The sequence below is a fragment of the Mesorhizobium sp. M0898 genome, from assembly GCF_040319695.1.
Taxonomy (GTDB): domain Bacteria; phylum Pseudomonadota; class Alphaproteobacteria; order Rhizobiales; family Rhizobiaceae; genus Mesorhizobium.
Genome location: NZ_JAMYOE010000020.1, coordinates 1 through 57,671, shown reverse-complemented (window position 1 = coordinate 57,671; position 57,671 = coordinate 1). Strand labels below are relative to the sequence as shown.

General features: G+C 59.2%; 47 protein-coding genes and 6 pseudogenes. 29 read left to right on the top strand and 24 right to left on the bottom strand.

Annotated features, from left to right (window positions below):
* Positions 1–37: 37 nt before the first annotated feature.
* The 5 genes from NKH90_RS20360 to NKH90_RS20340 are packed head-to-tail and all read left to right on the top strand — an operon-like array spanning position 38 to position 6,277.
* Positions 38–1,417, top strand: a complete 1,380-nt coding sequence (locus NKH90_RS20360; protein WP_352820587.1) for a hypothetical protein — start codon at positions 38–40, stop codon at positions 1,415–1,417.
* 2 nt (positions 1,418–1,419) lie between these two features.
* Complete coding sequence (locus NKH90_RS20355; RefSeq protein ID WP_352820630.1) at positions 1,420–2,751, top strand: DNA methyltransferase; 1,332 nt, start codon at positions 1,420–1,422, stop codon at positions 2,749–2,751.
* Between the two features lie 52 nt (positions 2,752–2,803).
* Positions 2,804–3,928, top strand: coding sequence for a hypothetical protein (locus tag NKH90_RS20350; RefSeq protein WP_352820586.1), 1,125 nt, complete (start codon positions 2,804–2,806; stop codon positions 3,926–3,928).
* Positions 3,925–5,070: an AAA family ATPase gene (locus NKH90_RS20345; RefSeq protein WP_352820584.1), complete on the top strand. Its 1,146-nt coding sequence runs from the start codon at positions 3,925–3,927 to the stop codon at positions 5,068–5,070. The genes NKH90_RS20350 and NKH90_RS20345 overlap by 4 nt, the downstream gene beginning before the upstream one ends.
* A complete protein-coding gene (locus NKH90_RS20340) occupies positions 5,057–6,277 on the top strand; it encodes a hypothetical protein (protein ID WP_352820583.1) in 1,221 nt (406 codons plus the stop codon). The genes NKH90_RS20345 and NKH90_RS20340 overlap by 14 nt, the downstream gene beginning before the upstream one ends.
* Before the next feature lie 120 nt (positions 6,278–6,397).
* Here NKH90_RS20340 and NKH90_RS20335 read toward each other — a convergent pair whose 3' ends face one another.
* Both NKH90_RS20335 and NKH90_RS20330 read right to left on the bottom strand, forming a co-directional pair.
* Positions 6,398–7,441 carry a nucleotidyl transferase AbiEii/AbiGii toxin family protein gene (locus NKH90_RS20335; protein WP_352820581.1) on the bottom strand — a complete coding sequence of 348 codons (1,044 nt, stop codon included), beginning with the start codon at positions 7,439–7,441 and terminating at the stop codon, positions 6,398–6,400.
* The gene (locus tag NKH90_RS20330; protein ID WP_352820580.1) at positions 7,438–8,103 is read right to left on the bottom strand and encodes a DUF6088 family protein; all 666 of its coding nucleotides are present in this window, start codon (positions 8,101–8,103) and stop codon (positions 7,438–7,440) included. Before NKH90_RS20330 ends, NKH90_RS20335 begins: the two co-directional genes overlap by 4 nt.
* A gap of 241 nt (positions 8,104–8,344) precedes the next feature.
* On the opposite strand from NKH90_RS20330, the gene NKH90_RS20325 reads away from it, so the two are divergent.
* The 4 genes and pseudogenes from NKH90_RS20325 to ligD all read left to right on the top strand — a co-directional run bounded on the left by NKH90_RS20325 (position 8,345) and on the right by ligD (position 14,860).
* The gene (locus NKH90_RS20325; protein WP_352820579.1) at positions 8,345–9,103 is read left to right on the top strand and encodes an ImuA family protein; all 759 of its coding nucleotides are present in this window, start codon (positions 8,345–8,347) and stop codon (positions 9,101–9,103) included.
* Positions 9,018–10,540 (top strand): annotated as a pseudogene (locus tag NKH90_RS20320) (Y-family DNA polymerase). Before NKH90_RS20325 ends, NKH90_RS20320 begins: the two are co-directional and overlap by 86 nt.
* Entirely contained in the window at positions 10,537–13,797 is a 3,261-nt protein-coding gene (locus tag NKH90_RS20315; RefSeq protein WP_352820578.1) for an error-prone DNA polymerase, read from the top strand. The pseudogene NKH90_RS20320 and the gene NKH90_RS20315 overlap by 4 nt, the downstream one beginning before the upstream one ends.
* 55 nt (positions 13,798–13,852) lie before the next feature.
* Positions 13,853–14,860, top strand: coding sequence for a non-homologous end-joining DNA ligase (ligD, locus tag NKH90_RS20310; RefSeq protein ID WP_352820577.1), 1,008 nt, complete (start codon positions 13,853–13,855; stop codon positions 14,858–14,860).
* Positions 14,861–14,887: 27 nt separating this feature from the next.
* Here ligD and NKH90_RS20305 read toward each other — a convergent pair.
* Positions 14,888–15,089, bottom strand: a pseudogene (locus tag NKH90_RS20305) (SOS response-associated peptidase family protein); the annotation flags it as partial.
* Between the two features lie 488 nt (positions 15,090–15,577).
* Here NKH90_RS20305 and NKH90_RS20300 point away from each other — a divergent pair.
* Positions 15,578–16,009 carry a hypothetical protein gene (locus NKH90_RS20300; protein WP_352820575.1) on the top strand — a complete coding sequence of 144 codons (432 nt, stop codon included), beginning with the start codon at positions 15,578–15,580 and terminating at the stop codon, positions 16,007–16,009.
* 49 nt (positions 16,010–16,058) lie between these two features.
* Complete coding sequence (locus tag NKH90_RS20295) at positions 16,059–16,643, top strand: hypothetical protein (RefSeq protein ID WP_352820574.1); 585 nt, start codon at positions 16,059–16,061, stop codon at positions 16,641–16,643.
* A 219-nt stretch (positions 16,644–16,862) separates the two neighbouring features.
* On the opposite strand, the gene NKH90_RS20290 is transcribed toward NKH90_RS20295, so the two are convergent.
* Genes NKH90_RS20290 through NKH90_RS20250 form a run of 9 tightly spaced genes read right to left on the bottom strand, consistent with a single transcriptional unit; the run spans position 16,863 to position 29,522 of the window.
* Positions 16,863–18,320, bottom strand: coding sequence for an MBL fold metallo-hydrolase (locus tag NKH90_RS20290; RefSeq protein WP_352820573.1), 1,458 nt, complete (start codon positions 18,318–18,320; stop codon positions 16,863–16,865).
* 2 nt (positions 18,321–18,322) lie between these two features.
* On the bottom strand, positions 18,323–21,898 hold the full coding sequence (locus NKH90_RS20285) for a S8 family serine peptidase (protein ID WP_352820572.1): 3,576 nt from the start codon (positions 21,896–21,898) through the stop codon (positions 18,323–18,325).
* A 14-nt stretch (positions 21,899–21,912) separates the two neighbouring features.
* Positions 21,913–23,307, bottom strand: coding sequence for a c-type cytochrome (locus tag NKH90_RS20280; RefSeq protein ID WP_352820571.1), 1,395 nt, complete (start codon positions 23,305–23,307; stop codon positions 21,913–21,915).
* Positions 23,304–23,723 (bottom strand): hypothetical protein, encoded by a 420-nt coding sequence (locus tag NKH90_RS20275; RefSeq protein ID WP_352820569.1) that lies wholly within the window; start codon positions 23,721–23,723, stop codon positions 23,304–23,306. Before NKH90_RS20275 ends, NKH90_RS20280 begins: the two co-directional genes overlap by 4 nt.
* A gap of 12 nt (positions 23,724–23,735) precedes the next feature.
* Positions 23,736–25,193: a c-type cytochrome gene (locus NKH90_RS20270; RefSeq protein ID WP_352820568.1), complete on the bottom strand. Its 1,458-nt coding sequence runs from the start codon at positions 25,191–25,193 to the stop codon at positions 23,736–23,738.
* A 27-nt stretch (positions 25,194–25,220) separates the two neighbouring features.
* Positions 25,221–25,646 (bottom strand): hypothetical protein, encoded by a 426-nt coding sequence (locus NKH90_RS20265; protein ID WP_352820567.1) that lies wholly within the window; start codon positions 25,644–25,646, stop codon positions 25,221–25,223.
* On the bottom strand, positions 25,643–26,998 hold the full coding sequence (locus NKH90_RS20260) for an NADH:flavin oxidoreductase (protein ID WP_352820566.1): 1,356 nt from the start codon (positions 26,996–26,998) through the stop codon (positions 25,643–25,645). Before NKH90_RS20260 ends, NKH90_RS20265 begins: the two co-directional genes overlap by 4 nt.
* The gene (locus NKH90_RS20255) at positions 26,995–27,882 is read right to left on the bottom strand and encodes a hypothetical protein (RefSeq protein WP_352820565.1); all 888 of its coding nucleotides are present in this window, start codon (positions 27,880–27,882) and stop codon (positions 26,995–26,997) included. Before NKH90_RS20255 ends, NKH90_RS20260 begins: the two co-directional genes overlap by 4 nt.
* Positions 27,879–29,522, bottom strand: a complete 1,644-nt coding sequence (locus NKH90_RS20250; RefSeq protein ID WP_352820628.1) for a peroxidase family protein — start codon at positions 29,520–29,522, stop codon at positions 27,879–27,881. The genes NKH90_RS20255 and NKH90_RS20250 overlap by 4 nt, the downstream gene beginning before the upstream one ends.
* A 734-nt stretch (positions 29,523–30,256) precedes the next feature.
* On the opposite strand from NKH90_RS20250, the gene NKH90_RS20245 reads away from it, so the two are divergent.
* Together NKH90_RS20245 and NKH90_RS20240 are read left to right on the top strand one after the other, a co-directional pair.
* A complete protein-coding gene (locus NKH90_RS20245; protein WP_352820563.1) occupies positions 30,257–31,297 on the top strand; it encodes a 3-oxoacyl-ACP synthase III family protein in 1,041 nt (346 codons plus the stop codon).
* Between the two features lie 17 nt (positions 31,298–31,314).
* Positions 31,315–32,007: a hypothetical protein gene (locus tag NKH90_RS20240; protein WP_352820562.1), complete on the top strand. Its 693-nt coding sequence runs from the start codon at positions 31,315–31,317 to the stop codon at positions 32,005–32,007.
* 1,941 nt (positions 32,008–33,948) lie between these two features.
* Here NKH90_RS20240 and NKH90_RS20235 read toward each other — a convergent pair.
* Both NKH90_RS20235 and NKH90_RS20230 read right to left on the bottom strand, forming a co-directional pair.
* Positions 33,949–34,511, bottom strand: a pseudogene (locus NKH90_RS20235) (2OG-Fe dioxygenase family protein).
* 34 nt (positions 34,512–34,545) lie between these two features.
* Positions 34,546–35,112 (bottom strand): annotated as a pseudogene (locus tag NKH90_RS20230) (IS6 family transposase); the annotation flags it as partial.
* A gap of 273 nt (positions 35,113–35,385) precedes the next feature.
* On the opposite strand from NKH90_RS20230, the gene NKH90_RS20225 reads away from it, so the two are divergent.
* Positions 35,386–35,763: a flagellar export protein FliJ gene (locus NKH90_RS20225; protein ID WP_352451800.1), complete on the top strand. Its 378-nt coding sequence runs from the start codon at positions 35,386–35,388 to the stop codon at positions 35,761–35,763.
* 199 nt (positions 35,764–35,962) lie between these two features.
* On the opposite strand, the gene NKH90_RS20220 is transcribed toward NKH90_RS20225, so the two are convergent.
* Both NKH90_RS20220 and NKH90_RS20215 read right to left on the bottom strand, forming a co-directional pair.
* Positions 35,963–37,882 (bottom strand): potassium transporter Kup, encoded by a 1,920-nt coding sequence (locus tag NKH90_RS20220; protein WP_352820561.1) that lies wholly within the window; start codon positions 37,880–37,882, stop codon positions 35,963–35,965.
* 83 nt (positions 37,883–37,965) lie between these two features.
* Positions 37,966–38,108 (bottom strand): annotated as a pseudogene (locus tag NKH90_RS20215) (IS6 family transposase); the annotation flags it as partial.
* Between the two features lie 799 nt (positions 38,109–38,907).
* On the opposite strand from NKH90_RS20215, the gene tyrS reads away from it, so the two are divergent.
* From tyrS to NKH90_RS20195, 4 genes are all read left to right on the top strand, one after another.
* Positions 38,908–40,167, top strand: a complete 1,260-nt coding sequence (tyrS, locus tag NKH90_RS20210; protein ID WP_352820560.1) for a tyrosine--tRNA ligase — start codon at positions 38,908–38,910, stop codon at positions 40,165–40,167.
* A gap of 322 nt (positions 40,168–40,489) precedes the next feature.
* A complete protein-coding gene (locus tag NKH90_RS20205; protein WP_352451797.1) occupies positions 40,490–40,768 on the top strand; it encodes a hypothetical protein in 279 nt (92 codons plus the stop codon).
* Between the two features lie 1,747 nt (positions 40,769–42,515).
* Positions 42,516–42,902 carry a hypothetical protein gene (locus tag NKH90_RS20200; RefSeq protein ID WP_352451796.1) on the top strand — a complete coding sequence of 129 codons (387 nt, stop codon included), beginning with the start codon at positions 42,516–42,518 and terminating at the stop codon, positions 42,900–42,902.
* Between the two features lie 439 nt (positions 42,903–43,341).
* Positions 43,342–43,884 (top strand): DUF309 domain-containing protein, encoded by a 543-nt coding sequence (locus NKH90_RS20195; protein ID WP_352820559.1) that lies wholly within the window; start codon positions 43,342–43,344, stop codon positions 43,882–43,884.
* A 69-nt stretch (positions 43,885–43,953) separates the two neighbouring features.
* Here the strand turns inward: NKH90_RS20195 and NKH90_RS20190 are convergent, their stop codons facing one another.
* On the bottom strand, positions 43,954–44,373 hold the full coding sequence (locus NKH90_RS20190; protein WP_352517673.1) for a hypothetical protein: 420 nt from the start codon (positions 44,371–44,373) through the stop codon (positions 43,954–43,956).
* Positions 44,374–45,492: 1,119 nt separating this feature from the next.
* On the opposite strand from NKH90_RS20190, the gene NKH90_RS20185 reads away from it, so the two are divergent.
* On the top strand, positions 45,493–45,705 hold the full coding sequence (locus NKH90_RS20185; RefSeq protein WP_023749661.1) for a cold-shock protein: 213 nt from the start codon (positions 45,493–45,495) through the stop codon (positions 45,703–45,705).
* Between the two features lie 232 nt (positions 45,706–45,937).
* Here the strand turns inward: NKH90_RS20185 and NKH90_RS20180 are convergent, their stop codons facing one another.
* Positions 45,938–46,408 carry a Ros/MucR family transcriptional regulator gene (locus NKH90_RS20180; RefSeq protein WP_352625479.1) on the bottom strand — a complete coding sequence of 157 codons (471 nt, stop codon included), beginning with the start codon at positions 46,406–46,408 and terminating at the stop codon, positions 45,938–45,940.
* 650 nt (positions 46,409–47,058) lie between these two features.
* Between NKH90_RS20180 and NKH90_RS20175 the strand changes: the two genes are divergently transcribed.
* The 9 genes from NKH90_RS20175 (at position 47,059) to NKH90_RS20135 (ending at position 52,941) form a co-directional block, all read left to right on the top strand.
* Positions 47,059–47,325 carry a DNA -binding domain-containing protein gene (locus NKH90_RS20175; protein ID WP_031195313.1) on the top strand — a complete coding sequence of 89 codons (267 nt, stop codon included), beginning with the start codon at positions 47,059–47,061 and terminating at the stop codon, positions 47,323–47,325.
* A 349-nt stretch (positions 47,326–47,674) separates the two neighbouring features.
* Entirely contained in the window at positions 47,675–47,944 is a 270-nt protein-coding gene (locus tag NKH90_RS20170; RefSeq protein ID WP_352820556.1) for a phage integrase central domain-containing protein, read from the top strand.
* Positions 47,945–47,949: 5 nt separating this feature from the next.
* On the top strand, positions 47,950–48,411 hold the full coding sequence (locus NKH90_RS20165; RefSeq protein ID WP_352595194.1) for a tyrosine-type recombinase/integrase: 462 nt from the start codon (positions 47,950–47,952) through the stop codon (positions 48,409–48,411).
* Positions 48,412–48,704: 293 nt separating this feature from the next.
* Entirely contained in the window at positions 48,705–48,911 is a 207-nt protein-coding gene (locus NKH90_RS20160; protein ID WP_352517670.1) for a helix-turn-helix transcriptional regulator, read from the top strand.
* A 31-nt stretch (positions 48,912–48,942) separates the two neighbouring features.
* Positions 48,943–49,170: a hypothetical protein gene (locus NKH90_RS20155; RefSeq protein WP_352694561.1), complete on the top strand. Its 228-nt coding sequence runs from the start codon at positions 48,943–48,945 to the stop codon at positions 49,168–49,170.
* Between the two features lie 327 nt (positions 49,171–49,497).
* Entirely contained in the window at positions 49,498–49,716 is a 219-nt protein-coding gene (locus tag NKH90_RS20150) for an HK97 family phage prohead protease (protein WP_352496746.1), read from the top strand.
* The gene (locus tag NKH90_RS20145) at positions 49,610–49,885 is read left to right on the top strand and encodes a hypothetical protein (RefSeq protein WP_156948355.1); all 276 of its coding nucleotides are present in this window, start codon (positions 49,610–49,612) and stop codon (positions 49,883–49,885) included. Before NKH90_RS20150 ends, NKH90_RS20145 begins: the two co-directional genes overlap by 107 nt.
* A 1,384-nt stretch (positions 49,886–51,269) precedes the next feature.
* Positions 51,270–52,079, top strand: a complete 810-nt coding sequence (locus tag NKH90_RS20140) for a hypothetical protein (RefSeq protein WP_352820554.1) — start codon at positions 51,270–51,272, stop codon at positions 52,077–52,079.
* The gene (locus NKH90_RS20135) at positions 51,982–52,941 is read left to right on the top strand and encodes an SGNH/GDSL hydrolase family protein (RefSeq protein ID WP_352820552.1); all 960 of its coding nucleotides are present in this window, start codon (positions 51,982–51,984) and stop codon (positions 52,939–52,941) included. The genes NKH90_RS20140 and NKH90_RS20135 overlap by 98 nt, the downstream gene beginning before the upstream one ends.
* Positions 52,942–52,948: 7 nt before the next feature.
* Here NKH90_RS20135 and NKH90_RS20130 read toward each other — a convergent pair whose 3' ends face one another.
* Complete coding sequence (locus NKH90_RS20130) at positions 52,949–53,137, bottom strand: hypothetical protein (RefSeq protein ID WP_023722438.1); 189 nt, start codon at positions 53,135–53,137, stop codon at positions 52,949–52,951.
* A gap of 179 nt (positions 53,138–53,316) precedes the next feature.
* Positions 53,317–53,598 carry a hypothetical protein gene (locus NKH90_RS20125; protein WP_023722439.1) on the bottom strand — a complete coding sequence of 94 codons (282 nt, stop codon included), beginning with the start codon at positions 53,596–53,598 and terminating at the stop codon, positions 53,317–53,319.
* A 313-nt stretch (positions 53,599–53,911) separates the two neighbouring features.
* Here NKH90_RS20125 and NKH90_RS20120 point away from each other — a divergent pair, with 313 nt between their 5' ends.
* The gene (locus NKH90_RS20120; RefSeq protein ID WP_023722441.1) at positions 53,912–54,190 is read left to right on the top strand and encodes a hypothetical protein; all 279 of its coding nucleotides are present in this window, start codon (positions 53,912–53,914) and stop codon (positions 54,188–54,190) included.
* A 12-nt stretch (positions 54,191–54,202) separates the two neighbouring features.
* Here the strand turns inward: NKH90_RS20120 and NKH90_RS20115 are convergent, their stop codons facing one another.
* From NKH90_RS20115 to NKH90_RS20100, 4 genes and pseudogenes are all read right to left on the bottom strand, one after another.
* Positions 54,203–54,529 carry a hypothetical protein gene (locus NKH90_RS20115; RefSeq protein ID WP_352820550.1) on the bottom strand — a complete coding sequence of 109 codons (327 nt, stop codon included), beginning with the start codon at positions 54,527–54,529 and terminating at the stop codon, positions 54,203–54,205.
* 1,149 nt (positions 54,530–55,678) lie between these two features.
* Positions 55,679–55,825 (bottom strand): annotated as a pseudogene (locus tag NKH90_RS20110) (IS5/IS1182 family transposase); the annotation flags it as partial.
* A gap of 426 nt (positions 55,826–56,251) precedes the next feature.
* Positions 56,252–57,277 carry a transketolase family protein gene (locus NKH90_RS20105; RefSeq protein WP_502898863.1) on the bottom strand — a complete coding sequence of 342 codons (1,026 nt, stop codon included), beginning with the start codon at positions 57,275–57,277 and terminating at the stop codon, positions 56,252–56,254.
* A partial coding sequence (locus NKH90_RS20100) for a thiamine pyrophosphate-binding protein (RefSeq protein ID WP_502898862.1) occupies positions 57,274–57,671 on the bottom strand: 398 nt, incomplete at its 5' end. The genes NKH90_RS20105 and NKH90_RS20100, both read right to left, overlap by 4 nt.

Below are 57,671 nucleotides of genomic sequence, written 5' to 3'. Positions count from 1 at the left end.
CGAATCGGAGCCGAGTGTGAAACGAGGGGGATAGGTGGTGGAAGGTGTTACTCAAGACCCGTTCAGGGAAGATCGCCTTGACGCTCATCCTCATGCTTCATTGACGTCACGCCTGAAGAGGAAACTGGAGAAAATCGATGGCGAGTGGCGGTTCCACGAGCGACCTGACCTATCTGCGTTGGTCAACTGGTCATCAGGCAAGAACGCTCCGTTCCATCGCTGGTTCAGGTATCGCGAGGCCTATTCCCCCGAGCTGGTTCAGGCTCTGAACCTTGGAGACCGGATACTGGATCCCTTTTGCGGTTGTGGATCGGCCTTGGTCGGGGCAGCTCAGCGGAATAAGAACTCCTTTGGAATTGACTTGAACCCTTTGGCGACATTCGTTGCTCAAGTGAAGCTCCACGCTCTCTCACTCTCTGAATTGTCAGACGTTGAGCATTTCGCATCATCGTTGTCCACTTTGGATTTAGATGCAGATGTTTTCAGTCTCATTCCGGACACTCAGATAGCTAACAAGGTTTTTGAACCTAGTATATTAACCTGTATTTTGAACTTGAAACGACACATTCAGAGCTATCCATCCTCTACTGCGTCTCGGAACTTCTTGCTCCTTGCTTGGGTTGGTATTTTGGAGAAAGTAGGGAGCTACTTCAAAGAGGGGAATGGGATTAAGTATCGAAATGCACTTCGTCGACCCGGAAAATACATTCGGAGACAGGAGGGGTGGCAGCTACAACGTTTCGGTTCCGATCAAAAAAGCTACGTTATCAGCTCATTTTTAGAGCACGTCCGAAATATGCTTCTTGATGCAGAGGCGTGGGCCACGATGAAGGGACGGGGCGAGGTCTGCAACGGCAATGCGCTTGAACTCTCGAATCTGGCGCCCGGTCGATTCGATTCCATTGTCTTTTCACCCCCATACGCGAACCGCTTCGATTATTTCGAGTCGATGAAGGTCGAGCTATGGTTCGGCGGATTTGTGGAGAGCCAGGCAGACCTCCAAAGGCTTCGAAAGTCGTCTCTTCGCTCCCATTTAGGCGCCGATTTGAAGCGGGAGTCCGTTGTCCTGCCCGAACTTGAAGCGCTGATCTCTGACATGGATCGGCAGTCTAGCAGTTGGCGGATGGGCGTGCCTGATCTGCTCCGAGGCTATTTCTCTGACATGGTGGAAGTCCTGCGTCAGTGCCGAGAAAAGCTCACAGATGACGGTACATGCCACGTGGTGGTTGGCAATTCAGCGTTCGCCGGGGTAATCATACCTTCCGACAGCTTGACGGCGCGAGCAGCAGAACTGGCAGGCTTTGGGGAAACCGAGATTTGGGTAACTCGTCACCTGACGGTTGCGCCACAACAAAGGACTGCTCTTGCAGGATTTGAACATTTCATGAGAGAATCAATCGTAGTTCTACTTCCTTGAAGATGGATATCCGCACCCTCTCTCATCGGTCTTTTTTCGAGCTTCCGCCCCTGTCCGAATTGGAATTTGGGGAAATTGTTTCGATTGATCTCTCGTCCCAAACCAGCCCATATACACATGGGTTGCACCGCTACCCAGCTAAGTTCATCCCTCAAATTCCACGGTGGGCGATCAGGGAATTCTCAGCGCCGGGTGATGTAGTTCTGGACCCCTTCATGGGGTCTGGTACTAGCATCGTTGAAGCAATCGCAGCAGGACGCGTGGGGCAGGGGATCGATATTGATCCTCTCTCATGTCTCATTGCGCGCGCCAAGACTTCCAAGCTGGATACGCAGCGCCTACGGACTTTTCAGGCCCAACTGGCCGTCTCCATCGCTCGCGACGGCGGAGAACTGTCTGTTCCAATGTCAGGGGTAAAGAACTTCGAACATTGGTTCAACGCGGAAGCTTGGCGCACGTTACAAAGCATCCGGAGGAACATTCTCTCTTTGGATTGCACTCCCCAAGAGCGCACCTTCTTCCTATGTGTTTTTAGCTCAATTCTTCGCGCCGTTTCGAATGCCGACGACCAGACGCAAAAGACGTACGTATCCGGTACCCTAAAAAAGGTGCCCCCGCTGGTTCGTCCAACCTTCACACGCAACCTGGAGAAAGCAATTCGTTCGGCGGATAGTCTCAACTCGGCGAGAGGATCGACAACGTCCAAGCTCTACGAAGCATCCGCCACCTCCTTGCCAGTCGAAGACAACAGCGTCGACCTGATTGTGACCAGTCCCCCGTACGTGGATTCGGTGGACTACATGTATAACATGATGCTGGAGTATTTCTGGCTTGGCGACATTCTTGGTGTTTCATCGAGACAAAAATTCAATGCAGCTAGGAAGCGCGCATTGGGTAGCAAGCAGCCGGAAGCAGAGCTACCTCTACCATCGGAGTTATTCGAACTTATAGATGGCGCTACTTTGCCAGATTATCGTAGGGCCGCCGCTATTTCATATTTTGCGGCTATGAAGCAACATTTTGCGGAGGCCGCACGAGTGCTAAAAAACAACGGTTACTATATTCTCGTAGTAGGAAATAGCCAAACTGAGAGCGGGCAGCTCCCCGTCCATGACGCCTTGATCGAACTCAGTGCCTCTCACGGTCTACATCTTGTCGATGCGTTCGGATACCGGATTAGGCGTCACTATATGAAATTTCCCCGTAAGGGCCGCGGGGGCATCATCTTGATGGACTGGGTAATCGCGCTGCAAAAGCGACCTTCCGCAGATAGGATCAGAAGCCGTTTGCCGCTCCCGGCATTTCGGGTCTCGCCAGATCAAGTAGCAAATTAGATATCTGAGCCGGAATCAGTTATCGTGCCTCCGGGGAAAGGGAGGCGTTAGCGTGCTAGTTTGGCCAACAAGCCACGTCGGAATGTTGCATCCGGCGGGGTCGGAAAAAGCTCAACAAAGGTGTGGCGATTTCGTCACGCTCGCGACCGCTGCCATCGACGGAACTTCTTATTCCGACGCGAAACAGCTCTTTACCATCAGCAGCAATCAGGTTGAGACTCGTAAATCGCTCTTCGAGGAAATCGGGCTCCTGTACGTTCCCCATGGGTCGAATAAAATCGTACTCACCGAGCTCGGACGCCAGTTCTATGACATCGTGCATGATGGCAAGGCATCACAAAGTGCCAAGAAGATAAACCAAGCAACCGCACTTCTTGTTTTCGCCTTGTCTAAGTGTCAGGTGAACCGTCCTCAGTCTCATGGAAGCCCGCGTCTGTCAGCCGCCGATAGAGTGGCATGCGAAATTCGGCCCTACGCTGCGTTGTGGCAGGCCATACGCGACTTGGGCGGTCACATCGCCCTGCATGAATTCATGGGACCTATGCGACGGCTCTGGTCTGTTGACAAATATGATTCTGTGATCGATGAAATACTATCTGCAAGGAAGGAGTCGAAAAACTTAGCCACGTCTGACGAACTTACTGGCAAAGACGAGATGAACTATCGTATCTACTGGATCTCACATATGAGTGTAGGCGATTCGTTGCTATCCTACGAACGAGCGACTGGAGTACTTTCAGTCGTGCCCAATTTATGGTCGGTTGTTGAGACGGTCCTTCATTTTCAGGCAGGGTGCGCGGGTTCAAAGACTGACGTCATAAGTGCTCGGACATGGTCCGATGTCGACGATTATTATTCCAACCTGGTAGGCGCAGCCTGTCCCCACTACCTCGCATCGGGTTCGCCAAAGGTCGTGGACTTAAACGGTCAGTCGATAGCAGACCTGACTTCCTATTCTTTGGACAAGAGCGGCGCTGTCATTTATGTGACTGGAGGGCCAAGTTTGTGCCAGTTACCCGTATTACTTCAATGCTTTCATCCTGGCGAAACTGCCAACTTGCTGCGAATTGACGCCAAGGAGCAGCGCTCGGACGGCAGTATCCGGTTGAAGTTAGGCGCGGGACGCCCGATCACGGATCTCACATTGTTAAAGCGAACTCTCGGAAACCCTCAGTGACAGACGTAGTGAAAACTCTGAGCACTCTAGCGGAAGCACGAGCCGTGCCGCCCTCCGACTTCGTGGATGCGCCTGAGCGGGTTAGCGAGGTCGCTCATCTACCATTGGTTCTGCCAGAGCCCAAGTCGACAAAACAGGTTCTGGCTGAGACAGGCTTCTATAATCCGGCTACGTTGGACGAGTTGATCGCATCGGCTGCAATGGGACACGTGATCCTAGCGGGTCCACCGGGCAGCGGGAAAACGAGCCTAGCGAAGGCCTTGGCTAAGGCCTTCAATGTCGGAGTCTCTTGTGCAACCGCCAATGCAGAGTGGTCGATTTATGACACCATCGGCACCCAAACACTCAATGACACCGGGGGTATATCTCCCCAGCACGGTGTCGTGAGCAGCGCTGTGCTGCAATGCGCGAACACAATCGTCTCATATGCAGATACCGGAACTGGTCCTCAGGGACATTGGCTCCTAATCGACGAGATGAATCGCGCAGAGATCGACCGAGCTTTCGGGCCCCTCTTTACCGCATTGGCGGGAGGCGAGGATCCATCCATCCCGCTTCACTATCTCAAAGGTCGACCTTCATTGAGCATACCGTCGAGATTTCGAATAATCGCGACAATCAATGAGTATGATACACGTTTTGTCCAATCAATGTCGGGAGCCCTGCGTCGTCGGTTCTCCAAAGTTCTTATTCTTCCGCCAAGGAGCGATTCTAGCGGGCTAATTCCCGACGGGGAGCTCAAGGTCGCGCGCAAGCGGGCTGCTGAGATGGTCAAAGCGTCACTTGGCAGCGAACCAGCCGGAGCCCTCACAGCGATAGACGGCCAGTCTGCGCACTTGCGGGAGGTATTTGGCTTCTTCCGCGATTCCGGGGAACACGGCGGAATCCCGATCGGGACGGCCTCGGTAATTGATGTGCTGTCCTATTTGATGGTGTTGGCTACAACAACTGGGATCGACGCGACAGCAGAGTTTGGGAGCCTGCTCGACAGAGCTATCTCAGCGCGTTTGGTTCCGATGCTTGAGACCGACAGCACCAGGAATCGGATTGATGATGGCTTCCCTGCTGCGCTTCAGTCCAAGTTTCCCGACCTGACGTTAAGTGGCAACCGAATCGCAGCGTTCTTGCATGGAATGGACTAACTCCAGTTCCTCGCGCCTTTCGTTGTGGGAAGCAGCGATTGAGTCGGGCCTTGGGCTTCTTTCTGCCTACATTACTCCTGAGCAATACGGACTCGCATCGGTAAGCCTTGCTGCGCGCGCGGAAACTGACGAAGACATTTTCTTAACGGAGATACAGAGCCGGATTGAATTAGCCAAAGCCCGTCTCTTGTCCCGGCTGATTCAAGACGCTGAAAGCTCCCTCAAGCCTGCGTTTCAACATTCAGTTCATTACGCAGAGATGCGCCTCGAGGGCGCGCTATTGGTTCCTCGTCTCTTGCACGAGCGTGCGAACAACCGCTTCCGAACCATTCCCGTTCTGCAAACAAGACGTACCATAGAAACGCCTGAAGCGCTCCTCATCTCGGAGTCAATTCGACTCTCGATCCGTGTCTGTAATTACTGGCGACGTAAAGGCGGGGCAGAGGGAAAGCTCGCGAACAATCTGGCGCGAGACCTTATGCAAATTGAGGCCAGGCCGCCTTGGAGCGAATTGAAGGCACGACCGAGACCGGTCATCAGAAATCTGGCAGGCATTGTCAAAAGTAGGGTCGTCGCCGGGTGGAGCGAAAAAGGCAGTACAATTGATAGGATTGCTGATCTTCTACTCTCCGATGCAAAGGCAGTGGAAGCGGCGGCTGGGATGATCTCTTTCATGGTGTCCAACGATGAGAGATATGAAGACAGGTTGTTTGAGCTTATCTGCCTTGGTTGGATTCTAGGAGCGCTCCAAAGAACTCTTGACTCTTATCAGGTCCATGAACGGCATTTTCGTACTGGCAAGCCGCTCCTAACTGGAACCGTGGCTGGCATTGAGGTGAAAGTCTATTATCAAGCGCAGCATCTGCCGGGACACTACAGCTATCTGTGGAAGCGTACAGGAAAGGTGCTCCGATCCATTCCAGACTTTGTCATTGAAACGACGGAAAAAGGAAAAACAAAGACTCTCTTGGTCGATGCGAAAAACAGGGCTCGAAGCAGTCTATCTGAGATCATCTACAAAATGTTGGGATACAAAGAGAACCTTCAGATCGAACCGTACTGGGGTTTAGGGATTGCGCCAACATTCTCCAGCTTCGAGGTCGAGACCGTAACTAGAGGAGCAAATAAGGTAGCGGTGGCCTTCGTCCCTCTGAAAACGGGAAAACTTGCTGTCCAACGTGCCGTGTATCGCGCGATTCGTTCATGATGGTGCCATGCTCGGATGTCCTCTCTGCCAGCGTGAAGTTTTTCGATGTCCTCGCGTTTGAAGTAGCAGACCATTTGATCGACAACGCCTTGATGATGCCACGGCGACGTGGCCAGGCGACTAGGAATGGGTGTTAATATCCTGCTCAATCTGCCGTGCTGATTCCAGAATGTCATCGAAACTCGGCGGAGTGCCGAAGATCATGGCCGCCGTATTGGCATAGTCGCGCGCGAGCGCGTCCACCATCTTTGGAGCGGCTGCGATCGCGAAGCTGCCCGGGACTGCTGAGGCGAGGTCATAGTCGGGACGGTCGAAAAACATTCGTGCGTGCCGCACACAATCGGCGCCAAGAACGAGATCGCCGAGCGCGGCCTTTCCGGTCTCAGATCCGAGAAGACAGTGCAGGTCATAATAGTGCCGAGACACCCGCTGGCCTTCCTGCCGCAGTTCGCCGCGCCGCTCATACCATCGGCGCAATCCATGGGCGATCACCACCTTGTCCCAAAAGGTGCGGGTCGCCTCGATCGTGGTCACGTCGGCGACGGTGAGATCAATGCCTGCCGCTTCCTCCGCGACATAGGGCGTGATCGTGATGGGGCGATTGGGATCGAGCGCCGATTTTGCCCCGGACTCGAGGCGTATGACCGGTCGCACATAGGCGCCATCACGCCGCTCGACCTCGGGATACCAGAGCAGCAGGGTCTGATCATCGGCATCGGCTTCGTCGACTTCCACCCGGCCGGCACCGTTCGTCATGTCGGCAAGTTGAGCGGTGAGGAAGGCTCGCAGCGGGCCGGTGATATACGCACGGCAGGCGTCCCGGATGGCGTCGAGCTTGGCGCGGCGCTTCTTGTTCGACAGTCCCTCAAGCTCTTCGACGGAGGCAGCCTCGTCGAGATCGTCGCGGAACACGGTAACGTCGATGTCCTCGGAAAAACGCCGAATGAGGCCATAGCCTTTTGACAGCGACGTCCCGCCCTTGAAAAGCAGCCGTGGCTCCCCCGCAGGCCGTTCGTGGTAGAGCGAATTGAGGGTCCAGCAGACCCAGAAATCCTTTTCGACATTGCCCACCGGAGCTCCGATCCGATTGGCCGTGGCGAGGAACAGGTCGAGCCGGTCACGTGGGGATGCCGCGATGATCTGGCGGTAAGCATCGGTACTCATGGCTTCGCCTCGTGCGGGTCCGCCCTCAGGATTTCGCGGAGGAACTCCTGCATCCAGATCGGCACGGCGGAGAGACCGGCGCGCAGATCCTCACGAATGGCCTCGCCGTGCTTGGGGTCGGCAAACAGACGGCGCAACGTCGCCTGGATACGCTTGCGTTCGCCCTTCTGGGTCAGCATGTCCTGCATCCAATGCAAGGCCTGGACGACCCTCATCCCCGGCCGATCCGCCCAATAGAGGCGGCTAGGGGCAGCGTATTTGAAGTGGATTTCCTGCGTGCCGAGCTTGATTGGCTTCAACCGCGCATCGACCAGCACTTCTATCCGGGCGGGGACGGCGGTCGTCAGGCCGAGGTCGTTGGCGGCCGTCATTCCATCGATGACGGCGCGCGCTCGATCGCGGCGCGTGACGGCGCGGATCACAGCGCGATAATCCGGCACTGTGGCGCGGCCAGTCAGGTTGTTCACGCGCGGCCGGTCATAGAGGCCTCGGTCGATGCGGCGCAGCTCCCCGGCGGCTGCCAGTCGCTGCAAGGTTTTGTCCACGGCGGCGCGCGCGCCGAGATCGGCGAAGTCGCCGGGGGTCCAGACCTCGTCGGGTTTGGACTCAATGCGGGCAAGCAGGCGCGAGCGAAGATCGGTATCGGTCTCAACTATGGGCATGTCCGAAATATGTCACAAGTTTCGGACAAAGGCAAGGCATGAGTCCGAAATATGCTGCAAGTTTCGGACACTCCGTCGCGCCCAAAACTCCAAGAGGAACTCGCACTTTCGCATTGAAGGAAAATGGCCGGAGCATCGAATGCCTCCTTCCGCAGGCGCAAGACATCATCCTGGTTGACTCTTAGCCAAGTCGAGAACAAATGTAGAACATATCACAGGCTTTCCGCGTTTGAAGGGTCAGATGAGTGTATCGGCGCCCCCTGCTGCCATTTCCGAGCTTCGAGAACGCATCGCGCGCCTCGAAGGTGGAAATGCACGCGCCCGCACGGTTTTGCCGTTCGGAGTGGCCGCCATTGACAGGGTCCTGCCGGGAGGGGGATTGGCTTTTGGCGGTCTGCACGAGGTCGCGGGTGGTGGCAATGGCGCCGTCGATGGCGCAGCCGCGGCACTGTTCGCAGCAGGGATTGCCGCACGCACTGTCGGCAAGGTGCTTTGGTGCGTTACCCGGCCCGATCTTTTCGCGCCTGCAATCGAACAGGCCGGCCTTCCCCCGGGAAGGGTGATCTATGTCGAGGCTGGCGACGAGAAAGCTGTTCTCGCCTGTTTCGAAGAGGGCCTTCGTGGCGGGTTTGGCGCTGTCGTTGCCGAGATAGCCCGGCTTTCAATGACGGCCTCGCGGCGGCTTCAGCTCGCCGCCGAAAGCTCCGGCGCCATCGGCATCGCCATTCGCCGCTGGCGTCGGCAGACTGAAGCAACCGATTGTGGTCAGCCGACCGCCGCCGAGACACGCTGGCGGGTGTCGGTCCTGCCGTCGACGCCATTGCCTGTTCAGGGGGTCGGGCGAGCGCGCTGGCAACTCGAACTGATCCGATGCCGTGCAGGAGAGAGCGCAGATTTCATAGTGGAGGCATGCGATGCCAAGGGTGGTATCGCTCTTCCTTCCGATGTGGCCGACAGACCGCTTCAGAAGGAAATCGGGCGACGCCGCGCCTCCGCCTGAGACGCCGCTCGTCCTCATCGGCCGAAACGGGCGCCGCCGTGTCGTGCTTGCCGCTGATGCTGCAGCACACGCAGCAGGCCTGCGCATCGGCATTCCGGCGAGCAAGGCGCAGGCGCTGGTCCCGGGCCTGATCGTCCATGATGCCGAGCCCGATGCCGACGCCATGGCGCTCGAGCGGTTGGCGCTGTGGGCGTTGCGCCGCTACGCGCCAATCGTCAAGGCCGATCCGCCGGACGGCCTCGTCATCGACACGACCGGCGCCGACCATCTGCATGGCGGCGAGGCGGCAATGCTTGCCGAGATGGTAGATCGGCTTGCCGCTGCCCGCATTACAGCCCGGGCGGCGGTCGCCGATAGCTGGGGGGCGACCCACGCGCTGGCGCGCTTCGGCACCCGGGCCACGATCGTTGTGCCAGCTGGCAAGACAGCCCAGGCGATCCTGCCATTACCGATCGCGGCGCTTCGCCTGCCCGCCGCGACAATCGACAGCCTAAGGCGGCTGGGATTCGAGACAATCGCCGACCTCGCCGGCACGCCGCGCGCGTCGCTCGCTCTGCGTTTCGGACCGGAACCCGGTCGCCGCCTCGACCAGGCGTTTGGGAGGGTGAGCGAACCGATCGAGCCGATCCGGCCGGAGGAGATCGTTGAGGTACGCCGCAATTTTGCCGAACCGATCGGCGCGCCAGAGACGATCGCCCGCTATACAGGCAAGCTGGTGGCGGAACTCTGCATTGACCTTGAGACGCGGGGGCTTGGCGCGCGCCGGCTCGATCTTCTGTTCTTCCGTGTCGACAATCGCATCGAGGCGATCCGTGTCGGCACAGCAACGCCGGTTCGCGACACGAAGCGCATGACGCGGCTCCTCACCGACAAAATCGAGACGATCGACCCGGGATTTGGCATCGAGCAGATGCGGCTAGCCGCGACTGCCGCCGAGCCGCTGCGGGCGAAACAGACGATCTCTTCACTTGCCGAGGCGCCGGAACCTGATGTCTCGGATGTGATCGACATCCTCGCCAACCGTGTCGGCGAGGACCGGCTCTATCGCTTCGCCCCCGTGCAGAGCGACGTTCCCGAACGCTCCGTTCAGCGCATTGCCCCGATGGCGCCTGATACCGGCGAGGGCTGGCCGGGGCATTGGCCGCGACCGTCGCGGCTGCTGCCGCGGCCCGAGCCGATCGAGACGGTAGCACTTCTTCCCGACCATCCGCCCGTGACCTTCACCTGGCGCGGGGTGCGCCGCCGCGTGAAACGGGCGGACGGCCGGAACGCGTCTTCGGAGAATGGTGGAAGCGCGACGCCGAGCTCGCGGCGGTGCGGGATTATTTTCAGGTCGAGGACGAGAACGGCGAGCGCTACTGGGTCTACCGCGCCGGCGACGGCGAACACGCCGCGACCGGATCGCATAAATGGTTCATGCACGGGATCTTCGGATGACTGGCTCAGCCCGATATGCCGAGCTGCAGGTGACCTCGCATTTCTCGTTCCTGCGTGGAGCATCATCCTGCGAGGAGCTGTTTGCGCAGGCGGCACTGCTCGGCATCGAAGCGCTCGCTGTCGTCGATCGCAATTCGCTCGCCGGCATCGTGCGCGCGCATGAAGCGGCAAAGACGACAGGCGTCCGGCTGATCGTCGGCTGCCGTCTCGATCTCGCCGATGGCATGTCGATCCTGGTCTATCCGACCGACCGACCGGCCTATTCGCGCCTCTGCCGGCTGCTATCGCTCGGCAAGGGAAGGGCCGGCAAAGCAAAATGCCATCTCGAATGGGATGATGTCGTCGCCTATGGCGAAGGACTGATCGCGGTCCTGGTGCCGGATGAAGCCGATGATCTTTGTGCCGTTCGTTTGCGGCGGCTGCGCGAGACCTTCGGCGATCGCGCCTATCTGGCGCTCACCTTGCGCAGGCGTCCGAACGACCAGCTCCGGCTTTACGAGCTGGCTAACCTGGCGACAGCGATGGGCGTGGCGAGCGTCGTCATCAATGACGTGCTCTTCCACGAGCCGGCCCGCCGCATGATGCAGGATGTCGTCACCTGCATTCGCCACGACGTCACCATCGACGACGCCGGCTTCCGGCGCGAACGTCATGCCGACCGCTATCTCAAACCGGGCGATGAAATGGCGCGGCTGTTCAGCAATTATCCTGAGGCTCTGGCGCGCACGGTCGAAATCGCCAACCGCTGCCGTTTCTCAATGGACGAGCTCGCCTACCAATACCCGGAGGAAAAGACCATGCCGGGCCTCACCTCCCAGCAGGCGCTCGAAAAGCTGACCTGGGAAGGTGCAGCCCGCCGCTATCCCGAGGGCTTGCCGGACAAGCTGATCAAGATCCTGAAGCACGAGCTGCGGCTGATCGAGACGCTCAAATATGCGCCGTACTTCCTGACCGTCAACTCGATCGTCCGCTTCGCCCGCAGCCGGGACATTCTTTGCCAGGGCCGCGGCTCGGCCGCCAATTCGGCCGTCTGTTATGTGCTGGGCATCACCTCCATCGATCCCGAACGCAACAACCTTCTGTTTGAGAGGTTCGTTTCGCAGGAACGGCGCGAGCCGCCCGACATTGATGTCGATTTCGAGCATGAACGGCGCGAGATCGTCATGCAGTGGGTCTATGAAACCTACGGCCGCGACCACGCCGCACTTTGCTCCACCGTCATCCGCTATCGCACCAAGGGCGCTGTACGCGATGTCGGCAAGGCGCTCGGCCTGCCAGAGGACATGACCAAACTCCTGTCCTCGCAGGTCTGGGGCCACGGCGAGGCGGTCGATGAGCAGCGCGCCGGCGAGCTCAACCTCAATCTCGGCGACCGGCGGCTGCGCCTGACCCTGGAATTGGCGGCGCAACTTGCCGGCACGCCTCGCCACCTCTCGCAGCATCCTGGCGGCTTTGTCCTGACCCATGATCGGCTTGACGACCTCGTGCCGATCGAGCCGGCGGCGATGAAGGACCGCCAGGTGGTGGAATGGGACAAGGACGATATCGACGCCCTCAAATTCATGAAGGTGGATGTCCTGGCCCTGGGCATGCTTACCTGCATGAAGAAGTCATTCGATCTCCTGTCCGAGCACAAGGGCATCGCCCTCGACCTGGCGACGATCCCGGCTGAGGATCCGCTCACCTATGCGATGATCCGCAAGGCCGATACGCTTGGCGTGTTTCAGATCGAGTCGCGCGCGCAGATGTCGATGCTGCCGCGCATGAAGCCCCGCACTTTCTACGACCTGGTCATTGAGGTCGCTATCGTCCGTCCGGGGCCGATCCAGGGCGACATGGTCCATCCCTATCTTCGCCGGCGCGACGGAACGGAAGAGGTGACGTTTCCGACGCCGGAGCTCGAGCGCGTGCTCGGCAAGACGCTCGGCGTCCCGCTGTTTCAGGAGCAGGCGATGCAGGTCTCGATGGTCTGCGCCGGCTTTTCCGCCGGCGAGGCCGATCAGCTGCGCCGCGCCATGGCCACCTTCAAGCACACGGGCGGCGTCTCGAAATTCCGTGACAAGCTGATCAACGGGATGATCGCCAACGGCTACACCCCGGAGTTTGCCGAAAAGACCTTTTCGCAATTGGAGGGGTTCGGCAGCTACGGCTTTCCCGAAAGCCACGCCCCCTCCTTCGCGCTGATCGCCTACGCCTCATCCTGGATGAAGTGCTGGCATCCCGATGTCTTCTGTGCGGCGCTTCTGAATTCGCAGCCGATGGGTTTTTATCTACCGGCCCAGATCGTGCGTGATGCTCGCGATCATGGCGTCGAGGTGCGTCCGGTCTGCGTCAATGCCAGCCGCTGGGATTGCATGCTCGAGCCGACCGATGCCGAAGATCGCTTCGCTGTCCGCCTCGGTCTGCGCATGGTGAAGGGTCTCGCCAATGATGACGCGGCCGCAATCGTCGCGGCGCGGGCCGACGAACCCTTCCTCTCGGTTGACGATCTCTGGCGCCGCGCCGGCGTGCCGGCGGCTTCACTTGTCCAGCTCGCCGAGGCCGACGCATTTCTGCCGGATCTGAACCTTGCCCGCCGCGATGCGCTCTGGGCGATTAAGGCGCTGCGCGATGAACCTTTGCCGCTGTTCGCGGCCGCCACGTCCCGTGAACAGGAAACGGTGCCTGAAATCCACGAGCCTGTCATCACGCTCAGACCGATGACGGCCGGGCGCGAGGTTGTCGAGGATTACGGTCATGTCGGGCTGACCTTGCGCAGCCATCCGGTGTCGTTTCTACGCGCCGATCTACGCCGGCGTCGCATCGTGACTTGCCAGGAAGCCATGCAGGCGCGGGACAAACGATGGCTCGGGGCCGCTGGCCTGGTGCTGGTGCGGCAAAGGCCGGGCTCGGCCAAAGGCGTCATGTTCCTCACCATGGAGGATGAGACCGGCGCCGCCAACGTCGTTGTCTGGGTCAAGGTGTTCGAGAAATTCCGGCGCGTGCTTCTTTCGTCGGCCATGCTCGGCGTGCGCGGCCGCATCCAGCGGGAAGGGGAGGTGGTGCATCTCGTTGCCCACGAGTTAATCGATCTGTCGGCCGAACTCGCCAGCGTCGGAAGCCGCGACACGCCATTTCCATTGCCACACGGCCGCGGTGACGAGGCCCATCATGGCGGATCGGGCATCGATCCGCGCGGCATGCCGAAAACGCGCGATATCGTCGATCCCTACGAACACATCGACCGCATCAAGGTGAAGACGCGGGATTTCCGATAGAGCTGCAGCGGTTATCATGTGGTAGTCTGGCCCGCATGACGACGCTTTATCTCAATTGGCGCGCAAGACGGTGAATCCCACAAAGCCGAATAAAACGCATCCGCCGAAATGGATCGAGCCTCAGCTCACGCGCCTGGTCGACGAAGCGCCCAACGGCCCCGATTGGCTTCACGAAATCAAGTACGACGGATACCGCATGCACGCACGGATCGACGGCAGCGACATCCGCTTGCTTACCCGCACCGGCCTCGATTGGTCGCATCGATATCGAGCGACGATAGCGGCCCTGCGCGCGCTCCCGGTGAAAGACGCATATGTCGACGGGGAGCTGTGCGCCGTTCGGGCCGACGGTGTCACCTCCTTCAGCCGTCTGCAGGCCGCTATGGACGAGGGCCGCACGGGCGATCTTGCCTTCTTTGCTTTCGATCTTCTGTTCCTGAACGGAGAAAGCATTGCGAAGCTGCCGCTGATAGATCGCAAGGCGCGGCTGGAAGGCCTGTTTTCGAACGACATGCCCGGCCTGCGCTTCAGCGATCATGTGATCGGCGACGGGCCTGCGTTCCGCAAGCACGCCTGCCGGCTTGCACTCGAGGGCGCTATCTCAAAGCGGATCGACAGCGCCTATGCATCCGGCAATCGCGGCCTATGGGTCAAGTCAAAGTGTCTCAACAGAGAGGAATTCATCGTCGTCGGCTGGACCGATCCGACGGGAAGCCGCCCGCATATCGGCTCGCTGCTTCTCGGCTACTACACCGATGATGGTCGTCTGATGTACGCGGGCCGCGCCGGCACGGGCATCACGGTTGCAGAGCTCAAGCGATTGGCTGGCCGGCTTGGACCACTTCGGATGGATCGAATGCCCCTCGACGCCCCACCGCCGCGTGAGAGCCGGTTCGGCTCGCCCCTTGAGCTGTCGCGCGTGCATTGGGTCAGGCCTGAAATGGTGGTCGAGGTCGCCTATCTCACCTGGACGGAAGACAATCTCCTGCGCCAAGTCTCGTATCAAGGTGAGCGGCAGGATAAGCCAGCCCGGCAGGTGGTGCGTTCCGTGCCCCATCCCTGATCGGCATCGGTCGCCGATCGCTTCTTTTCATCCGACTTGCTCCACCTGCAGCGTGCCGGGTGGAAGGGGCTTGATCAGCGACTTGGCCGACACCGAAGGGTCGAGCCAATCCGCCCACGCGCTGCGATCGAGGAAACGATCTGCCTGTCATGATGGCGCGCGATATCGGGCCAGGCTCTATCGTGAGCATAGTGAAGGCTTCGCCGATCTCCGGCGTGTCACGCCAGATTCGCCATCAGCGGGTAGTCCAGCTTCGCCGACCTACGCCACCCAACGATCGGCGCTGGCCAAGTCGAGCGGGCTTGGGCGTCAGGCTCGGCACCAGCGAGAGGGCCAACCGGCGGGCCAAAGGCAATGCCCGCCGCCAATAAGCTACCGCTTCCGGCGGAGGATTTCGGCACTTTTATTTAGGACTGGCCCGCCGATATCAAGGAGCCGTCGATCGATCCTACACCTTTTCGCAACACGATCTTTGCTGTGCGACCGTGATGTCTATATGCGGATATTCGGAACTGGAGGCAAAAACTGGCAACCTGTTATCCGAACACGAAACCATCTTCGTGGACGCGATTGACGGATGGGACTACAAAAGCACGGGAGCCAGCTCCAGACTATGTCTGATTTAATGACATAGTAGTTTAGGATCGGGCCACGAGAGACATGACGATTGTAAGGTCGGTTAAGACCATGAGTCCACTACGGCGGGTATTCTTCGCGATGTCGGGTTTGCTGATCGCTGGACCTGCTCCCTGTTACGCGGCCAATGCTGTTTCGCGAGCGATCGAACGAGCCCAGCCGTGTACTACCGTGAAAGCGGCGAAATTCGGAGTCACAATCGGTGTCGATCAGTTCAAGAGTGCAGAACTCGAGAACCTGAAAATCGAGGTCAATGGAGATGATGCCAAGATTTCGGTCGCTGGTTCGCTAGCCTGTCGGACGTCCGATTCGGCTACGTTTCGCGGCGACGCGTCGGCGAGATTCAGCGCCACTATGGAGCTCAATCTGTCATCTTGTGCGATCATCCAAGATACAGTTCGCATCGTTTCGACCGGCGGCACGTATGGCTTTGCCGTTGATGCATTTAAGGATGCAATCGAGAAAGCCATCGAGAGTAGCATTTCCGATCAAGCAAAAGCGCTCTGCAAGTAAATGCGACAATCTCCAAGCGCACCAATTGACCGAAGGGAGGAGGATCACGATGGACAAAATCATCAAACGGCCAGTGGCCCTCCTCTCTGCCTTTATCCTTGCCGGCCTCGCCATCGCACTTTGGATAGCGCGAGCACCAACGAGCTACACGGGCAAACTTCCGGTCGTTGGAGATAAATTCCCGATTGAGTTGAATGCCGTCTATTTCATTGTCTTCGGGCCGATCGTTGCGATGGCATGCTCAGCTTTTTTATGGGTCTTGACTGCCGATGGCAGCCGCAAGCCAGTTCCCCGCCTTCTGCGGAACAGCCGAGGTGAAACGGCGCTTCTGATGACTATTTTCTTCCTTATCTTTGCGCTTTCGACCGCTTTGTCACTTCAATATTTTCTGATCTTGGCTCCCGAGAGCTTGTGTGCCTCGCGGCCGCATTTCGACTTTCTTTGGACCAATGTTCCAGGCCCCGAGCGCATCACCCATTGCATGAGCGGAACGAAAGAGATCAACAATAGCGCGCCTTATTATCTGGAACCACAGATCCTCCAGTCGTGGGCACAGGTGTTATGGCCCTTACTAACGCTCTTTTTCCTCGTGGGTGCCTGGCGCGCTCGGATCATGGAGCCGACTAAGCCCTGAGAGCGTCCCACGTTGGCGTGCGATCATCGCCTGGCGCTTTCTGCCCGAACGAGACATAGTCAGCACCTTCACAATGGCCGCGAGTCTGACACCGGCAGGGGCTAGGTGGCGCTGAGAGATCGTTTCGCCGATCGGCGATGTCGCCGTCGCGCTGGGCATCCGCTCGAGGCAAGTGAGGACGACGGCACGGCGCTCGCAAAATAGGCTCCGCCGACCCGGCTAGCCGATGCAGATCTCCACACAGGGTGCGCCCTCGAACGAGCCGGTGCTATGCTGTACCACTATCTTCTGCAGCGACCCACCGAGCTTGACGCCGAGTTCCAGTGACTGCTGCTGAATCCAGTCGGCATCAGACTTGATGACACGGCCCGCGGTCTTTTCCTGCAGGCGGGCGAGCAGCTTCTTCGCGGGTATGTCAGACCAGCCGACTTTCTGCGCCATCGCCTCATCAGTCGGGATAAAGGCGGTGAGATCCGGGCTGACCATAAGCTCAAGCCCGTTCTCTGACAGTGTAGCGTTGCGGCTGCCATGATGTCCAACCTTGTAGAATACGGTGCGGCGCAAAAGGTCAGCGCCCGAAATGGGAGGCGTCTCACTTGCTTCTGTGAAACTCACCGCCGCCCAGGTCTGCCAGTTTCCGACCTGCGCATCGGCCGCAAAGATCAGCACTTTGCGTGTCGCGACGATTTCGATCGCAAGGACGAGGCTGGTATTGTTGGTGCTGCTGTCCAGCTGAAGCGCAAGATCGGTGCCGCTGCTTAACCAGTCACTGTCGATGCGCCTCCAGCTCTGGTCTGCGGATGTCGTCGCGCCGAGCGGGAATTTCGGGCCGCTCACCGGCCCGGCATAGTGGCGAGATAGGAACGCCAGGTCCTTCGGGAAATCTGTCTCCTTGCCTGCGAGCATCTTCGAGAGCGTAAGTCCCGCGCCCTCGTCGAAGGGAGCCAGTGGATCGTTCTTGATACTCAACCCATCCGCCTGGATGGCGAGGCCATTCGCGAGCGCGCCGAGTGTTGCCGACATCTGATAAGTTTGGCTCGCACTGTCTTGGATGTGAAAGAACGTCGAGTCCAGCGGCGGGCCAAGCACATAGGCTCTGATCGCGCTGGCGGCGGCCGGCAATGGCACGATCATGCCCGGAGAAAGATGACGGACATTCGGCGAGAGCGCCCGCAGGGCCTCTCGTGCATCGCGCACCCTCTCGCCATCCAGCCCGATGACGAAGCCGAGAAGCGCATCTATCCCTTGGGCCTGCGCTCCCATCTGCGGATGATTGTCCAGAGCAAGGCTCGTATCGACGAGGGCGGCCAGCGCATCGCCCTTGAACTTATCGATTCGGCGAGCGTCAGGATTGGCCGGATCCTCGGTCCAGGCAAACCAGATTTCGCCCACCGAGAATTTGTCGAACAGATCCTTGGCCTGCAGGAAACCGGAAAGATGATCCCAATGTTCGTGGGTACCGACGATCACGTCAAGCCTCTGCGTGATCTTCAGGATATCGGCAACCACATCTTTGACGCGCGCAGAGCCGCCACGCGCCGAGGTGTGAACCCCGCAATCGATCAATATCCAGAAGGTCCCGCCTTTGTCGTCGGGAACGCCGATGAGGTTGCAGTCCCCGAGGCCATGGCAATAAAGGCGAAGCGTCAAGGTGTTGCTGGCTGTAGGAGTGGTCATATTCAATCCTCGGAAGCATGCAGCGCGGCAAACGGCTCGCGCGCGGCCAAGCCATGATCACTGAAATACATCGATCTCGTTCCGGACGATGGCGGATTGGTCCTGAACGCCAGTTCCTCCGTCAGTCGGTCCGGGCCGTAGATCGGCTTGCTGATGACGTACTTGATCTCGGGCTCGCCATGTTGGTTGGGATTGATCACCACGGTTGATCCGCCATGGTACCAGAAGGAACCCGCATTAGGTTTTTCGGCATAGAAGGGCACCGCCTTGCGCTGCATCAGCGTTACGATGATCTCTTCGGCCGGCCGACCATTGGGCAACACCCGCCGTGCGGCTCGAACGTTACGGACCTCGAAACGAGGGGCATCGGACGTGGCATTGATCACGCCATTTTCGTCATATCCTTGCAGGTCCGGCTGCAGCCTGAGCGTTCTGCAGATGTCGGCTCGGCTTTCCTTGTCTCTTGCCATTTGCTTGAGCAGATAGTTGTGCAACGCGGCGCAACGTGCGCGGCTGTCGCGGAAGATGGTCGCCCGGTCGAGATCGCTCCGCCAGTCGATCTTGAATTCGTTCACGGCGGGCTTCAGCCAGTGCGGATTACGCACTTCCCATGGCCGTTGCCAGCACAATGTCTCGACTGACATCGTCCGCAGATTTGTCGGCAGGAGGTCAAGCCCGCGGAACTTTTCGAGGAAGGCTATGCGGTAGCCATATTTTTCCTCGTGCACTGTTTCGACGTCGGCGGTTATCAGCCCTCTCAGGAAGCTGCTGAAGGTGATATCTGTCGGAGGGCAGTAGTCGAGCGCGCGAATGCACATCCGCAAGACTTGGCTTGCCGCCACGCAGGCCTCCTCGGTGAGCCGCTCGATCAGATCTGGGTGGATCGCCCCTTGTGCCAACACACCGCTGCCGCCGGTTGCCAGCCGGATGAGATCGCGGGTACGCATATCGAAGATCGCCTCGAAGGCCTGGTAGACCGCCAGGACCAGCAGGCTGCCGCGTTCATGCACCTCGAAGCTGGTCTTGTATTGGACATCGTCATACTTGCGCAGATAATCGCGCAAGGCTCCGTGTTTGCCCAGACCCTCTCCGAACTGTTTGGCAAGGCCGCTCAGCAGGTAAGCCGCGCCAAGATCGCCACGGGTATTGGCAATCTGCCGGTGCACCAGATCGCGATACTGGAAATGCTGGAATAGCGCTACCATGTCAGCGAACGCCTCATGGAAAGCCCCGACATCGGGGTTGGATGCTTCGCGATAGCCCGGCGTGTAGCCGTCAAGCAGAGCGTGCGTCATCTCGTGCGCGACGATATCGGCAGACAGGCAGCTGAACACCATCGTGCCTGGCGCGGTACTGTCGTCTTTGGTTGAATCGGAAGGGAAATAGCCAAGCAGCAAGGCAATTTTGTCGGGACTATAGTAGGAGTTCTTCGCGCGCAAAGCATGCGGATAGATACGCAGCCGCTGAACGTATTCGTAGCGATGGCGGCCGTCAGTGTTGTGCAGCGCCCAAAGCGCGCGACGACCGAGCGCATTCTCAAAGCTCGTGATCGTGCGCATACCGACGGCATACACCATCTGCTGGTGGAACTGTGGATTGCCTTCGGAGGGATCCAGGCCATCGGTCAACATTAGGCGCGGGTCTTCAAGATTGACCGGCTGGTAGAATTGGTTCGAGGCGGGATCGACATCGACGACTTCGAGATACTCGCCGACTGGCCCCGGCCCGAGTATCGAATGGCCTTGCTGATCAACCTCATACGGCACCTCGACCGTGGCGATCTGCTCGGCATAGGTGGACAACGTCCCGCCAAGGCTCGGATCGAGCGCATAGATGCGCAGGCGCCGGTTCTCCGGCGGATCGGGACGTTGTGGAGAGATCGGTGCTGGCGGGCGAGGCGCCTGCCGCGCAAGCGGCAGCGTAGCCAGCAGGGTCGTGCCGATCCCAAGCGCTACATCGATCGCGCGATTGAGCGCCTTGGACCCCATGTTGCTGTCGCGAACGGCCTCGAGGAAACGCTTCCGGTCGGCATCGCTGGCGGTCCCACTTTCGGGATCTGGCAGGATGCCTCCGAGCTGCGCATCGAGCTGGGTCAGTTGCAGGATTTCTAGCTCCAGCATCGCGGCACGGGGCGATGCGGCCGCCGTCGCTACGCCGACACCTGTCCCAGTCAGTAATCTCAACCAGGCAAGGGAGGCCGACGCAACCGGCGCACGCGTCAGGCTCTGCGCGGCGGCGGGTTTGACCTCCAGCGCGCGCAATGCGTCGACCGTGCCTTGGCCGAGGAGTTCACGCACCGCGGCGGCGTTCAAGAGCGGCGTCGTCCTGCGTCCCGCTTCGAATAACGCCTGACGGACAGCTTCTCCCCGTTGCCATGCCTGCGGATAGGCTTGATGCGCGACAAAGTTCCTGGCGATCCACAAGGCGGCGGTGGCCGCGACCTGCGGCGTCGCTGATGAGGTTCCCGAACCGTTCTGATCGACGTTGGTGAGACAGCCAAGTTCGGCCCATGGTGTGTTTGGCGTCCAGCCGGCGAGTGCTGTGTCCATCTTGGCGTCGGGGCCATGGCAGCCCTGCATCGTGCCGACATCGAGATCGAAGTAGGCTGCACCATTCGCCATCACTCCGGTCGCCGCGATAACGCGCCGCATGCGCGCAGGGTAGACAATCGAGCGTGGCGAGGGGACGCCACCGATGAAATTGCCGGCGGCGGCGACCATCACCATGCCGGCTTCGTAGCATTGATTGACTACGTCGGCGACGGCGCTGGAGGCCAGCCCGCCCATGCTCATCGACAAGACATGGGCTTTGTTGTCCAGCGCGTATGCAAAGCCCTTCACCATGGTGCTGGTCGACAGACGCACGACGGAATCCGCGATACGGATCGGCAGGATCCGGGCATTCGGGATGCCGCCGAGTGCCCCAGTGATCCCACCGGGAAGCCCACCCGGATCGCCACCGGCGAGTAGCACGATCGTGGCGGGGCCGTGGCCGGGATTCTGCCCGATGCCACCAGGCGTCACGTCTTGCGCGCTGTTGGGCTGGCCCTCGCCGGTAAAATTGCGTTCGAGGGCGGTCAGAATGTTGGCGGGTCGCGCCTTGTGGCCGGGGTCATAGCCGGTGTCGAGATGAGCAATCAGCACCCTTTGTTGATCAATGGCAGCCACGCTGGCGCGCGCGCTCCGCAGACCAGAGAAATTGTCATCGAGGTGCCAGGCGAAATGCGGCCCGCCCATCAGACCACCGGTGGTCTTAGGCGGATCATTTTGACATATGGCGGTCTTCGCCGCCCGATCCGTCGGAAACTGCTGGACGACATCCGGCTCGGCGGCGACCACGTTATTGGCATCGGCTGAAAAACCCTGCGCCATCAGCACATGAGCACGGTCCCAGGGCTTATCGCCCGCGTCGACCATCACCCACTGGGTATGCTCTTCAGCGGCGAGGCCCATGCCGCCGGTGCTGCCTGGCGGCACGTCGAGGATGACCTCTGCCTTGCCCAGCATATCCAGGTTGGCGCCGGCAAAGGCGCCGCCCGCCCGCACCTTGACGAGAAGGCCATTGGTTTCGATTGGCATCGCGTTGCCCTCATTCAGAGTGTCTTCAGATACTCGATCAACTGACGTTTCTCCGGCTCCGAAAGGTCGGTTCCCCAGTCATGCCCGGTGGCCCCATTGCCCGGCTGGCTGGTATCGAACGCCGTGCCTGAATCTGCCGAAAACCCGACATCGAGCGGATCGTAGCGCGGCGAGCCCCTGAGGAAATGCGATGGACGGCTGGAAGGCGGGGTCAGGAGTGCGGCAAGCGTGGGCACAGCGCCGTTGTGAAGGTACGGCGCGCGCGCCCAGATGCCATCGAGCGGGGCCGCAGCATAGCCGCCGGTCTTGCGGAACCCCTGGTAGCGCCACGAATAGTCCGCCAGCGCCGCGAACCCCTGCGCCGTCTCCGGCGTGAAGGCGTCGACGCGGTTGCGATCGGTGCCGATCATCCGCAGCGGGATCACCTGGCCGGCCCTGTCGCCGCCGCTGTCGTGGCAAGACGCGCAATTGGCGACATAGATCGCCTTGCCCGCTTGCGCTTGTGCATCGTCGATCGGCCATGGATAGGGTGGCGGGGGGAGAGCTCGCACCCATGCCTCGTTGCGCGCAAGGCTCGGTAGGTCGATCGTGCTGCCGGTGGCGCCATTACCGATGCCAGAACTCAGGAACACCTCGTGCAACGACGTGTTCGCACCGTCCCAGTGAAGACCTTTCCCGTCGCGTGATTGCATCGCCCACAGCGAGGGAATGTCCACAATGTCCAGCGTGCCGTCGAATGGTATGCCGAGCACTTGGATCTTTGCTGGCTGGAAGCCTGGCGCGCGGCCTGGCCCCCAATCAGGCTGGCTCTCCATGAACGCCATCTCGCGTGCTTGTGCGGCGATCGCGGTCTTCATCTGCGGGATGACGAGGGCGCGGTAGAAGAGCCGCTGGACGGCGTTCAGCCCGTCACCCAGCCGGGCATTCTCTGCCAGCACCGCATCGGCAGTGAATCTGTCGCTGCCAACGCACGAAAACAGGAAGCGCAGATAGGCCTGCAGGTTCAGGCTGGTGTTGGGAGCGCCGGCGATCAGTTGCGACACGCCGTCGGGTCCTTCGATCCGACCGACATGGCACATCGCGCAATTGACCCCGATCCGCGGCACCAGTTCGGTCTCTACCGGCATGCCGACCGGCGTCGCGTGGCCGGGCTCCCACTGGAAGCCGAACTTGCTGAAGCCTCCTGCGCGCTCGGAAAGCGGCAGGCACAGGCCCGGCAGTGTGCGCCAAACCTCATAGGGCATGCCCTGAGCGGCCTCGACGCCATTGGAGCCATACTTGAAATGATCGACATCCGACGCATAGCGCGTCGGCACCGGAAACAGCCATTGATAGGCGAGCGGGGTTGCGGCGACCAGCGCGGCGCACAGCCATGCCGCCCAGCGGACAAGGGTGCGGCAGCGCCTCATTGCCGGTAGCCGTAATCGCGCGGGCGCGGGCCTTCGCGGAAGATGTTCAGCAGCAGGAACAATTCGATCAGGCCGAACGCGCTATCCGCCGTGAACAGCATCAGAAACCCGTTCGGCATGTGGCTCAGCACCACGCCAACAAGAAATGTGGTTGAAGGTACCAGCCTTCCTACCACCAGCAGCCAGCCGTTGACGCGGTAGCGGAACGGATCGCGCGCTGCGGGAATGTAGAACAGGCTGAGGATCATCAGCAGGATTGAGTAATTATACAGCCACAGCAGGCTTTCTTGCTGGCCGAGCCGCAGCATGGCCAGCAGGCTGTTCCCGTTGCCGAACACCGCCCAAAGCCCGAATGACCAGTTGGCGATCACACCCAGCCAGACGACGATCCGAAACAGAACCCGCGTGTCGAGCATCGCATCCGCTCCCTATTTGGTCTTCAGATATTCGAGCAGCGCGTCCTTGTCGGCTGGCGACAGATCGGTTCCGTAGAGATGGCCGCCATTGCCGTTGCCTCGATCATGCGTGTCGAACAGGTAGAAATGTCGCGACCCGGTCTGCGCAACATCGGAGACGAAACCGACCCGAACCGGATCGTAGACGTCGTTGCCACGGTAGAAAGTGGCGCGACGCTCCGCCGGTGACGCTAGCAATTCGGCCACCGTCGGGACCGAACCATTGTGTAGGTAGGGCGCACGCAGCCAGATGCCGTCGAGCGGATGGCTGGCATAGCCGTCGGTCGTGCGGAAACGATGGAAGGCCCACGGCTGACCCTCGCCAATCATGTTCATCTTCGCCGCCATTGTCTCGTCGAAGGCGTGCTGCCGTTCGGGATCGGTTTTGAGATAGGCAAGCGGGATCACCGCGCCATAACCCTTGTGACCCTCCTCGTGGCACGACGCGCAATGCGCCTCGTAGACCCGCGCGCCGGCAGTGGCCTTGGCGCCGTCGATCGGGAATGGATAGCGCGGCGGCGGCAGCGTGGTGATCCAGTTCTTGATCCGGAAGATCCCAGCCATGTTGGCGGGATCGCTGAGCGTCTTCGGGGTCGCACCCGCGCCGATAGAGGCCGACAGGTTGCGCTCGTCCAGTGAATCATTGTTGCCGTCCCAGTGCAGCCACATCCCCTCGCGCGACTGCTGGTTCCAGATCGACATGAAGTCCGCAGTGCCGATGCTCTTGTCCTTCGACATGTCGTCGTGGAAGACCAGCACTTTGTAGGGGTTGAAGGTATCGACGCGGCCGGGCCCCCACGGCGGACGACCGACGGTGATCGAGGCGAACTGGGCACTGCCCTCGATCAGCGCCTTCTTCACCCGCGGCACGGCAATCGAATATATCTGCCGTTCGAAGAAGCCCAGCGGCTTGTGCTGCTCGATCGCGGCCACGACATTCTCAGTTGTGAACGAGGGGTTGCTCCCGCAGGCGAACAGGAATCCGAAATAGCCCATCAGATTGAGCTGCTGCGCCGGAGCGCCGAGATAGACGACCGGCGTCGATTGCGGCGTCTCGCGCACCGACGTGGTATGGCACAAGCCGCAATTCGGCCCGACCTGATCCAGAAAGCCGACCTTGCGCATCGAAAAACCGATCGGCGTCGGCTTGCCGGGCTCGTGAATCACCCCGAGCGAGGCATAGCCGCCGGGCAGATCGCCACGGCAGACCTCGGGCATCGTCGCCCAGATCCAGTACGGTATGCCGCCGACATCGCTGCTGACCGAGCCATATTTGAAATAGTCGGCATCGTTGGCATACGGCACCGCCCTGTCGACCGCGGACGCCTGTCTGAACAGAGAATAGGCGATCAGCCCGAATAGAACGATGATGCCAAGCACGATCCAGAGAGGTCTCTTACGCGACCTCTGTGCGACGGAACCAGCTACCATGTTCGGCACTCCCTATTGCTGACTACGTCAGGGGCGGCTCATCACTTCGGCCTGGAAATATTTGAAGTAGAGGAAAGCCAGCACGATCGCCGCGACCAGCCAGACCGCGCCGACGATTGCGAAGCGGCCGCACTGCGCGATCAGCCAAATGCCGAGTAGGGCGCGCGCCACGAAGCCGAGGATGTTCGACATCTTGGCGGCTGCCGGCATCGTCCAGCCAAGCAGCATGTAGACGACGAGCAGCAGGAGCAGCAGGCCTGCAACGCGCGGCCAAACTATGCCGGCATCGTCGCCGAGATCCATGAGCCTCGAAACGCCGAGCGGTGACAGCAGCAGCGCAACGGCACTCGCGGCCTCAATCAGCAAGACCGCACCCAACATCGTTCGGTACCAGGCCTTCGCGGACCGCACGGCCTCGGCCATGAACCCGCGATGAAGCGTCTCGTTGGTCATTGCGTCACCAATCCCTCGCTTGCCGACACCTTGAGATCCGGGTGGGTCGAGTAGATCGACATGATCGTCTCGACCATGCGGTCGTAGTCGTTGTCGTATCGGGACATCTCGTAGCAGCCGAGAGGGTTCTTCGGCGCGTTGACCAGGCACTTGTTGCAATAGGTGCAGGGCCGGTCGGGCCGATCCTTTCCGCTCTCCCAGATTTTCACGAGGTTGTTGTTGGCGATCAGCGATCGAGCAATGGTCACGCCATCGCACACCTGGTCGCCGATGGCCTTTTCAATCACCGAGGCGGTCTGGAACCCGCCGGTTACAATCACCGGAATCTTGACCGCGGCCTTCACCGCGCGCGCCGCCTCGAGATTGATGCCCTCGACCGGCAGGCCCTTCTTCATCCGGAACCAGATCCAGTGGAAGATCGGTCGCAGCAGCTTGTAGCGGAACAGCAGGAAGTTGCGCATGCCGAAATCACCGGAGCCGATCATCGTGTCATAGGTCTTCGCCAGCACGTCGAGCGGGAAGTCGCCGGGCGGGTTAAGCGGATGCGGGAAGCTCGATCCGCTCGACACGTGAATGCCGTCGACGCCTGCCGCCTCGCACCATCTGGCGATCTGGACACAATCCTCCAGCGTGTTGCCCTTCTTCTCCCACGGCATCACGTTGTTGTTGTCGACCCCGCCGAGTTTGACCTGAAGATGGAAGCCTGAGCCGATGCGCGCCCGGATGGCGCCAATCACCTCCAACAGGAAGCGCGCGCGATTCTCAAGGCTGCCGCCATAATTGTCGATCCGGTCGTTGATCCCGGAACTGAGGAACTGCGAAAATAGATAGCCATTGGCCGAATGAAGCTCGACGCCATCAAGACCGGCTTCGCGCGCCCGCCATGCCGCATTGGCGAACGCCTGCACCGTATGATCGATCTCGGCCTTGCCCATCGCGCGGCAGGGAACCCCGTTGATCGGCTCGCGTTGGCTGGTCGAACTGAGCGCGACCCGGTTCTGATTATGGATGCCTGGCAAATCGAGCTGCCGCCCCGAATGGCTGAGTTGGATGATGAATTTCGCGCCGTGGCTGTGCACGGACTCGCCGAGCTTGGTCCAGTTGGGGATGAAGTCATCTCGATGGATGGTGCCGTAGCCCGCGATGATCCTACCCTCGATTAGCACCGGCACATAGGAAGAGATGATCGCGCCGACGCCACCAGCGGCGAACTTCGATTCCCAGTTGATCCGGGTCTGCGTGGGGGCACCGTCTTCCTGGTCGAACCGGCCCGAGATGCTCGACCGGAAAATCCGGTTCTTGATTGTCAGGTTGCGGAATTCGAGCGGCGAGAACATCTGTCGGTCGGTCATTGCGCGGACCCCCCGATTGCGTCGCGCCATACCGTTGCCATCAGGGCAGGAACCCAGCCCTGCGCCGGGCACGCGCTCCAGCTTCCCGCCATGAACGCCATGTCGGATCCCGGCATGCGGGCATTGGCCTTGTCGAGTTGCAGCAGCACCAGCGTATTTTCCGTGAACGGCCCGGCCGGACACGTCCCGGCAACGGTGGGCTGGCGTAGCACCTGCCTGGGCGCGACCATCGAGGCGGCGACCGCGGCGGCAGGCGAACTCTGGTCGCGTGCCACCGGATCCGCGTAAAGTGTGCGCATGCGCGAAAACGCTTCGGCGAGGTTGTGGATCGCAACACCCGTGCCGTGCAGCCCGGTCGGATCCTGATTGACCTTCTCAGCAAGCAGCGCGCGGGCCTTGGCGACCCGCCCGGTCAGCGCCCAGATCAACCGCTTGACCGGATTGAAGCTGCTCGGTGCGTCGCGCAACACCAGTGCCGCCGACCAGCTTTCATCATCGGCGCGGTAATTCGGATCAAACAGCTGCCCGACCGCCTGCTGCGCGAGTTTGCCGCCACACTTGGCCCCGCCTTCGCCGCGCACATAGGCCGCCAGCGCATCGATATCTGGTCCGGCAAGGCCTCTAGTTGCCAGTGCATCGAGCCGCGCCTGCGTCGCGCTCTGGGATGGGGCAGGCCGCACTGGCCCGTACTCGGCAACCGGCGGCAATGGTGCGCCGGCGAGCGTCAGGATCGAACGAACGCGGCCAAGGATGATTCGGTTGAGCATGGGTCCGCGCCGCAGATACTGACGGTCAAACCGGCGGTCGCCAGCGATCGCGGCGATCGCCGCTGCATCATCGACCGGCAGCACGTCGACCAGCCCGGGGATCGCAATCCTGCTCATTCTGTCGCCCATGGGAAATAGAGGTTGCGCACATCTGCGAAGCGGGGCGCCAGCGCCGGGCAATGACGCATCATCACCGACCGAAGGTCGTTGTCGGCGACCCAAGCAAACCCCTCCGGCGTATAGACGTCGGGCGTGAAGTCGCGCGTATAGAAACGGTCGCTCTTCAGCCGGCGTGACGCCATAAGGATGAAGATGCGGAACACCGTATCTGAGAAGCCAAAACCGGTTGGCGTACCGCCATTGCTTTCGCAAAGCGTTCCAACCAGCAGATCGACATCCTCGACCCGCTCATAGATCGCCGCGACCTGACTGGCCCATTCCTTGTTGTCGGTCAGTTCGTCGAACGATGCGGGGACTTTCATGCCTAGCATCCGCCGGAACGCGCAGTAACGCGGCACGCCCCGTTCTCGGTCGCGCAGGATGTCGACCGCGGCGAGATCCTTGAATATCCCCTTCTCCGGATTGATCGGAAGATTGCGCAGTGCATTGGGAAAATTGTGCAGCACGAGCGCGCCTGGATGGCTGGTTGCCAGCGAATAGACGATGTCGTCGAAGCTCGCTTTGGCATATACGTCCGAGGTCTTGCCATGCGACACGCCAAGCATGTCGGTGCTGAAGATGACCTTGTCGTCCTTGGCCCCGCGGAAAACGAATGCTTCGGGGATCAGAGAATGCATACGGTAGCAGGCGACGAATTCCTCCGTCATCGCATAAGGGGCCGCATGGTGGTCGGTGGGTGAGCCAATGACCCCCGAAATCGCTTCATTTTCACTCAGCCGGCCGAACGCCCTAGTGAAGTGCTCCCCGGTCATCCCCCACCAGTTGGTCCGCATGACGAAACGACCTGTCGGCGAGTTCATCAATGCCGGGGTCCATTCGGTGGTGTGGATCTTAGCCATGAGCGCGGCATTGACCAGCCGCGCCTTCTGAAACAGCCATTCGCCATCCTTTTCGGGATAATCGATCTTGAACCGGTCGACGATCGCGTTGTGCTCGCGGGCAAAGAGTGTCTGGAAGACCGAAAGACCGATCCACCAATTGCCCGTGACGCCGGCCAGTTCCTGATTGTCGAAGCGGCTCCCTTCGGCATCGCCGAGGTCCCTGTCAGGCGACAGGATTGGGAGATTCCCGGTCACGCTCAGCCCCAGCTTGCCATCGGAGCAAACTGTGCCGGTGGCAGGATCGGTGCGGACGAGTATCTGCCGTTCGATCGTCGAGCCGTAGATCTGCGATCCATCCCACCAGTGCGTTTCGGTATTGGCGAATGCGGCTGGACGGCCCTTGTCCTGCGGTTCCGGTGCATCGGGCACTGAGCGCAGGATCGTCATCGGGTCCTCGTACCAGTCGTCACCATTTTCGAGCGGGATCCGGTACGGATCCTCGCGCAGATTTGGCCCGTGGCTCAGCCAGTCATGCACCATGAACTGCAGCCAGCCCGACACAAGCACGTTGAGATGCGGCACGGGAACGAATTCCCCGCGCGCCAGCAGCTGCTTGCTGATCTCGCGCGGACTGGGCTTCGTCAGCGATGCGCCCTCGGCGCCGAACGTCTCATTGATAGGAAAATTGCGCCCGAATCGTGTACCCGCCATCCCCATTGCTGGCGCTCCAAGGTCGTTGAAGCTGCCGTCCGCCATACGCATTGACTGGACGTCAACATCGTGCGGGGGCGTCAACGAAAGATCATGCGTTCGAGGGAAGACGTTATTCCAGCGCATAATCGCCCGAATGCCGTCCAGCGTCGCAATAGCGGGAAGAAATGGAATCTTGTGCCACGGGGCGAATTTTTCGGTGACGCGCGCAAACACCATTAGAGCGCGATCAAGAAAACTCGCCTTCATTATGCTAGCCCCCAAGCCGAGATCAAATTGTCGCATAGAATTGCGGTGAAATCAATTTACTTGCGGATTTGTTTTCGCCAGGCAGTATCACACTGAAGTGGATTTTCAGGTATCTCGTTTTGCTAGGTTTCGAGTGTCGGGTTTCTCTTGTTCGGCGGCTGCTTTTGGGGGTGCCTAGGAGGAGGATGGCTTGTCGCTGGGGGGTGACGTAGGTGACCACGGCAGCGACTATGAACATGGGACCGGATGCCGACCGTGGGCATCACCCTGTTTCCATCGCGATGGGATTGCGCAACTGTTCCGCTATGATCCAGGAGTCTGTGCATGGACGGGCCAGCGGCTACACGCGCCGTCATCGAATGTGCGACGATTCCAGTGTCCACGTCGTCGTCCTTCAGACGGAAAACGGACCAAGGCTTATGATCGGACATACCACAGTTCTAAAACCGCACCCGATTTTACTCTTACTATCTAGCTTGAATGTTGATGACTTGCGTCGTAGAATATACCAAGCGTCCAGGGGGGGCGGAATGCGCATCAATTCAGTAGTATTACGAACGCCGTCTCGTCTCGTCTCGAATGACGATATACTTAATTACATTCGCGAATACAATTTCAACTGCGACCGTGACGACGTCGAAGCTTACTGCCGGAAGGTCGATCGCCTATTTCGAAGGGCTGGCTCGAAAACGCGTTATGTGCGAGACAAAGACACCGGCGAAAGAGCGTTTGATTTGCTGCTTGATGCCGCTCGATCGGCTATCGGCCGTGCCGGCTTGGCGGCTAAGGACATAGATCTGACAATTTACTGCGGGATCGGGCGCGGCTTTCTAGAACCGGCGAACGCAGTGTTTCTGGTTAGCGCTCTTGGGATCGAATGCGACGCCTTTGACATCACAGAGGCATGCATGAGCTGGGCCAGAGCACTTCAGGTTGCCGAAAGCCTTCTGCTAACGAAATCATATGCAAAGATCCTGATCGTAAACGCAGAATTCAGTGTCTTTGAAAATGGCTTTCCTGACATTTTCAAAATGCGGAGCGATGCTGAAATCGCCTATACTTTCCCAGCTCTAACCGTCGGCGAAGCGGCCACCGCTACCGTCGTCACGTCATCACCTCATGCTTGGAAAATTCGTTTTCGAACGAAGGCCCAGTTTGCGTCACTCTGCTGTCTCCCGCTCCCCGGCTTTGACGATTTCTGCATGGTGGATTCAAGAGCCGGAGCCAACGGACCACATCAACTGGTCGCTCATGGCTCGGAGCTCGCGCGGACTGCGAGCCGGGAAATGACGTCCTTCGTTCAAACGTCATATCCCAACATTGCTGATATCGACGTCTGGCTTCCCCACAGTTCCAGCGAGTCGGATCTAAAACTGATGGCATCCAAATTAAACATTGGCGACCGCCTTTATCATGGTATATTTCGCAAGTTTGGAAACTTGGCCTCGGCGTCTATTCCAGCAGCCATAGTTGAGGCTACTGAAAAGGGTGTGCTGAAGCGAGGGCAGCGCGTGGTATTTTGCCCGGCATCTGCAGGGATGGTATTTGGCTTGATAGAAGGTACCTACTAAATAAATAAGGGGGCGAGATGGGGGGCAACGGCGAGGAAGCACCAAAAGTCCCTGAGCCGCAACAGGAATCTCCACCGGCAAACTTCCAGAATCCAATAGTAGTGCTGGCGACTCTTATCCTTCTCAGTTTGTTTGTCATGATTGGGGCCTCCATGCTTGGTCTTGATCATGGATTCCTTGCAGGGATGGCCAAACCGGAGCTTGCCAGGGGGCTAATCACATATCTTTTTGCCGTTGTAACAATCGGCATAGCTGTTGCTCTTGTACTTAGCACGTTGGTCGGACCGGCTCCTACCGACGCAAATGACGGTCGATTCCAGCGAGCGAAAGAGGTTTTATCCCTTCTTCTTGGGGTATTTGGCACGATTGTCGGCTATTACTTCGGCGCAGAGTCTTCCAAGGCGAATCTGGAGGTGCCGTTCGAATTGTCCACTCCGGATCTGTCGCCGCAGCCCGTGGGCCCGGCCGGACTGGTCACATTGCGCGCTGTCATCAAGGGCGGCACGGTGCCACTCCGATACGGAGTCGCGCAAGGCGCCGACAATGTCGATGTGACGGATCTGGCGTTCGAGGGGGGATGGATTGTCAAACAGATCGAATTGAAGCCGCCATCGCCAGCCGAAATTCAGAGCATCCATCTGATAGCGGAAGACGCTAGCGGCAGGCGGGTCGAGCGCGTTATACCTATAAGGCGAAGCTCACAAGATTAGGACGGGCCGGCCGCTATTGCCGCGAAGTCCACGGAAGCGAAGGAGTTAGGAAACATGTGTCGCTTGGCTTTAATGGCAGGTGCGGCAAGTAGGACGAGACCCCATGCGAGCGCCCGGATCTTTGCATCGGTACTGGAAGTCACAACGAGATAGATCACCCAGGCGGACAGAGCGACGTTCAAGGCGCTCAGGGTTAGGAGGCGGGCGAAATAGTCCGGCCCGTCCAGCCTCTGGACCGTAATGCGCCCGAAACGACGAGATGATGTAGCCCGGCACTACGAAGACGAAGGCAACATTAGACCGCGTCCAGCGAGAGGAAATTTCCCATTTAACCCATGCCTCGAGCGAATCGCGCCATTTTATCTGGCGCGGAAATCGGCGGCTAGATCGGTGCAATTAATGTAGCCAAAGATCAGCATTGGTACACATGGACTGTTCGAGCCGGGATGACTGCCCGTTATCGGCAACGTTTCAGCCATTAATAATATTCGCCGGAGCCGCGCAACGGAGTCAGGGCTATTGACGTCGAAAATAAACAACGCGCCTCTCATGTTCGCCTTTTGTGCTCAAAAAGTCGCATAAAACGCAGTCTGGAAGTTGAAAGTTCAGGACCCAAAAGGGCCTCATTTCATTCCATTGAACCCGCCTTGGCCGGATAACCCTTTGCGACGTAGCTAAGAAGGCGGCTTCATAGCCGAGCGCGATGGCGAAGATGCGCTAGTCTAGAATGCATCTGTGAATTTTTGCATGCGCATCGCTGCCGACACCGCCTGGCATGATTGTCCTGCTCGAAAACGGCTGCGGCGATCGCGGCAACGCGATCGATGCGGTCGTTTAGACAGAGGCCTCCGCCTGGCATCGAGCAACATGCACGGAGGTACGCAAAGCGCAAATTGCATCAAGTATTTAATGGGACGAGCCCCCCGCGCAAAGAGCTTGCGCTGCGTCCATCGTTCCGCCGAACTAGGGGGCGTGACGATCGACCACGATGGCCTATTTTTTGCAAAGTCGAATGTCCCGATTCCGAAGCCGAGGGAAAAACTCGACCACGCCGAAGAATAGTAACAACACGGGCAACGCAAGCCGCCTTGCCCACTACCAGAGAAGGTGCTTGCGGTGCTCTCACTGACACGAGATCGCAAATGGCACGTGGGTGAGCAACAGAACTGGCGACACGCATGGTGATCAGCTTGACTCGCTGAGGAAGCACAAGGTCTCAGCGGCAGAGGCGCAGGCGACGGTCGAGGCTGGCCGCGCGGGATCTGATCGAAGCGTAGTCGGACAAGGAAGCGGTGTAGTGCCCCACCTCGATGTTCCTAGAAGCGCGCCGGCAGCCTGGGCGGGGGGCTTGGGTTAGACTGCCGGCGCACGCCACTCATGAAGAGCGACCCCTTTTCGCGGTTCGGACACCCATAGTCAACCCGGCAGCGTCTGGATGCCCGCTGTGCTCTTTTCAGAGCGGCTCGCGATGCCGGCCATGTCGGCCGATCCTGCCTAGGATGGTGGGCCACTCTCGTCGGCCGAGTTGATGCTCCAGCCAGTATCGCCTTGCCGACCAGCATGAGTTTGCCGTGAGCAATCCGTCGTCCCGAGCGGATACTATCGTGCACGTGTCGCAGCACTCCGGGCGGCTATATCACCTAAGACAGCATGAAGAAGCGTTCCAAGTTCTTGTTCGGCGAGCCCGTGTGCAGTTCCTGAATCGGACAGTGGACGAGAATTCTCATGGCGGTACTGCGCCAGAAGGCATTCGCGTCCAACGGAATCAAGCCTCGACTATCAGTCCCAAACTACACATCACAAGAGCGATCTTCCACCCATTTGCAGATTATCCGACTGATCAGGCGGCGTTCGATATGTCCGACTCTGCCTCAAGCATTCCCACAGGTATGGACAGCGATCTCGCTATTTGTCGCAACGTGCTTAGGTTCAAGACTCGATTCATAGTTTCTCGAAGGCGATGACAAGGACGTCACGATATGCGAACGGCATTCTCGGATTTTCGGTCACGATCGATGATACATCATGAAACGTCTTGCGGTCGTTGCAGATCACAAAATCATTTGGAAGGTTCATTTCGACATCGCCGAGGAACCGCTTTGAGGCATCTGTAATCGTGCTCATACCGCCGGTGACGTTAACCCGCCCGATCATGTGAGAAACGATGAAATCCACCCCGTCCTGATGGAGTCCCTCGGGTGCTGGTTTGCCGTTTACACCGTCGCGTGCAACAATCCGGTAGGGATGAAGCTTAATATTCCAACGATCATGTCCTGCAGTTTCACAAAGAATTCTGCAGAAACCTGTCAGAATCTTGTTTAAGACAGATGATCGATAAAGGATTGTTCAAAGGGCTCAAAGTAGCGCTTGAAGCCGCCATTCAAGTGGTTGATGGCTTTCGATTGCTCGTAAGGGGCATGCGGCAGGAGCCGAAAAATTCCCTCCACTGCGTCATATTCAAACGCACCATAGCGCCGGTAGCGATAGGTCCCGCCGTCACGCATGTATTCATCGAGAAGCAGTCGATTCCAAGACCCCCTGCATCATCCGCTCCCGTTTTCGCGGCGGCACATGGGAATTCTCCGCTCTGTTGTTCAACCCCTTGTGCGACCGGTGCTCGACGTCCGGCATCACCTGTCGCTTTGCCGCTCCATACGAGCGCAGCTTGTCGGTGATCATGCGCTTCGGCGCGAGCCCCTGCTTCTTCAACAGCCGCGTCAGCAAGCGCTTGGCGGCTTTGGTGTTGTGGCGGTTTTGCACGATTTCGTCCAGCACATATCCATCCTGGTCGACGGCGCGCCACAACCAAAGCTTTTTGCCGGCGATGGTGACGACCACTTCGTTCAGGTACCAGACATCATTCCGGCACGGCGGCTTGCGGCGCAAGCAGCGAGCGTAGTCCGGCCCGAACTTGATGCCCCACCGGCGAATTGTCTCATACGAAACCACGATGCCGCGTTCCAGCAGCATTTCCTCAACCAGGCGCAGGCTCAGCGGAAACCGGAAATAAAGCCAGACCGCGTAGGCGATAATAGGCGGCGGAAATCGGGGGGCGTGTAGCTGACGGCGGGCGTATTCATGCCCCCCGGCGTCTATGTCGCAAATCTTGGCGATTGGTTTGTGTGACAAGCCCGCCGCAGGTCTCAACGCGTTCATATGCAGACAATGTGAAATCGCCCTATTCCGCCTTTTTTTACCGCCCCTTAAGTCCCTCGCTCGCATGCTTGTCGATGCCATTGAACTCATGGCCATCGGCCAAGGATTTGGAAAATATGTTTCCTCTCGCAGCAGAAACCGTGAGAGTCGCTGTAGGCCTAACGTTAAGGGGCTGGGAGAGAGCGGTTTGATTGGACGAAATGTGTACCGGAGTACCGAGTCATGAAGCCACGAGGTAATCTGGTCCGACTGAAGCAATTTCAGGTGAATGAGAAGCGGCGACAGTTGCAGCAGCTAGACATGATGATTGCCGATTTCGAACGCATGGCGCGAGAACTGGACTTCCAGATAAACGCCGAGGAAACGAAGGCCGGCATCTCCGATATCAATCATTTCGCTTATCCGACGTTCGCCAAGGCCGCCCGCCTACGTCGTGACAACCTCAAGAATTCGCAATCGGACCTTCTGCGGCAGAGAACCACAGCCGAGCCATGCCTCGCCGAGGCTGAAGCAGAGCTCTCCAAGGCGCAAATGCTAGAATCGCGCAGCGGCAGAGGCCACGACCTCGAACCCGGCAACCGAAGCGCCATGATCGGCTGAGCCGGACGGCTTCAGCGCGCCTCAATTCGCGACACCCGACTGGCCGTTGGCGCGTGTGTCGCCGCAGCGTGACAGCCGTCCCGCCCACTATCGCTGCATTAAGCCGCTGAAACTTTACAGTGCCGGGCGCGCTGCTACCTCAATTTCCTTACCGCTCAATCAATGTGACAGCACCGATTCTTCTCAACCGCGGCATGCCCTAAATCGTCACCTGCGTCCCGATCTCGACCACCCGTCCGGTCGGGATCTGGAAATATTCCGTTGCATCGGCCGCCGTGCGCGCCAGCCCGATGAACAGCTTGTCCTGCCAGACCGGCATGCCGGAATTGGGCGAGGCCTTGAGAGAGCGCCGCGACAGGAAGAAGGACGTCGTCATGATGTCGAACTTCCAGCCCTGTTTGCGGCAGATCGCCAGCGCACGCGGGATGTTGGGCTGCTCCATATAGCCGAAGGTCAGCGTCACCCGCATGAACAGCTCGTTGACCATTTCCATCTTGACGCGCTCGCTGTCGGGCACAACCGGCTGCGGTGCCGTCACCACCGATAGGATGACGTTCTGCTCGTGCAGCACCTTGTAGTGCTTCAGGCTGTGCATCAGCGCGGTCGGCGCGCTCAGCGGGTCGCTGGTCAGGAACACCGCGGTGCCCGACACCAGATGCGGTTTCTTCTTCAGTAGATTGCCGGCGAGGAAATCGAGCGGGATCTCGTTCCGGCGGGTCTTGTCGAACAAATAGCGGCTACCGCGGATCCATGTCCACATCGCCAGCACGATGGTGAAGGCTACCGCCAGCGAAGCCCAGCCACCTTCGAACACCTTGACGATATTGGACGCAAAGAAGCCGATATCGATGAAGGCAAACAGCGCGGTCAATGGGATCGCCACCCTCAGCTTCCACTTCCAGATGCGGGTCATGATCACATACAGCAGCACCGTCGTCACCAGCATGTTGCCGGTCACAGAGATGCCGTAGGCCGACGCCAGCTTGCTGGATTCGCCAAAGCCGACCACCAGCAGCATCACCACCAGCGCCAGCAGCATGTTGACGCGCGGCATGTAGATCTGGCCGGACTGTCTTTCCGACGTATGCAGGATTTCCAGGCGCGGCAGCATGTTGAGCTGCACCGCTTGCCTGGTCAGCGAGAAAGCGCCGGAGATCACCGCCTGGCTGGCGATGACGGTCGCAGCGGTGGCGAGAACGACCATCGGAATAAGCGTCCAGCCTTCGTTCATCTCGAAGAAGGGATGACCGACCACTCCGTTTTTCGCCAGCACGAATGCGCCCTGCCCGGCATAGTTCAGCAGCAGGCAAGGGAACACGATGGCCAGCCAGGCGAGCACGATGGGCTTACGGCCGAAGTGGCCGAGATCGGCATAAAGCGCCTCGGCGCCGGTGACGGCGAGGAAGATGGCGCCGATCGTCACGAAGGCGACGTCGGGTGAATTGATCAGGAATGCGACGATGTAATGCGGGCTGACTGCCAGCAGGATTTCCGGATCGGCGATGATGTGGTTGAGACCGGAAAGGCCGATGGCCAGGAACCAGACTGCCGTGATCGGGCCGAAGATCAGGGCGACGCCGCCGGTTCCAAACCGCTGTGCCGAAAACAGAATCGCCAGGATGACCAGCGTCAGCGGCACCACATAGGGCTGGAACGTCGGCGTGACGACGTTCATGCCTTCGACCGCCGACAGCACCGAGATCGCCGGCGTGATGACGGCGTCACCAAAAAACAGCGAGGCACCGACGATGCCGATGCCGAGGATCACCGCCGAGCGGGTCGGGAAACTGTTGCGCGCCAGCGCCATCATCGACAGCACACCGCCCTCGCCGCGATTGTCGGCCCTGAGCACGAACATGATGTATTTGATGGTGACGATGATCGTCAGCGACCAGATGATCAGCGACAACACGCCGAGGATGTCGCCACGGTTGGCGACTTCGCCCCCCGACGATGCCACCAATGCCTCGCGGAAAGCATAGATCGGGCTGGTGCCAATATCGCCGTAAACCACGCCGAGTGCGCCCAGCATCAGCACCTTGGTGCTGTGCTGCTCGACCTCAGAATGGCTCGATTGTTCGACGGGTTCTGCCTCGTTACCAGCATTGGTAAGGGCCATGGACGACACTCCGATAAGCGCGCGGTGCTCTACGCTTGCTGCACTGCAATATCAAGTGCCTCACGTAATGGCTCCGTATGCGGACCGCATTTGTTGCCCCACCGGCGGATTGTCTCATACGAAACCACGATCCCGCTCCAGCGCCATTTCCTCGACCAGGCACAGGCTCAAGGGGAACCTGAAGGAGAGCCAGACCGCATGGGCGATGATCTGCGGCAGGAAACGATGGCGCTGCTTGTAGCTGACGGTCGCGATGTTCAGGCCATCGTCTATGCCGAAAGTTAAGTTGATAACGCCTTAGCATATCTTTCTCCTGTGTGTGTCTGCCAGACGAGCGGGCGGGCACGGAAGTGGTCGCGCTCTGGCTGCCAGACATACTCGTCGAACCTGATGAAAACCTGACTTGTACACCCAGCCCAAACCGGTGCGAGGGGTCGGTCTAATACCAAAGGCTCTGAGGGCTGACTCTCTAGGGTTCCCGCCTCGATTGATCCCAAGCAGTTCGAAATGCTCGCCGCATGAGCGCCGCGTGACGATCAACCTGCCCGACCTCAGCTGGAGTTTGCGACGGAACCGGGAAATATGCCGGACCAAGCTGACTGGTGACACACGAACGCCTTATTGTCTTCCGGTCTGGCGGCAACAGTATCGGCAGGACGCCAAAGCTGACCGGCTGCTGCAGCGAAGCGCAGGTGAAGCGCGTCTGGGCTCGACATCAGAAGGAAAGCGGGAAGCAGGAAATGTTGTCGCAAAAGTTGAGTTCTGCGACGGTGCAAAAGTCAGTTGCAAATCGTCGCGACAGAGGCTCGGCAGCTCCCCGAAGTAGCCATTTCAGATTGCTTGCAGGTGCGGATAAAGTCCTTTATGCATGGGCACATGATCAAGTCCGCGCTCATCGCTGCAATCTATTATGCGACGCTTCCATAAGGAGCGGCGCGTTTCGATCATGCCTTGAAACAAGCCGCCGTCAGGCGGCTTTGTTCATGAGAGGACCCCCTGGCGGCAATACCAGGAGGATTCCCTATATGGCACTTCCCGATTTATCAACCGGTCATTCCGAACCATGTTCGGCGGCTTTGAAGACGCTCATTGAGCGCGGCTATGTAAATCAAGGGACCGACCTGCCGGGTGTCGATGCCGCCTTTGAAGCAGGCATCGTACCCGCTTACGCTGGTTTCGATGCGACGGCTGACAGTCTTCATGTCGGCCATCTTCTTCTGATCATGGCGCTTCGTCATCTTCAGCAGACTGGCCATAAACCCATCGTTCTCATTGGGGGTGGGACTACCCGCATCGGCGATCCCAGCTTCCGTTCGGAGGCGCGGCCGATGCTGACGGACGAGCGGATCGCCGCCAACATTGAAGGGATCAGAAAGGTCTTTGACCGTCTCCTTGTCTTCGGAGACGGCCCGACGGATGCCGTGATGGTGAACAATGCCGACTGGCTGGACAGCATTCGTTGGATCGACATGCTGAGAGACGTCGGCAGGCATTTCTCCGTCAATCGGATGCTCTCTTTCGACAGTGTGAAGTCGCGGCTGGAAAAGCAGGAGAACCTGAGCTTCTTAGAATTCAACTACATGATCCTCCAAGCGTTCGACTTCCTTGAGCTATCCCGCCGGACCGGTTGCCGTCTGCAGATGGGTGGAGCCGACCAGTGGGGGAACATCATCAATGGCATCGACTTGATACGGCGGACGGATGGAAAGGAAGTCTTCGGAGTGACTACGCCGCTTCTGACGACTCCTTCAGGTGTCAAGATGGGTAAGACGGCTGCCGGAGCTGTGTGGCTCAACGAAGATCGCCTTTCGCCATACGATTACTGGCAATTCTGGCGTAACACGGAAGACGCTGATGTCGTTCGGTTCCTGAAGCTTTTCACCGATCTGCCGATGGACGAGATCGAGCGATTTGGACAGGCTGAAGGAACCGAGCTAAACGCCGTCAAAGAACGTCTGGCCAACGAAGCTACGGCCCTGGCACATGGAACTAACGCCGCCAAACAGGCGGAGGCCACGGCTAGCCAAGCATTTGGGCAGGGCGAAGCCGCAGAGGGGCTACCGACGCTTCATTTAAATGACGCCGAGGGCTTGGCCGGAGTAGCCCTTGTGGATTTGCTGGTACGCGCCGGATTGACCTCCTCCAAAGGGGAAGCGCGAAGGGCGATCTCGGGACGAGGTGTGCGGATCAACGGCAACGTCGTCGAGGTGGATACAATGATATCGTCCCAAGACCTCCCGATCCGGCTTTCGCTCGGCCGGAAGCGCCACACTGTTGTAAAGTAGGGTTTCAGCAAATGCTGTCGCAGAAATTCTGCCCGCTTAGCGGATATTGCAGACATTCGCGTCGAGTTCCCTGAGGACTGTCGAGAGACATTCCTCAGGGGGTAGTTAGAGCCGGGCAAAGGCAGCAAACTGGCCGGGTGGGTGATTGGCTACTATATTGCGTGATGCATTAACATGTAGGAGGTCGAGCAGCATTGTCACGCATCCATGCGGCAATGGGCGGGCCGTTTCCTTTGATGTGATCGGCATTGACGGCGACCGCACACAAGGTGTCAACCTATTTTGGTGACGCCTCATGCATCAGAGCACTCAACAGTAAAAGGTGCGGGGAAATTCGCGCTTACTAATTAACTGCCAAGCGACACACGTTTCGCGCGCGGATCTGCAGATCATCTTGCGGCGCGCGGCATTGATGCTCAGAAACGTCGCCGGCGTGCCGCTGGAACCGGCCACCGAGGACGCTCTCAACGCCATTGCTGCCGAAATGGAAATCGGCCGGGCGGACCTCATTCAGATCGTGCTGCGGGAATGGCTGGAAACGAACGCCTATCTGCCCGTGCGCGAAATCGATGAGGAGAATGAAACCGACGGGAGCGCGTAAATGCAAACTTCCGCGATCACGCTATGCACGGCGAAGCTGCGACTCATCTATCGCTAAGGCGCGGCGGACCTGATGGCCTGTCGTATTCGTCGATGGCCATGGTTCGAGCGATAGGAACGCGGAACGCCTCCGTGGCGCCCCGAATGTCGTCATCATATACGGCTTGTACGCGTCCCCAACTGCCGCAGCTTTCATCGGCTGCGCACTTCGCCATCCGGACTTGAGACAGTGCCGGCTCTGCTTCGGTGCAACGTCCGCGATGGCGGCTCGATTCCTGGGCCAAGACTCCATTTTCGGGCGGCAATTCCAGCACCGACCTTGACCGAGTCATGCCGCATATCTGTTGGATGTCGCATCGTCGTAGCCCCGCTAAGCCGACCAGGCCTCCCGACCGCCGGATCGACAATGATGATCGCCTCTGGAGAATTGTTCTTGTTGTCGAGCGCGATGGTCTCCACCGTCTTGCCGTGCTCTATTTCCGCTCAGTCATGAGCAACGCCAGCCAGCCTGTCGACACTTTCGACGAGGTCCCGTGCCTTATCTGCATCGTGTGAAGGCTTTGTGGGTTCGCTCGGGCCGCGCCATCCCCAGCCTATCTTCCTTCACGCCCAACAGCGAAGCATCCAATGCTAATTCGTGAAGCGTCGAGAAAACAAAATTTGACTGGCAATCAAGTTTCTGTGGCGCGACCTTTCGTGGATGCGACAGCCAAACAGCCTGACTTCCCCACTGGGAATGCTTGCTGCCTCGACCTCTCTCCGGCCGGCCGAACGCCCTTTGCGGTGCCGGCCAACACGTTCCGTGCCGGTGCCGGAGCCGAGGAGAGCCCGAGGCCTTCACCATCATCAATCCGCTATATGGGCCATGCGCTCAACAACGCGCTGCAGGACACAGGACGTGCCGTCCCACAGGGATTATTGAATCCCGTTAGGATTTAAACGCCATATCCAATCGCAGCCATCCGCTGAACGCAGCTATCGCCGTCGACGCGAACATCGAACAGAACCGACCCTGCGGTTTTTTCCGCAGCGTCAGCCACACGATCGCAGAACGGTCGATTGAGGTAACAGGCACAGCAATAATCGTGTTGGGGAACAACGGAGAACTTAGATGCGCGTCGGTAAACGGGGACACCGCCCTTTTGGTGGCGGAATTGGCTGCGTGGAATGCGTCTCCGCTGAGTGAGTGCGCATTTCGCAAAAACGGGACAGTCGTTCCGCTAAATCGCGGACATATACTCGCCACTGAATTCGCAATCTGCCGGTTCGACTGGCAGGAAGAATGTGACTCGCGAAATCGTCCAAGAATAATTCCGAGACTCCTCATTTGGTCGCCATGAGATCGCGCTCCAGTTCCGCAATGCGCACGCACTTGCCGAGCCTCGTCCTGACGCAACGCCTTGATCCATCCTCGCCCGCCCATAAGTCTTCCTGCCAACACCCAACCGAAAAGCCATGCGGATTCCTAATTTCCGGCAAGCCGAAACGCTTGTGGAAAAGAAGCGCGGCGCTCGGGAGGACGAATGAAGCGATATTACAAGGTTGTTCGTCCTATTGGCCATCTTGGGCTGTGATGTTATGGGCAATCTGTTCGAGGAGCGCTCCAACGGCTTGGGCATGCCGCGGACAAGCGAAGTAGCGCCCGCCAAGAGCGCAGTTGCGATGTAGGCATCGGGAGGGCGATTGGTGCGTGGATAGTCAGCCCTGGCCTATTGTCGATTGTGCCAGCCGGCGCGCATTTTGCAGCCATGGTGGCGCAGCATGTTGAATTGGCGTTGTTTGAGCAGTCACTAGGCAATATCGAAGGCCTGCATCGGCCGTTCTGTGATCGTGTGGCTGACGCTGCGGAGAAAACCGCAGGATCGGTTCTTTTCGATGTTCGTGTCGACGGCGATATTTGCGTTCAGCGGATGGCCGCGATTGGATATGGCGTCACCGGCACAGCAATAATCGTGATGGACAAGTACGGACAACTTAGATGCGCATCGGTAAACGGGGACACCGCCCTTTTGGTGGCAGAATTGGCTGCCTGGGATGCGTCTCCGCTGCGTGAGCAAGCGAGGGTTGACCACCGCGGAACGGCCATCATCCTGCTAGCCAAACTTCGGAGCTCTGGTCACTTCGCCCGGTTCTAGCCGGCTGAGCGCCGCTTCCTACCTTGCGGGCTAAGCAGATGGCGCGGCGGCGATGAGGCACCAGCGCGCGAATCCCCGCCAGCAGCAGCCGCTCCGCAGTGAGACCCAGCTTCGTTCCCGTCATCAAACTGCTCACGTTGAACGCCGGCGCGACTGGCTCCGGGCGGAGATCGATCCGAACTACCTTGGGGTCGTCTTCGGCCTTGCGACCGGGCTGCTGCTCGCAGAAGCAGCGTCAGTCTTCGGTGCGCGAGTAGTCGGGCTTCAAGACGGTCAAGCGCTATCGGCGTCTGCCACCGAAGACGTCCGGCGTCGTGCGTGTACGGCGGAGGCTGAAATCTCAGGGATGGAAGGACCCAGCAGCCAATGCAGGCGGTGTCCCATCAGATTCCATAGGACATGAATTGTCATCGACGTGCTTTCATGATTGCTGGGGTCGATGTCACGTCGTCGCTTGCTACCCGAAAAGAATTTCCCGGGCTACGCATACCTGCCTGGCAAACATCCGCATCCGGTTCGCGACCCGCTGGGTCACAGTTACCAAAGCGACCCGGTGACCGTTGTTGCCGTCGAGGAATCACTCAGCTCAAACGGGTTCCGATGGGGTATCGACCTGTTCAATCACGGTTATTACTGGGAAGCCCATGAGGCTTGGGAGCCTCTTTGGCACGCTGCGAAACAAGGCACTCAGCATCGCCTTTTGTTCAAGGGATTGATCCTGTTGGCGGCGGCCGGGGTGAAAATCCGCGAGGGAAAGCGGGTCGCTGCCGCGCGCCATGCGGCGAGAGCTGCAGCGCTTTTTCGTCGGGTGGCGCCTCTGCCGAGCCGGCCCTTTGAGGCCGCACTCGGAATGACACCTGCCAAGCTCGCGGTACACGCCGAAACGGCCACAACTTTCCCAGCTGTTTTGCGAGAGCCGATGCCTGGCCAGCCTGAGCCCGTTTTCGATTTCATTCTCGCCCCTAAATCCGAGGGCGTCTGATAGGCAAGTGCACTGCCGGCCCGTCATGGACAGTTCGACAAGGGCAGCTTCAATCCTGGTGCGGTTGACCTACGGCACAGCCCGGCGCTGGCGGAGCACCCATGGCAGGCGCCGCTTCCATCGTTCACCTCTCGGCAAAGCAACATCTTTCTGCCGCCGCTTTTTCTGGCGGGTCCGTCTGTCTTCAGTCGGTGGGTTCGATGCCTTCGGAACCGGCGCTTTCTCAACCGTCGGCTGCTTAGGAAGCGATCCGTCGGGCATGATCACCTCCTTGCCGTCGGGTACCGCTTCACCAACGGCGGCCATGGGCCGAGAACGGATATCTTCACAAGGAAAAATCGGCACTTCAGCGATCGCACCTTCAGTCTTCGCTTCCGCGATATCGTTCGCGATGGCGGCCAGGTCGATGCCGCCCCAGATTGACTGTGGCCGCTTCATGAGCCCACGCTTCTGTTTGATCTCGACGACAAAAGGTCGCTGCTGCTTCATAGTGCTCTCGGCGGATTTGGGAGCGTGCGAAATGTCGTCTAGGCCGATCGCACGCTTTCGTCCACCCGCCCACGCATTTTCCAACGGTTTTCGAAGACCGTGAAATCGTCCATGCCACGACTGAAGCGGCTCACCGCCGGAGCCTAGGTGTTTAGGCCCAGGCTCCCGATCTGTTGTCTTGCCGTCAGCATGACCGCCATAACGACCATATCGCCCACGCAGTCGCCTTTAGTAGGCCCATCGCGAAGCCGCAAAATGTTCAAGATGCAATGAAGATGGCCGCCACTTTTCCATGCTCGCATGTTCCCGAGTAAATCGGACCCGTCCAACGCATTTTTGCAATCGGCCACCTGCGACTGATTATGCTGCTGATGGTCCGCATGCCGGATGTCTGGGTGGCCGGGCACAGATTGCACTCGCAAGCGCTCGGCAATCCCAAAGCTGCACTTGCTGCACATGCATCGGCTTTCCTCCACCGATCAACCCTTAGTGTGGGTTGCGAAGTCGCAAGAGGTGGCGCTGACCAGGCTTGTTCCGCAGCCCTCGTTGTCGTTGATCCAGACGCTGGGTGGTGCATGAGGAATCGCAGCAGCGATCACCCACAGAACGGGTCAGCTTTGCTGCGCTCGATTTTGTCGATGATCAGATCGGCCCCCTTCTTCGCGAGAGTGGGCGCTCTAATCAGCCTAGAACGGCCTGATCCTGGTCAATCTCACGCGCGCCAACTGCCTCGCCGGATTGTAGAGCCTCTTGCGGGTGTTTTCTACAACAACCACCAGGGCATCAAATCAAGCAGGAAGTCGTCGATCGCGTGGGCGGTTGTTCATGACTCACCTTTGAACTGATCCAGCAAAACGCGCGCCTGATCGATCGCATCCGCGCTGGCCGCAGTGATTAACGCTTCGATCCTCTGACGATGGCGATCGTACGAGGTGCCGGCCCCCGACTCCTCATTGCAAGGTTCACCACGTGGTGCGTGAGTTTCGTCTACCTTTGCGACTGCCGCTTGATCGCCGCCAGTCCACTGGCTGCTCGATGCGCTTACCACGGCGTGTCGCTCCGGGCGCCCGGCATGATCGCCGACCAAAACGTGTTGCGAACTTTACAAGGAATACGCATATGGCAACTGGAACCGTGAAGTGGTTCAACAGCACCAAGGGGTTTGGATTTATCCAGCCCGACAATGGTGGTCAGGACGTTTTCGTCCACATTTCCGCTGTCGAACGCGCGGGCCTCTCGACCCTCGCTGACGGCCAGAAGATCAACTATGAGATCGAGCAGGACCGCCGCACTGGCAAGTCCTCCGCTGGCAGCCTCAGCAAAGCTGGCTGATTTTTCTCCTGCCCCCGGCAAGAGCCGGAAGTACGCGGCAAGTCCGGATGTACTGACGGCCGCTGGACAAGAGCGGGCGAGAATAGGGTTCGGCGCAGCACATTGCTGGCGGAGGCGCTTCTTGTGAAACAAGGATGTTTGCAGTTGAAGGCGGGCTGTCCCCGCCTTCTCGTATTCTGCGCAGATGCCGACGGTAGCTGCGCGCTCCAGCACGACCTCGATTGCCGAAATTCTAAGCTGCGACCTTCTTGCGGGTCCGCTTCGCCGGTGCCGGCGCCGGCGTTTCCGGCTCTTTCGGTTTGCGGCCGAGTCCCATCGTCTTGGCCAATGCCGAGCGCGCGGCAGCGTAATTCGGCGCGACCATGGGATAATCTGCCGACAGGCCCCATTTGGCGCGATATTCATCTGGCGTCAGGCCATGGTGGGTCGACAGATGGCGCTTTAGCGATTTGAACTTCTTGCCGTCTTCAAGGGAGATGATGTAGTCCGGTGTCACCGACTTCCTGATTGGGACAGCAGGCGTAAGCGCAACCGGCTTTTGTGCGGTGACGCCTGCAGCCGTGCCTTTCAGCGCCGCGTGCACTTGGCCGATCAGGGCAGGGAGATCCCCCACCGGGACCGGATTGTTGGAGACATAGGCTGAGACGACATCGGCCGTGAGCTCGATGAGGGTGTCAATGTTTTTTGCGGCTTCTTCTGTCATGAAATTCTCCGGGCAGCCTGAAACACAGTCGGCGAAGTGTTGCTTAATAGTGGCGGTTGTCGCTGAAAGCAAATACAGCCCGGCAGGACTATCGCGATGCTCGTCGGCACCGAGGACCATAGCGCTGCATCCGCCGTCGTGCGCGTGTTGATCTGCGCGCTGTCGGCCGGGCAAAACGAAGCGCCAAAGATGTTTTGCGCCCCCCATGAAGCTCCAAGGTCGTCCTTCCGCAGCTCACGAAGCCCTCACGGATGCGGTAGCTAGGCTTCGGTTCTTGACTTTCGATTTGACCTGCGCCCCGGCCAGCGCGCCCTCGGCAGGCGCTGCGAACTCGAATACGGTGGTTGAACCGATGCTGAGCATTGCGGTAATTCAAGCACAAGCTTTGCCTGTTAATCCTGTGGTCACAAACGACCTTGATGGCCACCAATCCGCGCGAAACCCGATGTGCAGCCGCACGGTCTTGAGCTTTTTGCAATTCTCGCTAACCTGGGTCGAACCGCTCAGAAGATGCGCATATCGCCTCGAGCGGGCGCTTGCGGGTCATGATCGCGGTGTTGTGTTAGCTACGATGTTTCCCATGCGCTTGGTTAGGCTGTCGAAAGAAACAATCGCTCTTCGATCACTTACTTCCGGAGCCCGATATCATGATGAAATATCCAGACGTTAAACCAGGCCTTAAAGAAGAAGTGCCCTGGTCTGACAGCCTGACCAGCTACGACCGCCAGCACTTCACGACCTACCTGAGGCTCCTGGATGCAGGTGCCGACGAGGCAAGCTATGAGGAGATGGCGCAGGTCATCCTCGGCATCGATCCGGTGCAAGAGCCGGAGCGGGCCCGGAAAACCGTGCGAAGCCATCTCGATCGGGCGAACTGGATGGTGACGACCGGTTACAAGGAATTGTTCGCCGGATGAGGGCGAACAGGCGGCGACACGCTCCGCCTGTTCAGATGTGGTTACGGCGTCCGCGAAAAGAGCGGTCTCACGGTCGGGGCTGCGGGAATTAGGTTCAAATTGAAAGACCTCAGTTCTTTGCTCCATCATGACGATCGACCAGATGGCCGGCGACCGGTGCGAGCACCAGACCCGCCACGCTGGACGACAGCAACACGAGGCCAACCAAACCCGAACCGCCAACATGAAAAGCCAACCATGCAGGCAGGACAATTCCGACGCCAACGATAACGAAAGAAGCCGATGAAAAAGCTATAAACAGCGGGTCTTTCGAATCGTCAAGCGAGACACTTTCCCGGCTCGCTTTCCGATGAAGATAGCGGTGAAGGAGAAGTCTTTCCGCAATGGGAAGCACAAGGCGCAGTGGTCGATGACGTTGCGTGAATATGCCAAGCCGCTGCACAAGAGGCCGATCGCCGAGATCGCGCGCGACGACGTGGTCGAGACGCTGAAGCCGATCTGGGAGAAGATACCAGAGACTGCTGACCGCCTCCGCATGTGCATTGCAGCAGTAATGGATCACGCGAAGGCGGCGGCTTTTATGTCGGCGACAACCCTGCCGACTGGCGGAGAGGGCTGAAGGATATGCTTCCGGCTCGACAGAAGCTCACGCGCGGCCATCACGCAGCAGTCGGCTACAAGGAACTGCCTGCCATCATCAAGCGCCTACGAGCCGCCGCTGGCGTGTCAGCTAGGGCTGTGGAGTTCGCCGCATTGACCGCAGCGCGTTCCAGTGAGGTTCGCGGCGCAGTGTGGCCGGAGATCGACCTTGATGCGGCCTTGTGGACGGTACCCGCCGCAAAGATGAAGGCTGCGCGCGACCATGAGGTTCCGCTTTCCGAGCGCGCCGTGACAATCCTCCGCGCTACACAGCAGCAGTCGACCAGCGATCTGGTGTTCGAAGGTGGACGCGACGGAAGGCCAATCAGCGACACAGCGATGACGAAGGCGCTTAGGGCCGCTGGTGCGGGCGATGCGACCTTGCATGGTCTGCGCTCATCGTTCCGTGATTGGGCTGGCGATAGACCGATTACCCGCGCGATGTAGCCGCGGCGGCCTTGGCTCATGTGCTCAAGGACAAGACCGAAGCCGCATACAGACGTGGCACCGCGTCGCAAAAAAGACGCGGCTTGATGGTAGACTGGCACAGTATTGTAAAATAAAGCCCGTTGACCATATTGGCATTACAGGCGAAACGCATATTGTTCTTCACCTTGGCTTACCTCGCCTAAGTTAACGGCGACCCGAATCCCTCTCTAAAGATTCAGATTTGAACGTGCCCCTTCGCACGTTGGATTTTCCGCACGCTCTTTTTGCGCCGGGTTGCAATGGGGATTCCGATGACAGCAAACGACAACCGACCGCGCCTGATCGCACCAAAAGACGCGGCGTCAGCCACGTCTCTTTCTCGTACACTATTGATTTTGATGGCCGAAGCCGGGGGGTTCCCGAAGCCCGTTTCGCTATCCGAACGACGTAGTGCATATATGCGTGCCGAGGTCGAAGAGTGGATTGATAAGCGTATCGCCGCGAGCGCGGCAGCATGAGCCACAATGCCGAAACTGTTGCGAAATGTTTATGCTTTGGAAGGCTACCGAGAAGGCGTTCCTGCAGCATCTTCTGATCCGCTTGATAGAGGATGTTCCGGACTTCAATAGGGAAAAGTTCGCAACCGGCTTGCACCTACTGCAAGAGGAGTGGCCCATCGACCGAACAGACAAAGATCGAGAAGCGCAGGGCTTAATCAGCATCCGCTTCCTTGGCGAATTAATTGAAATGACAGCAATGCGCATCGCTCGAGAGTGAGCACACTGACGGGCCGCGCGTTTCTTCAAAAAACACCGCCGGACCAACGGCGGCACTCCAAGACTGGACCGCTCCCCTTGAAAATCCTTGATGCCCGACCGGAGCCGCCAGGCTGCGGCAACGCAAGGGAGTGTGAGTATGGAACGGCGAGAATACGAAGCCGCCACGGATAAGGGGCGCCCTGGTCAACGTCTGGTGAGACTGCCGGGCGATAAACAGCACACCAAGCGTGGTGACAGCGCAAAGGTCATCGCGCGCCGCATTGCGCTAGACAAAGCGGAGAAGCGCCTGCAGAGGCTGACGAATGGCTGAGTATCGGGCTACGCCATCCAATGGAGCCAACCCGCGACTATCGCGGGTCTCTTCGTTGAACAGTTTGCGCGCGGATCTTTCGACAAGTCATTGCTCCACAATCCTGACGTGGCGGCTCTGTGGTCGCATGACAGCAGCCGGCCACTTGGGTGTGTTGGCCGCCGCGACAGCAAATATCGCAGCGGCCGGTCCACCCGCCGAGCAAGTCATATTCTTCCACCATGTAGCTCTTGATCTTCAGCCAACTGCCGTGCCGCCAACCGGCTTCCATGGATGCAGGTCAATTCACGATTTGCTGAAACGCGCTGTTTCCGCCCGGGTGGAGCTAGCCTGTCAGTTTAGTGAAGTCGTGGCGCCGCGCGCGAACATGTGCCAGCAAATTCGTTTCGTTTACGACCCCTGATTGAAAGAGATTCAGCGTGGTCGAGGCCAGAATCTGACCGTCTATCGAAGTGCTGTACCATTTAGCGTCGGCGGTTATCTGGTCGACAACCCGCTGGCAAATCGCCCGATCTTTAGGTCTAAGGAACTGACTTTTCGGCGCTCGTAGCATCTCGATGCCTTTAAAGGGGAGTCACTTGTCTCCCAAGCGACACCCATGCGTGGGTCTCCCGAGAATGGATACTAAACGCATCCAGGCCATTCGTTTGAGTGGTACGATGCGGGGCGTTGGCATCGGTGACGTGGTTGCGATCACGGCCGCGGTACGGAGGCGGTCACCGACGACCGTATCAGTGATACAACGCACTTCCTTAGCGGGCGGCCCAGCAGCTTGGGTTAGGGGGCGGCCGCTGGGCCTGACCAGCGAGCGTTCGGGAATGCTCGACTGGCTGGTTGGTATTTTAGATAAATCTAATATAATCGAACCATGCGAACGAAGTACGCGGCGGTAAGAAAGTGGCTGGCGTCCGATTCACTTACCGCGCGCTTTTGCCTTGGGTTCTGGCGAGCTTTCGGACGGGTTTGCAGCCAATTTTGCAGATCGCCGATCTGTTACCCACAGGGACTTTTTCCTCGTCAACAAATCGTCACGATCGCCCTCAGCGGTCGCTCGGCTATGCATCGCAGCTATGGCGTAGTCGGCTCTGTTGGTTCGATAGTCTTCTTTTTGGACAGTCATCGTTTGCTCCCAGTTTCATAGCCCCTCTTTTGCCCTGGCGGGGAGATTAACTGCCGGTGCATTACGCGAGTCAATCGATGAAACGACCACTCCGCAGTGGCCAAGGCGGGAAGCAAGCCGACAATTTTAACGTTGGAACGGCTTACAGAGTGCCGGCAACACAGCCGCCCTTTCGTCGGGCTGCATTGATCGCGTCCATGTTGCCCTTCAGCTCGCCGATCTTGGCTTCACGTGCCTTGATGTCTGTGTTGTCCATCATACTGCCAACCGGCAAGCCAAGCCAAAACACGCCGTCCACGTCATGGCGGGCGGTTCTGTCTTGTACGGCCATTATCGGCGCCAGGTCGGAACTCGTTCGGTAAAGTTCGGCTTCCAACTGGCTGCAGGACTTGCCCGCGCATACGCTGGACGAAACCAGCGTGGGCTTGATGTCGGCTGGGCGAGTAGCGCAGCCCGACAAAACGCTGATGGCTACAAACGCACATAACTTGATTCATGCTTCCCCCAAAATGCCCGCGGCGAGCAGGCGCTGAGGGCAGGACGAAGTAGTCTATGTGCCTTGACGACATGCGGAATATATTCCTATTCTGCGGGATGCCGCACCCTCGCCGACACGAAGCCGTTTCCGAATATCACCTCGCCAAAATTGAACGACAGGCGTGGCGCCTTGTCTCTGTCGGTCGGGGCGACGCTTTTGGACCTCAAAGTGTGCGCTGCCGACCTCGGCCTGCGGGTTGGTGAACCCGTTGAAATCATCGTTGATCTGATCGCCGCACAAAGCCTTCAGATCATCGGCAGCATCGCGGTGTCATCCGGGGTGGCGCACAACGAGAGCAACACGGTCAACCCGGCAGTGGCGGGCGGGCTGGGCTACATGAGCGTTGGGCTGACCGTCACGCCGACCCAGAACGATGTCACGTTTGGCACGAGCCTGCTGGTTCGGCTCAACATCGCTGCCGGCGTCGGTGCGAATGGCCTGTTCGTGCTCGGCTGGGCTGTCCAGAAGGCCAAGTCACGCCTGACCTACATCGGCGGGGCTCTCCAATCTGCGGCCATGGTGGCGGAGGATGCGAACCCGAAGCTTAACATCAACCCGTTCTTCCGCATTGCGGCCAGCGGCGTCACCAACGACTATGCTGGCAACCCCCTGATCGGAGCATCGGCTGGCGGGTTTCCTCCTGTTCTGGTCAACGCGCCGGCAGGCTCGCCCTTCGGCACCAAGGCCATCAAGCTGCCGGCCGGCCACGCTGCACGACATCAAGACGCCCGTAGCCGAAGCAGGGTTGACGGTGGGAGAAACTGTCTGGTGTATCTTCGCCTTCATGGCGGGGAGTGCCCAGTCCATCCAGTTCATCCACTACATTTCGGTGTCGTCCGGGGTGACCCAGACCGCTCAGATAACCAAAACGGTCAATGGCCTGACGTATATTTCGCTGCCCATCGTGGTCACCCAGAACGACGTTACCTACGGCCTTAATCACCAGCTCCGCATCCTTCCGACAGGGGCCTTGGCCGCGGATGCCTACCTTCCCGGCTGGGCCATCCAGAAGGCACCGGGCCGGCTGATCGATAACCATGGCCGGTTTGACAAACTGGCCAAGGACGTTGCCTCCGTGCCGGCCTCGCAGTTCGCCGGCAAGATCGGTGCGCACTTCGGCGATAGCATCATCGAAAGTGTCATCTGGCCGGGCATCACGCCGACCGCCAAGATTGCCCAGCGCACCGGCATGACGATCACCAACTGCGGCGGCGGCGGCACCCGCATGGCCAACCATGCTGCGAACTATGACAAGTTCTCGTTTTACCGGCTGGCCGATGCCATTGCCTCCGGTGATTTTTCCCAACAGATAGCCGCAGCAACGGTCATCGGAGGCACCTTTCCAGCGATTGCAGCGCGCATGGCATCGGTGGATTACAGCCTGCTGGATTACCTGATCCCCTCGTTCGGCACCAACGACTTCACCGGCGCCGGCCCGACGTGCCCCATCGGCACCAATGCGGACATAACCGGGGCGACCTTCAAGGGAGCCATTAACTACGGCATCCAGACGATCATGACCGCCCGGCCGAACCTGAAGCTCATCTTCACGACGCCGATATGGCGGACGCTGGACGGCACTGCGGGAGGAGCCGGAAGCCAGCTGATCGACTACGCCAACGCCATGCTTGAGGTCTGCGCCCTAAACAGGGTGCCAGTGGTCGATCTGTACCGCCGCTTCATCATCAACCAGTTCAACTACGTTCATTGGATGGGTCCTGGAGACGGAACTCACCCCAACAATCTTGGACAGGACCTGATCGGCGGCATGATGGCGGCGGGGCTGTTCGACAACTTCTAAGTTGCGCCTAGACAATCTCGGCGCGGACGAAATGCCATGACGCCGTGTTAATGATCGTGTCCGGGGTGTAGGGATTGGTGAGTTTCACTAGCGTCCCATCAACTTCCGCGACCGTCCAGACGCCAGTTTCGTCGCTCCAGTCGCCCGGAACCGCTACAATCATGGTGATGCGGTAATCTCTTCCGATTTCGAACATTCGGCCCTCCCCAGTTTTTGGTTCGGGGCAGAATGCGCGCGTGCTTGGGTCGGCGCAAGCGTTATCGACCTCGCAGGCGCGGATGGCGTCGACCAGCGCGACAACCGCGCCACGGGCCAGGTGGATGCCATCCTCGACGTGATCTCGAGCAACCTTTTCACGGCGATGGCAAATCTACCCTAGTGGAAGTCAATCTTTTTCGACGGCTGCGCGGTGTGGCTTTTGAGACTGATGAGCGCAGGCGTGTCGATCTTCGATGCTATCCGCCGGGCCAGTTCCCGCAATTCGAAAAAGCCGTCAATACTCATCAGGCTCAACGGTGTGCCTGACGAAGTATCCCACCGCAAAGGTACTTTGTCTTGCCTGTACGAAGATCCGTTCATCTCGCAAATGGCGTCGTAAATCGCCTGTGCGATCGACATTTCGGCACGGATACGCTCTGCGTCTTTTTGGCTGTTCATAAGAATTTTTCCCCAAACCACGGTCCCCCTTAGCCGCTTTCATTAGGTGTCGCTAGATCACGCGGATGTGACACGTCGGATAAAATCGATTGATATGGCCGAGGGAGCGCACGCGGTTTTCTTTGGTCTTCGCCGTGTTGAGCGCCGTGCAAGACTCGTGCCGCGTCCATCTTGATCGCAGCGTTGAATGGGCACTATTCGCAATGTATATTGCGCGCATGAGCACTGCAGCTGACAACAATTTTTTGCTGCCGCCCCCGGCTCCAGCGTATCTGCCGGCGCGCGTCATCGGCGACCCGAAGAAGGCGGCGTAGTGGTCAGCCCGCTTCCGGATCCCGAGGTCGCGGACGAAGCGCCAAGCGAGCCCTACCTCACCCCATACGACAATAAACGCGTCGCCATGTATATGTGGCTGCTGGACGCCGCCTATGACGACGAGGATTGGCGCGTGGTTGCCAGGACTGTGCTGCATATCGATCCCGAGAAGGAACCGAAGCGGGCGCACCGAGCCTGGGAAACTCATCTCGCCCGCGCCCGGTGGATTCTCAAGGAAGGGTACAAGTTCCTGTTCCCGAGCCCCACGACTCACTGACGAGTCTGTCCGTTAGGGCCGAAATTGGGGCCGCAAGAAGATACCGACAAAAGGTTTAAAGGGCATCTGGCGGAGGGAGTGACCGTCCGGCTGTTTTTTCGCGCCGACGTCATGCCTTTTCTTCGCACCGGTTAAAGGTTTTGGTTCCCTGGACCAGGAAACATCGATGGGGCTCGCGGTCACCCAGGTGAAGCCACCGCATCCACCATGCGCATCAAGCGCACTGGTCAGTCGACGCGACAATACACGAGACCCGCCGCGCAGTGCCTCCAGTTCTTTGAGACTGGCACTGATGAAGGCAAGTGCCTCGCCGCGGTTGGGAACCGGTCCCTTCTTCATAGCACGAACCCTGCTGCCACGAATTGACCCCAACTTAATTAAACGCGCTCTCATGGGTGAAAGTGACTGTCAGCATTGGAGGCGCGGAAATTTCTCCCAATGCAGATGCTCAGGACGTCCTTCGCACTCGGACGGTGCCTTTTTGAAGCGAAACAACATGGACGAAATCGTGTTTCATTCGTCTATGACGCCGCCATGTTGCGGGTCGTGACGCCCTAACCTACCGCTGGCCCAGCCCTGACGCTGGCAGAGTATCGCGAGAATGGGGCCTGCCTTCCAACCGATTGCGGATGCACCAACAACCCGGCCACGTTCGACGTTTCACAGCCTGGGGCCTATTTTTCAGGTAACCGGCAATTCGTTGGAGTCCGTTCTCCAAAGTGACGCAAAAAGGCCCGCCCCATTGTCTGGAGCAGGCCCTTTGACTTGCGCGGTACTCAGAACCTTGCCGCTTCGCGAAAGATAATAGCGAATGGTAAACATCGACTGAACGTCCGTGCCGCTTCGGTGGCCTTGGGTTAGGTGCGGCCTGTCCTTGTTGCTTGGCGAGATCGGGGCGGCTGATGCCGGCTCAGTGCGACGCGGGTTTCGTGCAAACCCCAACAATGCTGCCCCCGCATCGATCACCGCAAGCAGATTGGCCAGCTAAATGTCATCCACTGCAGGGCAAATTCGTTGCTCGCCGGCCGACAAATGCTGGGAGGCACTGCATGCGCGCGCTCGGGGACCTGCGGTGAAAGATTGGCGCCCGGCCGCGATTGATCAAAGTTGGGCCTACGGACCGAGTGTCACCGCTTGCGATCGTAACATTGCTGCGATCCGAATTTACTCTTTGGCTCGCGCCCAAGCTGGACGCTCAAGAATGCCGCGTCTTCGCCGATATCCTGACGCTTCAGCCCGGCGACCGGTGGCGCAGAGAAATCTCACGAACGCGAGCCGGATCGCGAGCCAGACCGAAGATGAGCTTTCCACCTCTGCATGATACCGGAGTCTGGGCCCGTTGGCGCAGGATGGAAGTCGATCCTGATGTACGATGATACACTTCCCGTGCGTCGAGATGGGCGGACTCGAAATGAGGCCGCAGTTCGTCAACGACACCGTTGTCGCTCGGGATTGCCTGCTCGAACAGCAGATGTCCGCAATCGGCCGTCAGGCTTCGAGCTCCTTCGGCTGACTTTTGAGGGCGGCGATGAGTAGCCCCAAAAGAGCCTTCCGCCACCGGAGCAGAAGCGAGAAGTTGTAGCCGGCGGGGGCCAGGACGGCGTCGCCCTGCTGGCGGGCGAGGTAGTTGCGGCCAGCTTCTTTCGCTTCGCGCCACCAACCTTCGACCAAACCGGTGCCGTGACACCCGTTCCGAGAACAGGCGAGCCGCGCGCCGGTCCATATGCCGCGAAGGACAGACGAGCCAACATCCCGAAACTTGCTTACGTCGAACTCGCGGGAGACCGGCACCAGGGGGCCTGACACCAAGTCCTCGAATGCCCTCGATGTGTGTTCAAGATCCTAGGAAGTTCTCTCCTTACCACTGGAAGACAGCTCGTCCAGCCGCATCTGAACAGGAGGCCGGTGCTCAATCAGTGCCGCGCAGGATGTGCCCGATTGACAGGCATCAGGGAAGCCCAGGTCCTTAGTCCACAACGCTGTGACGAGCGCGACAACCGCGGCGGGGTTAGCCAGCTCACAGTTCAAGTCGATGGCTCAACTGTTGCATGGGGAGAGCTCTTACTTCTCGCTCCAAGTGCGGACGCGGCGCACGAGCTCGGAAGTTGAGATCCCGTAGCGATCGTGAAGCGTCGGCAGCGCGCCAGCGTCGAGGAACTCGTCCGGCAGGGCGATCTGCCGAAAGACTGGGGCCACTCCCTCCCGCATCAGCAGCGCGGCGACACCTTCGCCCAGCCCACCGATGATGGTGTGGTTCTCGGTCACTATCACTAGCCGTCCCGGACGGCGCGCAGCGGCAAGTATCGCCTCCGTATCCAGAGGCTTGATCGTCGGAACGTGCAGAACGGCGCAGCCGATCCTGTCGGCTTCAAGCGCCTTCGCCGCCTCCAGCGCACGCATGGTCATCAGGCCGCTTGAAATGAACAGCACGTCCGCGCCCTCGCGCAACAGGCGTGCCTTGCCGATTTCAAATGTATAGTCGTCTTCGTCGAGCAGGACAGGGACCTTGCCGCGCAAAAGCCGCATGTAGACCGGCCCGTTGTAGTCCGCGATCGCCTCCGTGGCCTGTTCGATGTCGAGCGCGTCGCAAGGGTCGATGATCGTCAGGTTCGGCATCCCGCGGAAGATCGCGATGTCCTCCGTCGCCTGGTGGCTGGGGCCGTAGCCGGTCGTCAGCCCCGGTAAGGCGCAGACGATCTTCACATTGAGTTTCTCCTCGGCGATCGCCATGCAGATGAAATCGTAGGCCCGCCTTGATGCGAAGACGGCATAGGTCGTCGCGAAGGGCGTGAAGCCCTCCCGCGCCAGGCCGGCGGCGGCGCTCATCAGCACCTGCTCCGCCATGCCCATTTGATACAAGCGATCCGGATGCTCCTGTGCGAAGACATGGAGGTCCGTGTATTTCGCGAGGTCTGCCGTCATTCCGACGATCCCGGGCCGCTGGTGCGCCAGTCTGGCCAGTGTCTGTCCAAACGGCGCATTGCGTGTCGGTACGCTATCGGGCGCGATCGACGCGATCATCGCCGATGTGGTCTTGCGCTCACCGGCATTGGCGGCGTGGCGCGGCGCGAATTTTGACAGCCTCACTGCGGACGTCCCTTTTCCAGAGCTTCGAGCGCCAGCGCCCATTCATGCGGTTCGACGCGGATGAAATGCGTGATGTCGCGGGTTTCCAGGAACGGCACGCCCTTGGCCATGCGGGTATCGCAAACGATCACACGCGGACGAGGCTCCTTCAGCCCGCGCGCCAGGTCGAAGGCCACGCGGACCGCTTCGATGTCGTTGCCGTCGACGCGCTGCGCGTGCCAGCCGAACGCCTCGAACTTGTCTGTCACCGGCTCGGAGGAAAGCATGGCCGTCGATGGACCGTCGGCCTGCTGGTTGTTGAAGTCGACGATGGCAATGAGATTGTCGAGCTTGTGGTGGGCGGCCGACATCGCGGCTTCCCAGGTCGAGCCCTCACCGAGCTCGCCGTCGGACA

Excerpts from the sequence above, each read along its gene's own strand:
- NKH90_RS20355 (WP_352820630.1), top strand. The coding sequence starts at position 1,420 with ATGGATATCCGCACCCTCTCTCATCGGTCTTTTTTCGAGCTTCCGCCC.
- NKH90_RS20340 (WP_352820583.1), top strand. The coding sequence starts at position 5,057 with ATGGAATGGACTAACTCCAGTTCCTCGCGCCTTTCGTTGTGGGAAGCA.
- NKH90_RS20335 (WP_352820581.1), bottom strand. The coding sequence starts at position 7,441 with ATGAGTACCGATGCTTACCGCCAGATCATCGCGGCATCCCCACGTGAC.
- NKH90_RS20330 (WP_352820580.1), bottom strand. The coding sequence starts at position 8,103 with ATGCCCATAGTTGAGACCGATACCGATCTTCGCTCGCGCCTGCTTGCC.
- NKH90_RS20325 (WP_352820579.1), top strand. The coding sequence starts at position 8,345 with ATGAGTGTATCGGCGCCCCCTGCTGCCATTTCCGAGCTTCGAGAACGC.
- NKH90_RS20315 (WP_352820578.1), top strand. The coding sequence starts at position 10,537 with ATGACTGGCTCAGCCCGATATGCCGAGCTGCAGGTGACCTCGCATTTC.
- NKH90_RS20300 (WP_352820575.1), top strand. The coding sequence starts at position 15,578 with ATGTCGGGTTTGCTGATCGCTGGACCTGCTCCCTGTTACGCGGCCAAT.
- NKH90_RS20295 (WP_352820574.1), top strand. The coding sequence starts at position 16,059 with ATGGACAAAATCATCAAACGGCCAGTGGCCCTCCTCTCTGCCTTTATC.
- NKH90_RS20290 (WP_352820573.1), bottom strand. The coding sequence starts at position 18,320 with ATGACCACTCCTACAGCCAGCAACACCTTGACGCTTCGCCTTTATTGC.
- NKH90_RS20285 (WP_352820572.1), bottom strand. The coding sequence starts at position 21,898 with ATGCCAATCGAAACCAATGGCCTTCTCGTCAAGGTGCGGGCGGGCGGC.
- NKH90_RS20280 (WP_352820571.1), bottom strand. The coding sequence starts at position 23,307 with ATGAGGCGCTGCCGCACCCTTGTCCGCTGGGCGGCATGGCTGTGCGCC.
- NKH90_RS20275 (WP_352820569.1), bottom strand. The coding sequence starts at position 23,723 with ATGCTCGACACGCGGGTTCTGTTTCGGATCGTCGTCTGGCTGGGTGTG.
- NKH90_RS20270 (WP_352820568.1), bottom strand. The coding sequence starts at position 25,193 with ATGGTAGCTGGTTCCGTCGCACAGAGGTCGCGTAAGAGACCTCTCTGG.
- NKH90_RS20265 (WP_352820567.1), bottom strand. The coding sequence starts at position 25,646 with ATGACCAACGAGACGCTTCATCGCGGGTTCATGGCCGAGGCCGTGCGG.
- NKH90_RS20260 (WP_352820566.1), bottom strand. The coding sequence starts at position 26,998 with ATGACCGACCGACAGATGTTCTCGCCGCTCGAATTCCGCAACCTGACA.
- NKH90_RS20255 (WP_352820565.1), bottom strand. The coding sequence starts at position 27,882 with ATGAGCAGGATTGCGATCCCCGGGCTGGTCGACGTGCTGCCGGTCGAT.
- NKH90_RS20250 (WP_352820628.1), bottom strand. The coding sequence starts at position 29,522 with ATGGCGGACGGCAGCTTCAACGACCTTGGAGCGCCAGCAATGGGGATG.
- NKH90_RS20245 (WP_352820563.1), top strand. The coding sequence starts at position 30,257 with ATGCGCATCAATTCAGTAGTATTACGAACGCCGTCTCGTCTCGTCTCG.
- NKH90_RS20240 (WP_352820562.1), top strand. The coding sequence starts at position 31,315 with ATGGGGGGCAACGGCGAGGAAGCACCAAAAGTCCCTGAGCCGCAACAG.
- NKH90_RS20225 (WP_352451800.1), top strand. The coding sequence starts at position 35,386 with ATGAAGCCACGAGGTAATCTGGTCCGACTGAAGCAATTTCAGGTGAAT.
- NKH90_RS20220 (WP_352820561.1), bottom strand. The coding sequence starts at position 37,882 with ATGGCCCTTACCAATGCTGGTAACGAGGCAGAACCCGTCGAACAATCG.
- tyrS (WP_352820560.1), top strand. The coding sequence starts at position 38,908 with ATGGCACTTCCCGATTTATCAACCGGTCATTCCGAACCATGTTCGGCG.
- NKH90_RS20200 (WP_352451796.1), top strand. The coding sequence starts at position 42,516 with ATGGTGGCGCAGCATGTTGAATTGGCGTTGTTTGAGCAGTCACTAGGC.
- NKH90_RS20195 (WP_352820559.1), top strand. The coding sequence starts at position 43,342 with ATGTCACGTCGTCGCTTGCTACCCGAAAAGAATTTCCCGGGCTACGCA.
- NKH90_RS20190 (WP_352517673.1), bottom strand. The coding sequence starts at position 44,373 with ATGAAGCAGCAGCGACCTTTTGTCGTCGAGATCAAACAGAAGCGTGGG.
- NKH90_RS20185 (WP_023749661.1), top strand. The coding sequence starts at position 45,493 with ATGGCAACTGGAACCGTGAAGTGGTTCAACAGCACCAAGGGGTTTGGA.
- NKH90_RS20180 (WP_352625479.1), bottom strand. The coding sequence starts at position 46,408 with ATGACAGAAGAAGCCGCAAAAAACATTGACACCCTCATCGAGCTCACG.
- NKH90_RS20175 (WP_031195313.1), top strand. The coding sequence starts at position 47,059 with ATGAAATATCCAGACGTTAAACCAGGCCTTAAAGAAGAAGTGCCCTGG.
- NKH90_RS20170 (WP_352820556.1), top strand. The coding sequence starts at position 47,675 with ATGAAGATAGCGGTGAAGGAGAAGTCTTTCCGCAATGGGAAGCACAAG.
- NKH90_RS20165 (WP_352595194.1), top strand. The coding sequence starts at position 47,950 with ATGCTTCCGGCTCGACAGAAGCTCACGCGCGGCCATCACGCAGCAGTC.
- NKH90_RS20160 (WP_352517670.1), top strand. The coding sequence starts at position 48,705 with ATGACAGCAAACGACAACCGACCGCGCCTGATCGCACCAAAAGACGCG.
- NKH90_RS20155 (WP_352694561.1), top strand. The coding sequence starts at position 48,943 with ATGCTTTGGAAGGCTACCGAGAAGGCGTTCCTGCAGCATCTTCTGATC.
- NKH90_RS20145 (WP_156948355.1), top strand. The coding sequence starts at position 49,610 with ATGACAGCAGCCGGCCACTTGGGTGTGTTGGCCGCCGCGACAGCAAAT.
- NKH90_RS20130 (WP_023722438.1), bottom strand. The coding sequence starts at position 53,137 with ATGTTCGAAATCGGAAGAGATTACCGCATCACCATGATTGTAGCGGTT.
- NKH90_RS20125 (WP_023722439.1), bottom strand. The coding sequence starts at position 53,598 with ATGAACAGCCAAAAAGACGCAGAGCGTATCCGTGCCGAAATGTCGATC.
- NKH90_RS20115 (WP_352820550.1), bottom strand. The coding sequence starts at position 54,529 with ATGAAGAAGGGACCGGTTCCCAACCGCGGCGAGGCACTTGCCTTCATC.